This window comes from Maribacter ulvicola (assembly GCF_900155985.1).
In the GTDB taxonomy this organism is placed as follows: Bacteria; Bacteroidota; Bacteroidia; order Flavobacteriales; family Flavobacteriaceae; genus Maribacter; species Maribacter ulvicola.
Window position 1 is genome coordinate 1 of record NZ_FTMA01000010.1, and the last position, 57,671, is coordinate 57,671.

The 57,671-nt window shown below is 35.0% G+C and carries 38 protein-coding genes and 2 pseudogenes (1 of these 40 running past the window's edge); 3 read left to right on the plus strand and 37 right to left on the minus strand.

Annotated elements, in window-relative coordinates; all coding sequences use genetic code 11:
• From BW936_RS19995 to BW936_RS17645, 16 genes and pseudogenes are all read right to left on the minus strand, one after another.
• Window positions 1-152: pseudogene (locus BW936_RS19995) on the minus strand (alpha-hydroxy-acid oxidizing protein); the annotation flags it as partial.
• Between the two features lie 228 nt (window positions 153-380).
• The gene (locus tag BW936_RS17575; protein ID WP_084182128.1) at window positions 381-1,979 is read right to left on the minus strand and encodes an MFS transporter; all 1,599 of its coding nucleotides are present in this window, start codon (window positions 1,977-1,979) and stop codon (window positions 381-383) included.
• A gap of 56 nt (window positions 1,980-2,035) precedes the next feature.
• On the minus strand, window positions 2,036-2,893 hold the full coding sequence (locus tag BW936_RS17580; RefSeq protein ID WP_076550815.1) for a phosphoenolpyruvate hydrolase family protein: 858 nt from the start codon (window positions 2,891-2,893) through the stop codon (window positions 2,036-2,038).
• Window positions 2,894-2,935: 42 nt separating this feature from the next.
• A complete protein-coding gene (locus tag BW936_RS17585; RefSeq protein ID WP_076550816.1) occupies window positions 2,936-4,153 on the minus strand; it encodes a Tm-1-like ATP-binding domain-containing protein in 1,218 nt (405 codons plus the stop codon).
• Window positions 4,154-4,167: 14 nt separating this feature from the next.
• A complete protein-coding gene (locus tag BW936_RS17590; RefSeq protein ID WP_076550817.1) occupies window positions 4,168-4,464 on the minus strand; it encodes a Dabb family protein in 297 nt (98 codons plus the stop codon).
• Between the two features lie 29 nt (window positions 4,465-4,493).
• Window positions 4,494-5,762 (minus strand): FG-GAP repeat domain-containing protein, encoded by a 1,269-nt coding sequence (locus tag BW936_RS17595; RefSeq protein ID WP_084182129.1) that lies wholly within the window; start codon window positions 5,760-5,762, stop codon window positions 4,494-4,496.
• Window positions 5,762-8,944 (minus strand): PVC-type heme-binding CxxCH protein, encoded by a 3,183-nt coding sequence (locus BW936_RS17600; RefSeq protein ID WP_076550819.1) that lies wholly within the window; start codon window positions 8,942-8,944, stop codon window positions 5,762-5,764. The genes BW936_RS17595 and BW936_RS17600 overlap by 1 nt, the downstream gene beginning before the upstream one ends.
• 32 nt (window positions 8,945-8,976) lie before the next feature.
• Window positions 8,977-9,705: a 3-keto-disaccharide hydrolase gene (locus BW936_RS17605; RefSeq protein ID WP_208611139.1), complete on the minus strand. Its 729-nt coding sequence runs from the start codon at window positions 9,703-9,705 to the stop codon at window positions 8,977-8,979.
• Window positions 9,706-9,831: 126 nt separating this feature from the next.
• Window positions 9,832-11,544 (minus strand): RagB/SusD family nutrient uptake outer membrane protein, encoded by a 1,713-nt coding sequence (locus tag BW936_RS17610; protein ID WP_076550821.1) that lies wholly within the window; start codon window positions 11,542-11,544, stop codon window positions 9,832-9,834.
• Window positions 11,545-11,560: 16 nt separating this feature from the next.
• Window positions 11,561-14,830, minus strand: coding sequence for a SusC/RagA family TonB-linked outer membrane protein (locus BW936_RS17615; RefSeq protein ID WP_076550822.1), 3,270 nt, complete (start codon window positions 14,828-14,830; stop codon window positions 11,561-11,563).
• A gap of 834 nt (window positions 14,831-15,664) precedes the next feature.
• On the minus strand, window positions 15,665-17,098 hold the full coding sequence (locus BW936_RS17620; protein WP_076550824.1) for a helix-turn-helix domain-containing protein: 1,434 nt from the start codon (window positions 17,096-17,098) through the stop codon (window positions 15,665-15,667).
• Window positions 17,099-17,891: 793 nt separating this feature from the next.
• A complete protein-coding gene (locus tag BW936_RS17625) occupies window positions 17,892-19,007 on the minus strand; it encodes a DUF4998 domain-containing protein (protein ID WP_084182130.1) in 1,116 nt (371 codons plus the stop codon).
• A gap of 12 nt (window positions 19,008-19,019) precedes the next feature.
• The gene (locus BW936_RS17630) at window positions 19,020-20,207 is read right to left on the minus strand and encodes a DUF4959 domain-containing protein (protein ID WP_076550827.1); all 1,188 of its coding nucleotides are present in this window, start codon (window positions 20,205-20,207) and stop codon (window positions 19,020-19,022) included.
• Window positions 20,208-20,219: 12 nt separating this feature from the next.
• Window positions 20,220-22,124, minus strand: coding sequence for a RagB/SusD family nutrient uptake outer membrane protein (locus BW936_RS17635; protein ID WP_076550829.1), 1,905 nt, complete (start codon window positions 22,122-22,124; stop codon window positions 20,220-20,222).
• Between the two features lie 102 nt (window positions 22,125-22,226).
• A complete protein-coding gene (locus BW936_RS17640) occupies window positions 22,227-25,319 on the minus strand; it encodes a SusC/RagA family TonB-linked outer membrane protein (protein ID WP_076551001.1) in 3,093 nt (1,030 codons plus the stop codon).
• A 1,641-nt stretch (window positions 25,320-26,960) separates the two neighbouring features.
• Window positions 26,961-29,177 carry a beta-N-acetylhexosaminidase gene (locus BW936_RS17645; RefSeq protein WP_076550831.1) on the minus strand — a complete coding sequence of 739 codons (2,217 nt, stop codon included), beginning with the start codon at window positions 29,175-29,177 and terminating at the stop codon, window positions 26,961-26,963.
• Window positions 29,178-30,003: 826 nt separating this feature from the next.
• Here BW936_RS17645 and BW936_RS19800 point away from each other — a divergent pair.
• From BW936_RS19800 to BW936_RS17660, 3 genes and pseudogenes are all read left to right on the plus strand, one after another.
• A complete protein-coding gene (locus BW936_RS19800) occupies window positions 30,004-34,113 on the plus strand; it encodes a thrombospondin type 3 repeat-containing protein (protein ID WP_076550834.1) in 4,110 nt (1,369 codons plus the stop codon).
• 12 nt (window positions 34,114-34,125) lie between these two features.
• Window positions 34,126-34,278, plus strand: a pseudogene (locus BW936_RS20190) (T9SS type B sorting domain-containing protein); the annotation flags it as partial.
• A 19-nt stretch (window positions 34,279-34,297) separates the two neighbouring features.
• Window positions 34,298-35,185: a PorP/SprF family type IX secretion system membrane protein gene (locus BW936_RS17660; RefSeq protein ID WP_076550836.1), complete on the plus strand. Its 888-nt coding sequence runs from the start codon at window positions 34,298-34,300 to the stop codon at window positions 35,183-35,185.
• Window positions 35,186-35,533: 348 nt separating this feature from the next.
• Here BW936_RS17660 and BW936_RS17665 read toward each other — a convergent pair whose 3' ends face one another.
• The 21 genes from BW936_RS17665 to BW936_RS17760 form a co-directional block, all read right to left on the minus strand.
• Window positions 35,534-36,334 (minus strand): endonuclease/exonuclease/phosphatase family protein, encoded by an 801-nt coding sequence (locus BW936_RS17665; RefSeq protein ID WP_084182131.1) that lies wholly within the window; start codon window positions 36,332-36,334, stop codon window positions 35,534-35,536.
• 231 nt (window positions 36,335-36,565) lie between these two features.
• Window positions 36,566-37,588 (minus strand): metallophosphoesterase family protein, encoded by a 1,023-nt coding sequence (locus BW936_RS17670; RefSeq protein WP_076550839.1) that lies wholly within the window; start codon window positions 37,586-37,588, stop codon window positions 36,566-36,568.
• Between the two features lie 284 nt (window positions 37,589-37,872).
• Complete coding sequence (locus BW936_RS17675) at window positions 37,873-39,468, minus strand: endonuclease/exonuclease/phosphatase family protein (RefSeq protein WP_076550842.1); 1,596 nt, start codon at window positions 39,466-39,468, stop codon at window positions 37,873-37,875.
• Between the two features lie 183 nt (window positions 39,469-39,651).
• A complete protein-coding gene (locus tag BW936_RS17680; protein WP_159439035.1) occupies window positions 39,652-40,548 on the minus strand; it encodes an endonuclease/exonuclease/phosphatase family protein in 897 nt (298 codons plus the stop codon).
• Window positions 40,549-40,825: 277 nt separating this feature from the next.
• Entirely contained in the window at window positions 40,826-42,352 is a 1,527-nt protein-coding gene (locus BW936_RS17685) for a sulfatase family protein (RefSeq protein ID WP_076550847.1), read from the minus strand.
• Between the two features lie 265 nt (window positions 42,353-42,617).
• A complete protein-coding gene (locus BW936_RS17690) occupies window positions 42,618-43,670 on the minus strand; it encodes an ArsO family NAD(P)H-dependent flavin-containing monooxygenase (RefSeq protein ID WP_076550849.1) in 1,053 nt (350 codons plus the stop codon).
• Between the two features lie 26 nt (window positions 43,671-43,696).
• A complete protein-coding gene (locus BW936_RS19675; protein ID WP_159439036.1) occupies window positions 43,697-43,849 on the minus strand; it encodes a hypothetical protein in 153 nt (50 codons plus the stop codon).
• A 3-nt stretch (window positions 43,850-43,852) separates the two neighbouring features.
• Window positions 43,853-44,818: a permease gene (locus BW936_RS17695; protein WP_208611140.1), complete on the minus strand. Its 966-nt coding sequence runs from the start codon at window positions 44,816-44,818 to the stop codon at window positions 43,853-43,855.
• 10 nt (window positions 44,819-44,828) lie between these two features.
• Window positions 44,829-45,074 (minus strand): thioredoxin family protein, encoded by a 246-nt coding sequence (locus BW936_RS17700; protein WP_076550854.1) that lies wholly within the window; start codon window positions 45,072-45,074, stop codon window positions 44,829-44,831.
• 123 nt (window positions 45,075-45,197) lie between these two features.
• A complete protein-coding gene (locus BW936_RS17705) occupies window positions 45,198-45,800 on the minus strand; it encodes a sigma-70 family RNA polymerase sigma factor (RefSeq protein ID WP_076550857.1) in 603 nt (200 codons plus the stop codon).
• A gap of 6 nt (window positions 45,801-45,806) precedes the next feature.
• Complete coding sequence (gene chrA, locus BW936_RS17710) at window positions 45,807-46,922, minus strand: chromate efflux transporter (protein ID WP_076550860.1); 1,116 nt, start codon at window positions 46,920-46,922, stop codon at window positions 45,807-45,809.
• The gene (locus tag BW936_RS17715) at window positions 46,901-47,446 is read right to left on the minus strand and encodes a phosphatase PAP2 family protein (RefSeq protein WP_076550862.1); all 546 of its coding nucleotides are present in this window, start codon (window positions 47,444-47,446) and stop codon (window positions 46,901-46,903) included. The genes chrA and BW936_RS17715 overlap by 22 nt, the downstream gene beginning before the upstream one ends.
• Window positions 47,443-47,910, minus strand: coding sequence for a DoxX family protein (locus BW936_RS17720; protein ID WP_076550864.1), 468 nt, complete (start codon window positions 47,908-47,910; stop codon window positions 47,443-47,445). Before BW936_RS17720 ends, BW936_RS17715 begins: the two co-directional genes overlap by 4 nt.
• A gap of 1 nt (window position 47,911) precedes the next feature.
• On the minus strand, window positions 47,912-48,316 hold the full coding sequence (locus BW936_RS17725; protein WP_244156264.1) for a phosphatase PAP2 family protein: 405 nt from the start codon (window positions 48,314-48,316) through the stop codon (window positions 47,912-47,914).
• Between the two features lie 173 nt (window positions 48,317-48,489).
• Entirely contained in the window at window positions 48,490-48,984 is a 495-nt protein-coding gene (locus tag BW936_RS17730) for a hypothetical protein (RefSeq protein WP_244156265.1), read from the minus strand.
• A 59-nt stretch (window positions 48,985-49,043) separates the two neighbouring features.
• Window positions 49,044-49,862, minus strand: coding sequence for an AraC family transcriptional regulator (locus BW936_RS17735; protein WP_076550872.1), 819 nt, complete (start codon window positions 49,860-49,862; stop codon window positions 49,044-49,046).
• 415 nt (window positions 49,863-50,277) lie between these two features.
• Window positions 50,278-51,072, minus strand: a complete 795-nt coding sequence (locus BW936_RS17740; protein ID WP_076550875.1) for a sialate O-acetylesterase — start codon at window positions 51,070-51,072, stop codon at window positions 50,278-50,280.
• Window positions 51,044-52,546, minus strand: coding sequence for an alpha-L-fucosidase (locus BW936_RS17745; protein WP_143744215.1), 1,503 nt, complete (start codon window positions 52,544-52,546; stop codon window positions 51,044-51,046). The genes BW936_RS17740 and BW936_RS17745 overlap by 29 nt, the downstream gene beginning before the upstream one ends.
• A gap of 16 nt (window positions 52,547-52,562) precedes the next feature.
• Window positions 52,563-55,379, minus strand: a complete 2,817-nt coding sequence (locus BW936_RS17750; RefSeq protein WP_084182132.1) for an NPCBM/NEW2 domain-containing protein — start codon at window positions 55,377-55,379, stop codon at window positions 52,563-52,565.
• A gap of 362 nt (window positions 55,380-55,741) precedes the next feature.
• Window positions 55,742-57,553 (minus strand): RagB/SusD family nutrient uptake outer membrane protein, encoded by a 1,812-nt coding sequence (locus BW936_RS17755; RefSeq protein ID WP_076550881.1) that lies wholly within the window; start codon window positions 57,551-57,553, stop codon window positions 55,742-55,744.
• Window positions 57,554-57,563: 10 nt separating this feature from the next.
• Window positions 57,564-57,671, minus strand: partial view of a SusC/RagA family TonB-linked outer membrane protein gene (locus BW936_RS17760; protein WP_076550884.1) — the end only. It continues 3,090 nt past the right edge of the window; only the last 108 of its 3,198 coding nucleotides appear in the window; its start codon lies off the right edge, out of view — the gene reads right to left on this strand; the stop codon is at window positions 57,564-57,566.

Genomic DNA, 57,671 nt, shown 5'->3' on the forward strand with positions numbered 1-57,671 from the left:
ATTTCGGACGTATTTTTAATAAGGTTGACATCTTCATTGCACCCACCGTCCAAATATTCAAAAGCAAATTTTGGTATTTTCTTTTTCGCTTTATTTCGTAAATCGGTAACAGACGGGTAGCTATTATTAATGGCAAGTTTAGCTTTGCTCATAATTCAAATATTTTGTTCATTAATCGCCATTTTTCTCCTGGTAAAATACTATGATAACATTAAAAACATCGACATTTAATATCAGTATATTTACTTAAAAATGGTTCTCGAAAAAAAGACCTCTAACTAAAGAAGTCTTTTTATAAGTAATAACATAAGGTTAGTGAAAAATACAATCTCAAAATCAGCTTATATAGGTGATTTAATTTAGTAGTACTTACAAGGTATTTATTTTAGGACAATAGGTTTATACCCGCCTTTTGTTCTAAAGTAGATTACTAAAATCAAATAACACACTAGCATAATTACCGGGAATATAATGACTTTTGCCAAGGCTCTTTGTGTTCCTTTGTTTTTTAAATCTTCAACTAGTGCGTTTACCTCTTCAGAATTCTCCAAAACTTCAAAAGCATCATTAATTTTATTGGTATCCAGTGTTTGAAAATCTATAATAGAATAGATTTTTTCGTCTTTCAACGGCAATTCTATTTTTCCGTTATACAAATAACTCTGCGGAACCATCTGCACCAATTCATGAGAATCCTTTATTTGTTCTATTTGAGCATTTGATTGGAACGCCCCAATAATTGGTGCACCCAACATACCAACGGTTAGCATACCAATACCACTTACCGCGTTTAAGGTAAGTGCTCCCCCTTTTGGGGTCTGTTCCGCAACCAAGCCCAAAGTAGTCGGCCAGAAAAAGGTTTTACCTAATCCATACAATGTTGCAGCCGCAAAAATGAACCACCCCGTAGATATGGATAGAAAATACAAGCCACCAATGGCCAGTACACAACTAACAATCAATAAAACCAAAGGTGATATTTTACTTAAAATTGAACCTGCAGATAGCCGTAATACAAGCATAATAGCCGAAGTGTATATTAGTACCCAACCCGCATCAAATCCTTTACTACGCGAAATGTCGTGCATGATGGACTGAATCCAAGAATCTGTTCCCAGTTCAGTCGTAGCCAAAGGCATTATTATAAAACATAAAAATAATAATATAGGCCGTCCCAAAGTTTTTACATACCATCCAAAAGATGAGACCATTATTACTCCTATTCCAATAAATGCATATTTCATTACATGGTCTTCTGGTCCCGGATCAAAAAAATCATTCAACTGCAACACAACCAAAAAAGACACTAAAGAAGCTCCCCCAACACCAAATTCCTGCAACATTTCCTTATAGCTAACGCCTGCGGCCACACGTTCGTTAGGAGGAAATTTTTGCCTAATAAGCAATGCATAATACATAAATGCCGGAACCACTGTAATTGCAATTTTTATCCACCATTCAACATTACCCATAGCAATTACAATAATACCCGCAAATACCAATCCTGCCGGCCATGCGGCATGCAATATATTTAGCCACTTGGTCTTGTTTTTGTTGTACATTGTAGCTACTACCGGATTTATAAAGGCTTCAACAGTTCCATTTCCAAGAGCAAAAACCAAACTACCCCAATACAGAAGGTTGTAAGCCATATCAAGATCCCCAAGTTGTAAGTATTGGTATGCAAAATAGCCCAAAACACCCCAAGTCAAATGTCCTATAAAAGCAAATATCATTGCCACCTTATAACCAATCTTATCTATTAATAGACTAAAAAATATTATGGCTACAAAAAATGGCCAGATACCAATACCCATTAATTTTCCTGCTTGTGCAGGGTTAAGACCAAAGGCCTCGCTCCAAGTATCTACAAGAAATACCCGGGTAATAAAACCAACGGCCGTGGTTAATAATGCCATAAAACAGCCTAAAAAAAGTATTCTTTTTCTTGACTTATCATCATTGGGGAAATGCTTCATTATATTATTTATTTTTTAAATTAATCTCTAAAGTGTCTTTAAGAGTATTGTATGGGCTATAGTTCTAAAGACTTAAATTTCTTTGTTAACTCGGTCAATGACGATTCGACTGCCATTCGTTCTAATGATGAAGCCCCAACAAAGCCATGGACATCAGTTTTTTCTAAAATCACCTTAACATCCTCAGGGGTATTGATTGGTCCGCCATGGGCTAAGAAAATAATATCTTTATTGACCGTTTTACCGGCATCAATTATTTCTTGAGTTCTTTTTATAGCAAAATCCATATCTACAGTGGCACCAACAACGCCAATGGACCCGCCAACAGTGGTACCCACATGCGCTATAATTGCATCTGCCCCAACTTTTGCCATTTGAACAGCCTCTTCAGGCGTAGCCACATATACACATGAAAAAAGATCCATTTTAGAGGCTAAACGTACCATTTCCACTTCTTTATGAAATCCCATTCCGGTCTCTTCAAGAATATCTCTAAAGCTGCCGTCAACAATAGAGTGCGTTGGAAAATTGTTTATGCCAGAAAACCCCATATCTTTTACTTTTTGTAAAAAATGCCACATTCTTCTACGAGGGTCAGACCCATGAACACCACAGAATACCGGAATCTCCTCAACTACAGGTAATACTTCAAATTCTCCAATTTCCATAGCTACCGCATTTGCATCACCGTATGCCATTAACCCAGCTGTTGATCCATGCCCGGCCATTCTAAAACGACCAGAATTGTAGACAATTAAAAAATCGGCTCCACCTTTTTCTATAAATTTTGCACTTATTCCGGTTCCAGCTCCTGCTCCAATAATTGCTTTTTTCTGCAACAAGGTTTTTTGTAATCGCTCTCTAATTTCTTCACGTGTATATGGGTTTCCTTTTCCCGTCCATTTATTTGGCATAAATTCTTTTTTTAATTATTTAATATTGTAAATCCTTAATTATTATATTATTCTTAATAAGCGCTCTACTAGTAGGACCGCAAATTTTTCATCGTTGATATGAGCATCTACCTTCTTTATATTTACATGCTCATTAGCATGTTGCTCAATGGAATCAAACAAAGCAGCATTTACTTCTGGATTATGAAAAATATCTTTAGCACTATCTAGCTGTGATATCCCTAAGTTTGGTATTACTATTTCAACCGCTGCAGTTGAATTCTTTAATTTATCTACCAATTGTTTTCCCAAAATTTTGTTTTCATCTGCGTTGGTTCGCATCAATGTTACATCTGGCGCCCAACTATACAGCTGTCTTGAACGATACTTTTCTGGAACTGTTTCCATTTGCGCAAAATTTACCATATCTAAACATCCTGGTGCAACTATTTGGGGTACTCCTGTCTGCGATGCTGCAGTTAGCCTATCTGGTCCAGCGCTCAAAATACCACCACACAGTTCATCGGCGAGTTCTGTTGTGGTAATGTCCAAAACAGCATCAAAAACATTTTCACGAATCAAGGCTTCCATGCTAGCACCTCCAACTCCGGTTGCGTGAAAAGCCATCACTTCAAAACCCTTTTCTTTTAATAATTCTGTGCATTTATCTACACATTTGGTTGTATTGCCAAACATACTTATAGCAATGGTTTTTTCAGCTGATTCGGCTAGGTCCACTTTTGTTTCCGCCATCGCAGATATAGCCGCTGCCGCTTGCTTGATCAAAAGCCTACTAATGCTATTTATACCAGCAATATCAACTACCGATGACATTAGAGTGATATCTTTTACCCCTATCTGCCTAGATAATTCCTTAGCTACTACCGTACTTAAACAAAACTTTGGAATTCCCAAAGGCACCGTCTGCATAGCTTCTAAAACGATATAGGTACCTCCTCCTCCTCCCATGCCTATAACGGCCTTAACCTGATTTTTTGAAATTAAATCTGCTAAAATGACAGCAGCTCCTTTTCCCATTAATTCTACTGCCCGTCCACGATCATTAGCTCCTCTGATACTATCTAACGAATGGCCCGAAGCTATAGCTACAGTGTTCTGGTCAACATCAATAGGAAAATCAACCTCCGTTTCCATTATTCCCGTATTTACGGTAATTATGTGTTCTTCATGTGCTTTTAAAGAGTTTAGGAGGTAAGCAAAATCTTCTCCTTTAGTATCAAAACACCCTAACATAACAATACTTTTATGTGCAGTTTGCATATAAGTTTAATTAATTACACATTAAAATCGAAAACCACAACGCGCTCTAATTGAGGTATAACGAGTTCCTTAACCTGCTCATGTATAGGGTGCGGCAAATAGGCATCACGAGATTCCGCACTATCAAAGGTCATGATAAATCCGTGTGTAAAACCATCGTTTAAACCTTCTGCGCTTTCATAAGGACCATGTTCCATATCTAACAAACCTGGTATTTTACCCACCATCTGTTTCATAACTGTAAAACATTCTTCTATTTGTTTATCACTTATTCCTTCCTTAAACTTAAACATTCCAAAATGTCGGATCATAATTATATATTTTGTTAATGAATTATTCTTTATTCTTGAAGAAAAGCAAAGACACCTTTCTTATTTGCTGTTACAATATCATTTTTACCATCTCCATTTAAATCTCCAACAGAAATTTGTCTTCCTACTCCTGAGTTATCATCAATTCTATAGGGTATAAGCTCTGTAGTACCATCTAAAAATCTATGTGTTTTAAACCAATAAAGCACCGGTGGCTCTGCTGAACCTGGATCCCTACCATTATGTGCGTAATAACATTTACCCGTAACGATATCTAAAATACCATCGTTGTCAATATCAACTTTTGCTAATGAATGCAATTGGCTAAATGACACCGCATATGGGTTATCTAAAACACTACTGGTCATCACCTTATGCTCTTTAAAACCAATTTTACCATCAGAAACAACCTGTTGAAACCATGAAAGACCATATCCATGAGCATCTATAGCTGTCACAACATCATTATCACCATCTCCATCTACATCGAAAACCAAGATCTGAGCGCCTCCTTTTTCTATTGAAAACGAATAAGGATGATAACGCCATGTGGTTTTACCGTTCCAATCTAAAGGCTGTTCCCACCAACCACTTTTTTCAACTACATCGTTTAAGCCGTCCCCGTTGATGTCCCCAATACCTAGCCCATGGGAGTACACTGGAAAACGAGCTTTGTCTTCTTCAGAAATAGCTAGTATATCCCAATCTTTATTTGGTTTTTTCGATGGCATTCCAAGTATTAGCCTGCCTTGGCTAAAAGCCAATAATTCTTTCTTCTTGTCTCCTATTACATTGGCTAAAACCGGTGATTCATGACAGACGTTTTTTACAGCATTCTTAAATTCCGGTTCGGTTGTAAGATTAGTCATTGAACTTAAGTTTTTACCAGGATCTTTGACCCATTTACTGTCTGTGCCCGGAAGCCCAATTTGAAGAATGTCTACCCAACGATTTTTATCGATATGCATTGGAAACGTAAAAAAATTAGTGGAATAACCCTCTATACCAGGACCCGATATAGGGAAATATCTTACTGGTCCATAGGCATATACTTCTTTAAAATCTGGTCCCTTCCACCATAAATTCCCCGCTACGACGTCTACTTGCCCATCATTATCCATATCAGCAATTGACGCCCCTTCTGAGATATATTTTTCTAACAAAACAACCTTTTTAAATGAGACGTTTGTAGGAGGTTTATTAACGATTTGGGCTTTTATGGCGTTTACATAACAACACGCCATCATTACCCATAAAGCTTTTATAAAACAGAAAGAGGTCAATTTAGCTGAACTCATTATTTCAGTGTTTTTATGAATGCCAGTAAATCTGCAATTTGATTATCTGTATAGTTATCTATAAGACCTTTAGGCATAAAAGATCTACCGCCCAAAAACCCTTGTGATTCAATTTCACTGGCCTGTATGAATTGATTACTGCCGCCCATAAAACCTAAAGTTGTACCACGATCATTTTGTTTCACTAAAAAACCTTCTAAACTATTACCATCTTTTTTGGTAACCCTATAAATTGCATAGCTGCTCTCTACAGCCGCATCTGGATTTAAAATGGCGGTCAACAACGCTTCATTCTCTCTTAATGATGAGCCGTCCAAGGCCGGTGCATAATCAAATCCTTTATCACCTACACTATGGCACATAAGGCATACTTGAAATAACTGTTCTCCTTTTTGTGGATCTCCTGAACCCTTCTCTGCAATTGCCATAAACCGGTTCAGTTTATCTGTAAATTCTTTTTTCTCCTCTTCAACCCTCCTCTTGACCTCGTCAAACAATTGCTTACCAACGCTATCTTCTTTATTGGCTTGGAATACCTTTTCTGCACTAGAAATGGTAAATTCATTTGAAGTAAGTTTATTTTGAACTAGAAGCTCTTTGAGAACATGACTACCTTCTTTATTATGCGATAGCACTGAAATTACCTTCTCCTTTTCAGTATCATCTAATTTTGGTAACCAAACCACCAATCTTTCTACTGCCAAGTCTGGCTCTGCCTTAGCTATGTTCTGTATTGCTCCTGCTCTTAGATTAAGATCCAAAGTATTTATTTGAGCTATTTTTTGAAAAGCGGAAATATTCTTCTTAGGCTCTTTTGACAAGGCTCTTAGAACCAGACTGATAGTTTCTGAAGAAGAATCATCATTAATAAATGGTAAAACTAGCTTTCTAAGAGATGAAACATTGAGCTTACCTACGGCATCTAAGCCCAAGTGTTCCTTAGTTTTATCTCCACTTTGCAGTAAACTTTTTATAGGTTCCACCAAGGCGGACGTTAACTCATTAGATTGTACTTGTGATACATTCTTCAGTGTCATTGAAACATGGTAATCTGCCTTTTTAACATCTTTAAGCTGAGGAAGAACAGCTTCTCTAACCTTTGGATTATCTAGCATGCCAGCGGCTATGATAAATGTTGGTTCATCAAAAGTTTTGTTATCCGTTTGTTTCCATAGGCTAACAAAGACGTCTTCCCTTTCTTTCTCAGGAAGTGCCTGACTGGCCCAGATCAAATTAGAGGTATCAAACTTTTGTGAATCGCTGGATGCTATAAATTTAGATAGTGCTTCAGGATATCTTTCCAGTGCTTTACGTGCCAAATACCGTTCAAAATTTCGTTCATACGCTCCTCCCATTTCATTACCAGGTAACGGAGGTTTACAAGCGTTTACCAATATGGAGATAGATGCTTGGTTAGCTTTACCAACAGCTTCTAAAGTACGTAACACTTGTGAACGGATCATGGCATTTTCATCTGCCGCAATCTTGGTCAGTATTGACGCTAATTCTTTAATTGTAATATTGAATGATTGTAAAGACCTAATGGTTTCTCTTCTAATTTCGTCAGACGAATCAGATAAAAGTGTATTAAAGGTATTTTTATCATAATGCCCAATGCCTTCTAAAGACCATATAGCCAAAATACGGGTTATTTCATCTTGCTTTTTATCAAGAACCAATGTAGTTAACTCATCTGCCAAAGCCACAGTTTCTGATTTTGGACGATCGCTAATTTGATGCCATGCAGCTCGTTTTGCCCATATCGTAGGTTCTTTCAAATGCGTTACCAAGTCTTTTGTCTTTACCTCATAAAAGTTAGTTACTTTTTTAAGTTTTTGTGATTTATGACGTATTCTAAAAATTCTACCATGAGATTTATCCCTGTCAGGATGCGTGGTAGGCAACTCATTATGAGATACTATTTTATTGTACCAATCTACAATATAAAGAGCACCATCTGGTCCAAACTCCATATTCACCGGTCTAAACCAATCATCCTTAGAGGTTAAAAAATCAGGTAAATGCTCTGCAGAAACACTACCGTCTTTATTTCGTTTTATTTTAACTGCATTTATGGCACTTGTAATAGGATTGGCCAAAAACGCAACGTCTTTCCATACCTCTGGGAAGCCTTCACCAACATCATCGGAAAATGCCAATCCTGAAATACCTGTTCCACCTACACGGAACTTATGAAGTTCTGGCATAAACGGCTGATAGGGTCTTAAACGATCATTTCCTATACCTGGATATCCTGTGCCTACTTCCATAGGCACAACAGAATAACCCAGATCATTAGCTTCTGTACCATACCACTGTCCATTTCCCCTTAACTTGAAGCCCCAAATATTTTGTAGGCCCGCCGTTACGTTTTCCATTTTCTTTGCATCTAAAGAAAAACGACCAATTTTACTATAATCCATTCGCATGGTGGCATCGCTAAAATGAGATTTCACCAGTCCTTTGTTCAATGCACCATGGCTAAAATGAACCCAATCACCTGGTCCTCTAACCAATGTGTGGGTCATAGTGTGCGTATCGGTAAATCCAAAACCTGTTAAAAGCGGCGTACGCTTATCGGCTTTACCATCATTGTCGGTATCTTCTAAAAAAAAGAGCTCTGAACCTTGCGCTACATAACTTCCATTTTTATAAGGAAGAATACTTTGGGGAATTGCCAAACCATCTGCCCAGACATTGCTTTTTATTTCATCATCACCATACAAGCCCGATAGCACTAATATTTTATCTTTTCCTTTTGTCTTTCCCCTATATAAGTCTAATACTCGTTTAAAGTTTGGATTCTTTTCTTGCTCTTCTGGGTTATTCATCAGATTCAATAATTCATGCCAAGCGATGTCAGAAACCGGATCCATTGGATACATTTCTGCAGTTTGGGTCCATAATTTTCCAGCATCATCAAACGCTATATGAATAGGATTCACTACTCCATTTTCTTCACTAGCCACCAGTTCTACAATAAAACCCTCAGGCACTGTAAAACCGGCAAGTTCTTCTTGAGGTGATAATATTTTGGTTCTAGAAGAATGTGTCTTATGATTATAATCTATCTCTTCCTCACTATCATTGGTTGTTACCGTTGAACCTTTCTTCTCTTTACAACCTACAAAAATTAGGGCCATAGTGAGTACACCTAAATATAGTAGTCTTTTTACTTTCATATATTTGAATTTATTTAAAAACACTTTTTTAATTAGAGCGGGGTAACGGTTAAATGTTTAAACTCTACTTTTGCCTTACCACCGCTATGTAACTGAATACCAATAACTCCCTTAGATGGAATGTTAGCGTCGTTCTCCTTGTAATAAGCTGTTTTAACACCGTTAATATACAGTTCATGCGTATTACCAATACACCTAACCAAATAGCTGTTCCAGCCATTCTCGTTTAAAATATTTTTTAATGTTTTTAAGTCTCCACTTACTAATTTACCTCTGCGATGTTCATCATAGATATCTCCCCAATATCCTTTGCCTATATCTGCTTGATATCCTATGATATGACCATCTTTAATGCTAGATCTATATTGAATTCCACTATTGATCAACCCTGTTTTGTGATCTCCAGTAATCTTAAATAGACCGCTAAATTCAAAATCTTCGTATTCATCTACCGTATATAAATAGGTGTTTTCATGAATCTTAACTTTATTATCGCCACCAACTAAAGTGCTATCTAGAACTTTCCAGTATTTAGAATTGCTGTCTTTAAGAACCTTCCAACCATCCATAGATACACCATCAAACAATGAGATGGTCTCAACCTTAGATTGAGCACATAGATTGATAGTACCCAAAAAAACGAGTATGGGTAAACTAATTCTCAAATTGGCAAATACCCTATCACCCTTCATAATTGAGCTGTTCACCATATCTATAACTTGTAAAACACTCATTTTTTTAAACACTTTTTTCAAAATCATATTCATTTATATTTAATTAGCTTTAGTATCAACAATAACTATTTAGTGCTATGGCAACCAATCTATTAACAAATTCTAGCAGAAATTTAAACACTTAACTTCTGCCAGAATTACTTTATATTACCGCTACCATCCAGGGTTCTGCTCAAGTTCGTCATTCAGTTGTAATTGCCTAAGAGGTAAAGGAAACAGGTAATGTTTTTTAGGATCAAACCTTCGGTTAGAGGCCGGATCGACTATTATAAAACCTTCAGCATCTAAATTTGGGGTTAAAGAGGCCCAATTTTCATGAGTTTCCCATTCCGTACCTCCATATTTTATACCTAGCATTGGTTTAGGTAATTCTGTTTCTGCGGTTTTCCACCTTCTTAAATCGTCATACCTAAAACCTTCTGCAAAAAGCTCCACAGCTCTTTCTCTTCGTATCTCATTAAGCATATTTAGACCATTCTCAGCTACAAAAGCGTTGGTTAAACTTGGCAGCCCCACACGCTCGCGAAGTTGGTTTACTGACTTATCTAAATCTCCGTCTGAAATAGAACCATTGAGTTCATACGTTGCCTCTGCAAAATTTAGCAATACTTCTGCCAATCTAATTACAGGATAATCGCTACCATTTGGTTGTTCATTTTCTAGCATAAATTTTAATGTTATATACCCCGTTGCAGTTCTACCGGGTATTTCCACCAAATTAAGTGTACCACGTGTAGGGTCATTCAAATCTGACCAATTACGGGTCCATGCTGCTTGTTGGGAATTATAATACACCGTTAAAGGCACAGACATCAACATTCTAGAATCTCTATTCTCATATTCTGAATCTATCTTAGATTTTCCTTTAAATAAAGGTGAAGATTCTACTGGCAAACCATCTGTACATAAAAACATATCTACCAGTTTTTTTGTTGGGTTTAAGCCATTAACCGGATCAGGTCTAGAATTATGAGGTTTTTCATCTAGATCTCTTCTTGCAGATAAGATAAACTCATTATTGTCTGATTTGGTTAAATTTGCCGGGTTAGCCTGCTTCTTATCCAATGTAAACAAATACTTATAATTATCATCACCAAGAACATCTCGTCTATCGAACAATTCATACGTATCGTTCATTACTTGTTCCGACGCCGTAATAGCTTCTTGAAGTAAACGTTGAGAATCACTACCACCATGGTATTTTTGCCAAGTTCCCTCAAAAAGAGCAACACGACTTAAAAAAGCAAATGCAGCACCTTTTGTTACCCTTCCATTATCATCTCCTCCCAATTCATCTTTTAAAAGTAAATGATCAGTAGCTAACTTTAATTCTGAAATAATAAAAGCAACTATTTCTTCCCTACTATTTCTAGGGGCATTAAGCTCTTGAGAATCTATACTCAACGTGTGATCAATTAAAGGAACCCCACCAAATTGCCTTAATAAGTTAAAATAAGCCATACCCCTAAAGAAATGAGATTCACCTTTATATTGTCCTATACTACTTCTTAATTCAGAATCTGCTTCCTCTATTTTCTCTATTAAGGTAGAAGTACTACGAATTAAGGCATATGAGTTGTCCCAAACACCACTATTAAAACCCGTAACATGCTCTCCCCTACTAATTACATTACCATTAACACTGGTTGTTAAATCACTCCAGTCCTCTCTACCCCAAAGACCGTGGGCAGGCAATGACCCGTAATAATTATTAGAATATAATTTAAAATCGTTTGAAGTTTTAAAAAATGTAGCTTCCGTTAATTCTGTCTGTGCAAAATTATCTCCTAAATCTTGTTCACAAGACGAACTTAATGCAAGACCGATAAGTAGCAATGTCTTAAAAATTATAATTTTTGATTTCATTTTAAATATTGTTTGGTTATAACGAAATATTAAGTCCTAGGGAATACGATTTATAAAGAGGTGTTACTACCCCCCTAGCTATTGGATATTCTGGATCTTGATTTCCTTCAAGATTGCTAAAGGTCAAAAGATTAGAACCACTGAAATATATTCTAAGATTTTCCATACCAATCTTTTCTGTTGTGACATTAGGGAATGTGTATCCAATTTGAACGTTTTTCAACCTTAAATACTTATTGTTTATCCATTTATAAGGAGCATTTGAATTTCTATAGTTATTCCCATCAATTGTTCCATTTGTGGTTAACCTAGGATGCAAGGCATCTGTATTTTCCGGTGTCCATGTTTTACCGTATAAATGCGCCCATGATGGTGCCCACCATGCTGAATTTGTTGGTTTATCCGAATCTATAATGTTCCATTTTCCAATACCTTGAAAAAAGGTAGAAAAATCAAAACCTTTATAATTTAGACCCAAGGTAAATGAATAAGCCAAATGCTGCTCTGTATCACCGATCAAAGACATATCACCAGATTCTGCATCATTGGTCCCTGTATATAATTTACCTGGCTCAATTTCCCCATCACCATCTAAATCTTTAAACTTGGCATCACCAATTCTAAGATTGTTGGGTGTACCTTCTAAGGCTATATATTGATCTAAGTCCTCTTGATTTTCAATAATTCCATCGTATAATAAGCCGAATGCACTATTGGTATTATATCCTTCAACAAATGTATTTACGCCATCTGCCGGTATTTTATTATCCAAATTGGTAATTTCATTACTATCATCACTTAACGTTCCTGAAACCCGATATTTGAAATCATCACCAATGCTACCATTCCAATTCAATGCCAGCTCCCAACCTTTTACCTTTAAAGACCCCCCATTAACCAAGGGTGTTGAAATACCGATTACACTTGGAAACTCTTCTGTTATTAGCAAATCACTGATATCTTTTATGAAGTAATCAAATGTTCCGTTCAAGCGATAATCAAATAGCGAAAAATCTAGACCAACGTTGCTTATCTTAACTGTTTCCCATGTGGTTGCAGGACTAGACAATGAATTTATAAATGCAGAATTAGTTCTTACCGGTTCATCTGGATTTCCAAATAAATAAACGCCATCAAGAGCGACTCTTGGTAGAAAATCAAAAAGACCTACATTATTCTGATTACCCAAGCTTCCGTTAGACAATCTTAATTTTAGGTTACTGATGAAACTGTCTTTTGAAGAGATAAAATTTTCTTCGGATAGTACCCAAGCTCCAGAAACTCCCCAAAAATTACCCCATCTATAATCTGCAGCAAAACGAGAAGATCCATCTCTTCTAAAGTTACCCTCCAATAAGTACTTTCTTTTATAATTATAGCCCAACGAAGCAAAATAGGAATTAATGACCCAGCCATTTTTTACCTCTGTTGGAAGACCGTCTTCATCACGTCCCTGAGCAAACGATGGTAGTTCTTCGGTAATCAAATTTTTTCTAGCTACACTAAAAGCCTCATATCTTAATTCTTCATGTGCACCACCTAATAACCCTGTTACAGAGTGATCACCAAAACTACCGGAATAATTGGCCGTTAAGTTAACCACATCATGTTCTGTTTGAGCATGACTTGCTCCTGCACTATTTACAGTACTTATTTTTTGCCTAGGTTCATCATCCCAATCATACAACTGAACAATATTTCGCTGATAAAACTTTTTATTACTATCCACATTCGTAGAGATATCACCATGTACGGTTAAGCCAGAAACTGGTTTCCAGTCAATTGCAGCTTGCAAATTTTGCCTATAGAATTCACTATTGTCATCGCCTAAAGCTTCTGCATGTGCAATAGGACTTTGAAAACCTCCAAAATTTGCATAGTTTCCATTTGGCGTACTGACTAAATGACTTGGCCAGACCGAAAAAGAATTGGCTACCGCGCTGTCATAACCTAATGGCAATATTATATTTTGTCTTTCAAAAGCCAAATTAGTGGACATACTCAACTTGTCCGTGATATCAAAACTATACTTAACCCTTGAGAAATACCGTTTATTCGTATTTTCGCCAAATCTAAAATTGCCTGGCTGATCAAGATAACCGATAGATGCATAGTAATTTGAGTTTTCTGATTTACCAGAGACATTTAATTGATGCTTGGTCATAATTGCCGTTTGGTACATATACCCTACCCAATCTGTTGAGTTCGTACTCATATAAGGAGTATCTGTAAACGGTCCGGGAATTATTGCCGGAGCAGTACCATTTTTAATTCCTTCTAAATACGGAGTTATATAAGAATAAAAGTGATTTTGTATACCGTCATTAGCATGAGCCTCAAGATGCATATCAAAATGCTGTCCTAGATTTACTCTATTAGGATGATCACCCACTACATTGACCGAGACATTTGAAGAATATTCAATAACAGGTTTACTTGATGTACCTCTTTTTGTAGTAACTAATAATACACCACCAGCTGCCCTAGCTCCATAAATTGCCGCCTGTGCATCTTTAAGTACCGTAATATTCTCTATATCGTCTGGGTTTATTTGATTTAAAGCACCACCATCGTTTTCTGGCTGTACAATACCATCTATCACGACCAAAATACCTGCACCATCACCTGTAGTAGAACTAATTCCCCTTAGTCTAATGAAAGGCACATCTGTACCGACTTTTCCTCCGCCACCATTTACAATTTGGAGCCCTGGTATAGCACCTTGCAATGATTCAAAAACATTTGTCTGAGGACGTGATGCCAATTGCTCGTTTTCCAATTTAAAAACAGAACCAGTCAATTCCCCTTTAGTTTTACTAGCATAACCAACCACGACCACCTCGTCAAGACCAGCAGCATTCTCTTCTAATACTATATTAAAACTTGCTTTATTTTCAACTGAAAATTCTTTGGCATTAAAACCTATATATGACACCACCAAAATAGCATCGGCATTACTTACGTTTATACTAAAATTTCCATCGAAATCTGTTTGGGTACCATTGCTGGTTCCTTTCTCTACAATATTGGCTCCTGCCAAAGGCATTCCCTGCTCATCTTTAACAACACCATTAATAACCTGCTGAGGCATTTTGGCACCATCAATACTATCTAATGAAGTTAGGTTAGAGCCATAAATAATAGAACTCTCTAACCCGTTATCATGAGCATTGGCGACATTAACATATAATCCTATACACAACAGACTAAGTTGAACTTTACTTACATAACGCAATTTTGCCAACAGCTTTAGAACTTGAAGTCTATTCTTGCTTATTTGATTCATAATAATAGTTTAAGTTTGGTTAAAACATCATTTAGCTACTGGCCAGTAGTTTTTTTGTTCGATTGACCGGGCGCTATATTTATAAAATTGCCCTCATGGTCAAATACAAATTCATCTCTAGAATAAAGGATCTTCTCCTCAACACAACTTTCAATAAATTTGATTTTTCTAAAGTAGTTCTGAGATAATAATTTTAGCACGTTTAAGCACCACAATATGTCCCAAAGCAGAACATGGGACGTCCCAATCACTGAAAACAAGCCAGTTAAAAAATGACAACAAATAAACTATTACTTCTTAAAATTTAAGATATTAATGATATTTATCTACTTTTTTAATCATTATATCATCTTAAATGTTAAAAAAAACAAATCATCAAAACACTTGTCCTCTAGTTTAAATTACTACTAATTACTGCAAATAGTTGGTTAAACTTTAAAGCTATTTTATTCACTTCTACATTCTTTTTGAAACTTTTTAATTGAGTTCATTAGTAGATCTATCCGGTAAATAGGATTGCATATAATGATGACTAAAAACTGAAAAAAAGATTATTCATATTTTGACCAAACACTAATGAAAAACAACGTCTTTGTATCTACATTTTCCTAATACCATACATACCTTAGACTAGCATAGTACATAACATGGAGACAAGACAGCAAAGCATTGAATTGAAAATTTTATTTAAATTTAGATGCAAGCGTAGAAGCATTTAAATCTCTATTATCGCGTAAAATTTTAGAATACAAAGTATGGTATCGCTTATCAAAAGATTTAAATAAGCTGAGGTTTAAAATTATTAAAATTAAGGGGTAGCTGTAACCAAAAGTACTAATTAAGACCCTTTTTATATTGTGAAGGTGTTTGATCCGTTATGGATTTAAATACCCTATAAAATGAAGTTTTTGAATTGAAACCGCTTTTCTCGGCTAAATGCATCATCGTATAAGCATCATTACCCGGATCCTTTAAAAGCCTTTTAAACTCTTCTACACGTAAATAATTAAGGTAGGTAGTCAATGTGGTATTGTCCGCTTTTTCGAATAGAAAATTTATAGTTTCCTCGTCTTCGCCCGTACTCTTAACGATTTCTTTAAAATCTGGATTAAACTCCTTATAAATTTCAGAGGTCTTGAGTATCTTCTTTATATTTTCTATTCTTTCAATTTCTTCAGCATTTACAACACCTAAATTCCGTTTGGTAAAGCGTAACTTTTTGGCCAATAAATAAGAAACTACTACAATAATAAGAATGAAAACCAAGAATTTCCAAATATTAAAATTTACCGGCTTATTAAAGAATATAATATCGTCTACCATGATATGACCCCATCCACCTGAGTAGTTATCAACAATCTCAATTTTAGCTTTTTGTCCTTTAAAAGGTGTTACATCCCATTCATAATTTCTCATTTCACCGTCATTATTACCGACTTGAGAGAATACTATGCTATCATTTACTATTAGATTGATACTGGTAAGTCCTTTATGCTCGCCACCGCCTACCAAAAATTTGATCGCATCATATTTTATTATGAAAGATTGTGATGTTAATTTCCCTTTCTTACTATCATGTGTTTCTCCAAAGGAAAAAGCAAAATAATCCCCATTGAATCCATTAGGGGTTATTGGATAATACACATTTGTTCGATTTCGCGGTGTTACAAAAGCGTCACCTTCTACTTCCCAACCATTATAAGTTCCACTTTCGAAATCTTCAAAAATTTCCATCATGGGATATCCATAATCACTGAACACAAAATTATCAACTAATATATTTGGGAGCGAGTTGTATTCAAAATCAGAAACAATTGCATCTACAACTTCAATTACTGCCTCTTGACCTTCTAAATCTGAAACATCCCATGTAATTTTTCTAAGGGTATAATCATTCGTTCCAGTAGCGGCTTTCACCACCTTGTTATTAACCGTCAAATTAACGCATTCTCTTGTTTCATGATTACCACCAGCTATCCAAAAATGAATGTATTTTCTATGAATGATAAACGGTTTAGACACCAATTTGCCCTGGTTAGCACTTAAACCTGCCCCTTCAAAGTTTGAAAACGCATAATAATGCCCCTGCACATTTTCTACCTTTTTTCTTAATGAATCTACATGAAAAGGCTTGTTGAAAGCAACACCTAGTCGGTTCCAATTCTGAAATGTACCATCTTCAAAATTATCATAAACAATATCCACTCTTTCTGGCGAAGAGCAGGAAGCAATAACGAAAAATATTATAAAACCATAGCGACCTAACATCAAAAGTAGAAATGTTAATTAAATATTAAGTGATAAATATACATATGGTAATTACAAATGCAAAATATTGACAAAATATCAACAATGAACTTACGACAAAAACATAGACTATTATATTAGTTTGTTTCAGAAAATTGTTTGTGACTTATCTTACTGTTATATCTTTTGTATCACTACACCTTGATAATCAACGTAATCTATAGTTAAAAAACCAAGTCTATACCTGTTTAAATAATGATAATTCTATTACAGAATTTAGCTTATGTTATTTTAGATACATGCATTAGGGCATTAGTTCTTAAAAAAGGTCCGCAATGACAAGGTCCTTACTATTTCTATCACAGCTCTTTTTTAACTGGTTAAAGCGTTTTGGTAAATTAAGATCGTAGGTGAAATTATGACGAATACATTTTGAGTTCTTGTGAGGGTCGTATATATGAACTTTTTATAAGTTGTTCTATTTTACGGGTATCTGCCATAAAACATATGTCCTATAATTCCCTTTGAATACTCCATACCTATGATAAATGCTTTTGTCAAAATTAAGAACGGTATCAATAGTTAGAAGCCATCTTATTTTTTTCCAATAGGAAGTTAAATAACTTAATAGCAAAAATAAAAATACTTACGAAAATAAAGTGAGATACTATTATTTTCGTAAGTAAATAGCCTCGGAGGCAAGCCCACGAGGCATTGATCTAAAAACATAATTAATTAACAGCTACTTTTTAAAGCTACTATTATCTCTACTATGATATCTCATTAAGATATTTGTTTGCTTTACATTCATACATTATTGAAGTTTAACCATGACAAATACTTCTAATTCAAACATCCTAATGATTTCGTTAGGGTCTGCATCAAATGTTTCAAATACATAACGAATTTTAGTGGCATTAATGCCCGTATAGTCACCCGTAAATACTTTTTGATTATTACCGGTAACCTCTTCTAGAACATTCCATTCTCCATCTATTTCGTATTCTAAAACAAAATTGGAAATTGGCGAATCGTCATGTACTCTGACCCTATTAATATCAACTTCACCTTCCAAGTCTATCTCGATCCAATGGCTACCTACTTCACGGGCATTGATCCAACGAGATTCGTTCACACCAATGATACCATCCACTGCCTTCTCCGCAACATAAGTATCATTTAGACTACTACTAGCTATTACAGGCTTGTTTAAAGCTACATTTTCTAATTTCTCTATTGCAGGAACAATCTCTTCTGCCTTAAATGTGTCTATACTATTATTTGGACGGTAAATTGTTGAATAGGAAATTGGTGTACTGAAATCTGGATTGCTCAGAAAGATTTTTTCCACTAATTCATCTGCGCCAAAAGTTAATACAAAATTCTCTGATCCATTATTATAGGTTAATTCTATACCCTGATCATCTTCGTTTAAAGCTGAACTGAATTCTAGATTAATTCCTTCATCGGTTACCTCAAAACCTGTTACCAATCTATTATTTAAAGATTTACGATAATTTTCACCATAGACCTTACCAATAGTTTTAAACGGAATAGATTTTGTTCCGTTATCATCGTCGGTTACTAGTGTGAAGGTGTAATCATTTTCTAGAATACTTTCATTCTCTCCAATAATGAAGCTAAATTTTTCTTCACTCTCTTGTTTTTCAATAGGCACTCTAACCTCACGGTCAACCCCTAACTCTAACCAATTAACAGTTAAGAACTTTGCACGCCGATCACTTAAATAATAATGAAACTCAATTCGTTCATCACCACCTAAGGCTATTAGAGAATCTACTTTACCAACATAATTGATTTCACCATCTTTCAACCATTCTTCATGAAATTGATTCATATCTTGATTACATGATGACATCACTATCAATAACACAACCGCTATACTATATATATAATTTAATCTATTCATTTTAACTGTCTTTTAATTAATACGTTGTCCCCAAAATCTCAATTCTGCCAACCACATACGATCTGTTTTTCCCCAACTTTCTAATGTTACAAATCTTAAATATTGATAGGAACTAGCATTGATATCTACCTCAAAATCCATTCCTGCATTAAAATATGCGATATCTTCTTCAGTTGGTGCTATCTCTGCAGAATTGCCCGAGGGCTTTTCATCATACCACTCTCCTATAGTTTCCCAACCATCTTCACTTGTTGGGTTATTAGCTATGGCTTGATCATTAGTCCCTAAAAGCACAATGCGTCGTGGATGACTATGCCCATAGATAAAATCATTTCTAGACCACATTTTAAAACGACTTAGTTTAATTTCCTCGCCCAAGTTCATTGTAAAATAGACTTTATCTATTCCGCTACCGAAAATACTGTAACTTTCTTTTCCTGTTGAACCATTCCACAATACACCAAAACCGTCATTATATGATACCGCATTAAAATCAGGATTATGCGGAAGTTCCCTAAAATTATCAGACTCAATTTGTTCTTCAAATAAAGGCGTAGCATTAAATTTCAACGTATCTGTACGTTGTCCGAATTCATCTCGTATTACCGCACCATATTCACTACTTATTGCTTCTAACCCACGTATTTTAACATCTATATCAGAAGCTGTAGAGTAAATACTCTTAAAATTCTCATACGTTGCACTTTCAGAATTGAACGTCAAAAACTCAACAATGATGTCTTCCTCCGTTGCGTTTTGCCATGACAAACCTATACCTCCAAATATGGCATTATAGGTCATAGATTCTAAAATATCGAACATGGGGTTGTCTAGCGGCTCTATTTCAACCTTGGTAACTTCAGAATAATTAAAGCTTTTATCTATCGCATATACTTTAACAGGAACCTTTTTTGAATTTAAAAATCCATTTAGCTTCATTGTATTTGTAAAAGCCGATGCCCTTACTACTACTTCATTGCCTAATGAATTAATATATTCAGCTTCTACATAGAGTAGGTCCTCATCTGTTGGTTTAGTGTACGTTAGAACACTATACCCTTTTTCATTTTGCACTTTTATATCGGTAACTATCCCAGTAGGTGTACTGTCTATTGGAAATTGCCCTCGGTTATCATCTTCTTCGCATGACATTATACCTAAAGACATGCTGATAATGGAATAAAAAATTATTTTTTTCATCTTTTCATTTTTTTACCACAATGGATTCTGAACTAAATTTTTGTTGATACGTAAATTCTGTGTCGAAATAGGCAAAAAGTAATCTCGACTAAAGAATTGCTGTTGATCGATCTGTATAATCTGATTAAAGGTGCTTGTTTCTTCACCAATAACATTAAAACCTTCAATTGGTTTTGTCATGGCATTATCTGCTATCTTCCATCTTCTGATATCAAAATACCGTTTACCTTCAAAGGCTAGTTCAGCGGTTCTTTCATGCTGAATGATTTCACGCATACCTTCCTTGCTCCCCACTTTATCAGGAAATTTGCTAAACATGGTCCAGCTTTCTACTACACCTTGTAAACCTGCTACTTGTCTTACTGCATCAATTGCATTATATACTTCAGTATTAGGAGCATCCAAGCTCTCGTTCAATGCCTCTGCATAGAACAAATAGAGTTCTGCTAAGCGATAAATTGAAAAGGTACCGGTAACCGTTACGTTACTACCAGAATTTAAATAGGCAGAGTTGACATGAACTAGTTTACGACAATATAAACCTGTGGGCGAAAAACGAAGTGAACCATTTTTTCCTTGCTCTTCTCCTGCTTTCATATTAAATACATAACTCTCTTCACTTGGGCTTGCACCTTGATCAACATCCTTAAACCTACCATTACCAAACCAACGTGATCCATCAAACGCTAAATTAGAATAGTAACGCGGCTCACGTAAAATATTCAATTGCATGGTTTCATAATTTGGTTGTGCATAGTATTTTTCTGATTCTGGAACTTGAACTACATCATACCTTTGTTCATACGGATAGGTTTTATCTTCATCTATTGGCACTCCGTTATTGGAATAGAAAAATTTGGTACTGGCTAAAGTAGGAGCTATATATGGGTTATAAGGAGCCCATGTTTGTTGGGCCTGAGAAAAATATGGGGTTACTCGTCTTACATTACCTCCACTATATCTATTGGTAGCAAATATAATTTCAGAATTCCATCGTTCCATCACACATTGCTTTCTATTTAATACCACGCGTGTTTCCTCTGATATGTCAGGATACTCTACCACTTGATAAAAAGAGTGTCCGGCAGCTAAAGCAAAATCAAGCGCTTCTTTACTTGCCTCAGCAGCAATAGTCCACTTATTTTGATCAAAACTATCACTATATAAAGAAGTTCCATCATTATTGGCCAACCCAACTAGGTCACTATTACCATTATATAGAGGACTAGCAGCTGTAATTAACATTTCAGCCTTTAAGGTAGCTGCAACCACTTTTGTTATATGACCGGCATCTGTACTAATATTCACAATTTGTTCTGGTAAAACTTCAATTGCCTCATCTAATATTCCTGTTAAATACTCAATAGATAAGTCATACGGTTCGCGACTAAGTCTTGTTTCTTCTATATCTACATCTACCGGTAAATTTTCTCGAATAACAGGTACTGCACCATAAAGCTTCATTAACTGAAAATGATAGAGCACCTTTAAAAATTTAACTTCGGCGATCCATTGCTCTCTTTCGTTAACCGACAGATCGGCACTAACGTTTGGCACTTCTTCTAAAAAGGTATTACATACTCTAATACCATCGTACATCGTATTCCACTGATCAAAATATGGATTATCGGCCGTTTGAAGTCCTTTGCGCATTAAAATACCGCGTCTACCATATTCTGATCCATAAAATGGATTTGGATCTATATAAAACTCATCACTACCACTCTGTGCAGGGTTATTTACAATATCTTGATAACTGGGTATATAACTATAACACGTAGCCAAGTATCTCAAGGTGGTTGTTCTGTCTTGAAAAGCGTGTTCTAACGTAGCCACGTTATCAGGTACAACATCTAAATAATCATCACAACTAAATGACAATAATGTGATGAATGCTATTATTACATTCTTTTTCATTTTGTTAATCTTTATAATTTTAACGTTCGTTTTATTTATTCGACTTTGACGATACCGGAACGTAAGTCCAAGGTCTAGTTTATGTTTTATAAGGAATCTCAACTACAAACCAATTAAGATACCTGCATTGTATACCTTTTGTATAGGATACTTAAAACCATTACCCGCCATTTCTGGATCCCAAAGTTTAAATTTGCTAAAGGTCATTAGGTTATTACCTGATAAATATATTCTAGCACTTCTTAATCCAAATTTCTCGCTTAATTTGCTAGGAATAGAGTATCCTACTTCTAAGGATTTCCATCTTAAAAATGCGCCATCTCTCATCCACCATGTACTTGTTTTTTGGTTATTCTCCAAAGACCTATCGGTTAAACGAGGCCAAAAAGCTTTTGGATCAGGATTACTTTCAGACCAATGATCATCTGCAATGACTTTCAACAAAGCATTTTTTCCTCCATCATTTCTGACAAACGGCTGTATTGTAGATGATTGTATAAAAAAGCTTTCATTCGCCAAACCTTGGAAAAAACTAGATATATCAAAACCTTTGTAACCACCACTGAATCCAAATCCATAAACAATTTCAGGACGGGTAGGATTACCTATAGCTACTTGATCATCAAAACTAATTTTACCGTCTAAATTGATATCACGATACTTAATATCACCAGGACCGTAGGAACCAAAGGTCTGAATTGGGCTATTGTCCACATCTGCCTGATCAATAAATAATCTTTCTGCTACATAGCCCCAAGTTTGTGTAGTAGGGTAACCGGTTCTATTTAACCAAGGTGTTTCTGATCTATCGACATCTTCGTAGTACTCAAACTCACTAACGGCATAGGTAAAGTTACCTCTTAAACTCAACCATAGTCCGTTGGTCCAACTTTCATTATAATCCAGCGATAAATCAAAACCATAGCCTTTTGCTTTACCCACGTTTGCTGTTGGTGTTTGCAATAGCCCCATAGAGACGGGTACAGAGGCTCTTGTCATTAAGATATTTTCTCGGTTTTCAGTATAATAATCCGCTATGAAATTGAATTTCTCAAATATATTCGCCTCTAGACCTAGGTTTAACTTTTTTGAAGTTTCCCAAGTTATCTTATCATTCGGATATCGTATTGTAGATACCCCTGGGCTATACACGCTACCAAATTCTCCCCAAGAATATCCCCTAGAGTCGTCAATTAAATTAATATTCGACAAATAAAAGAAACGATCATACTCGTTACCTATGGCGTCTGTACCCGATAAACCATATGTTGCCTTAAATTTCATGGATGTAAACACTTTGTCCAGTGCAGTCTTTTTCCAGAAATCTTCATTAGATATTACATAACCTAAACCTGTAGAAGGAAAAAAGCCCCAACGATTCTTTTTTGCAAATCTTTCACTACCATTTAATCCAAAATTGAATTCTGCAAAATATTTATCCTTATAACCATAGGTAAAACGCCCGGCATAGCCTAAATTTTTATGAGGTAAGGACGATGTTAAATCATCTCCTGGTTCTTCATAATTTCTACCGGTAGCAACAAGCATTCCCGTTACATCATGAGTATTAGAAATATTCTTATTATAATTAAGAACCATTTCATAATAATTAGATGCATTTACTACTTTCTCCGATGGCAAATAATCTAAAAACTCAGTTCCCTGTTCCGGGTTTTTTGCGGTTAGAAAAAATGAATCTTCAGTAGAATTGTATGTACCAGGTGTTACATAATAATAGTATGGATTGTATTGTCTTTGTGCATCAAAAGATGATGTTCTGTCCGTTGATAATAAAAATTTAGCTTTAAGTCCTTCTGTAATAAAATCAAAATCCTGATTAACAACTACTTGGGTTTTCATTTGCGTGTAGGTAGATTCTTTAAAACCTTTGACCATTTCAGCATACGGATTTAAATAATCTTCATCTGGGTCGTTACCAAACAAAAGGTGATTTCTTGGTGATAAGGAATGATCCGGTCTAAAAAAGGGTGAGAAAGCTACAGGATCCGCCCTTAAAACCATATTATAAGTATCATCACCACTAATAAGTGGTCCATTATAATCACGGAAATGACCATTAAAACGAATAGTAACGTCTGTAGTTTTTGTAAGTTTTAAACCAACATTAGACCTTAATACAAATGATTTTACATTAATATTGTTATTAAAGTTATTTTGATCGTTCTCTTTTAGATTACCATTGTCTTCATTAAAAGTACCTGCCAAATAATAGGTAACCTTAGAAGAACCTCCACTGAGGTTAATATTTGTTCTAGAATTTATAACCTTATCCTTGAACAGAAAATCATACCAATCTGTTGCGGGATATACGTATGGGTTTGCTCCATTTTGTGTTTGCTCTATCTTTTCTAAACTATAGAACCTATTAGCAAACGGGTCTCTAGCCAAGGTGGCCTCATTATGCAATTTCATATAAGAAATGGGATCGGCGAGATCTATTTCTTGGGTAGACATACTTAGAGATTGTTCATGTCTTACATTAATTTTCAGCTTACCTTCCATACCGGTTTTTGTAGTTACATTGATAACTCCATTTCCACCTCTTGCACCATAGACCGCAGTTGCAGCGGCATCCTTCATTATAGAAAAGGTATCAATATCATCTGGTTGCATAGCATTTAATTCACGTGTTGTAGATTCAACACCATCAATTAAAATAAGAGGACCAGAAGCATAACTAAATGAAGTAACACCACGAACAAAAAAATTGGCATCATCTGATCCCGGCTCACCAGAACGCTGATAAGAAATTAAACCTGAGACCCTACCGGCCAATGCGGTAGATAAATTACTGGACGGAATTTTTAGTTCAGCTGGCTTTATCGTCTCAATAGAAGATACGACACTTGCTTTCTTTTGCTTTACACCAAATGCGGTCAGTACCACCTCTTTTAATTCTGCCGCATCTTCCTTTAATATTACATTAAGTACATTTTTACCATTTACTGCTAAGGTGACCGTCTTCATACCGACAAAACTGAACTGTAAAGAATCTGTTTCCGATACCTTACTGATCAAATAATCTCCGTCAAATCCGGTCATTGTGCCGTTGGTGCCGCCCTTTACCAAAACATTTACCCCCATAATAGGTTCATTAAATTCGTCGGTAACACGACCTGTTATTGATTTTTCCTGGGCTTGTAGTCCAAATATGGCACATATAAATAGCGCCATACTCATTATTTTTATTTCCATTGAGTTTGAATTAAGTTGTATTGTAGTTACTAAATGCTTGCTCTGATTTACTTTAATTACTTCTCTTAAAATAACCTTATAGCCTATGAAACAAACCATTACACCGTAGTATTGTTAGTCACGTTTACTCTTTAAAAACTAAATGCCATACTTAATTTTAGACATAACAAAGCCATGAGCATATTGACATTTTTTATTTTTTTATGCCAACAGACTTATCATCATGCTGCAGTACTTCTTTAGTACTTATATTTTAAAATAGCTATGAGGAGTAATTAATTCTATATGTTAAAATAGAAAAGCGATAGGTAAAGTTTACCCAGACAAAATTGTGATAATAATAACATTCATAATTTGGATGGTTTAAGTTTATAATAAATTAACATTTAATTCATCTTATTCGCAATTTATTATACTTATTAATCCACGGTAGCGTTACCGGAAACGTTTTTATTTTACGGTACCGCTTTCGAAAACCCTAATGTATTGTTAAAACTGATTTCACTTTTAAGTCAGAACCTAAACTTTTCTTTAAAAAAAATCGCTTTTACATCAGTTAGAAGTAAGATGCTTATTTAATGTACCACAGGTTAATAGGTTTCAACCCTGTGCATTATTTGAAAAGTGTTTTTATTCAACTTGTCTTACCTAAACTTAATTATGAAAAATGTATTTGGTAATAATCGCATCAAGATTCACCCAAGACATGTTTCTAATGAACCTATAAATATGCATGGGTTTGCTCTTAGAATAGGCAAATAGGCTTCCCATTCTAAAGGCTAGACCCAAGGCATTTACCCTAAATATTTCAATAAAAAAAAGATTCATTAGATATAGTCTTATTGCGCAATATTATTCAATCATTTTAGTTTAAAATCGTAGTTAATTCATATGTTTGGGTGGTATTACCGCCTAATAATGTTCTACAAATTCTGCAAAAATACTAGTGACATTTGACCCTAAAATCCTTTTACCAATCACTGCCGCCCTGTTAGTAGAAACCAGAGCCATCTAACACCTATGAGAATTTTATATTTAACCATAAATATTCTTTCTTTTATTCATTCTGAGCCTTCATACGTATGTACTAACTATTACTTAATATAGTTTCTTAAAAACCCGTTATTAACTGATCAATGTGTACAACAACATCATATTGTTTATAAATTCATTTTTCTGTTCGCTGTTTTGCTTTAAGACACACTAGGCCCTTTACTATGCCTATTATTTTTTGTAACCCAGTAGGAACCATAAGGACATTTTATATAATGTTGTAGATTCTTCTGTTTACTAACATTCACTAAATTTTTGTTTTGTTCTTGAAATCCATAAAAGACAACAAGTATTTAAAAGTACAATCATACCAATATGGTTTTATATTCTTGACCCAAAAAAGTACAAACACTTACTTTAAATTTTAAGCTCAATTTATAGGTTGTGTTTAACTATAATATGAGGATGCTATATTTCAGCCTTATTTTAAAAGTAAAAAGGAGAAAACCAATACTGGTCTCCTCCTTTTTAACATGATATACATTGTTCGTTTAATTGAACAATTTAGCATAATGTACGTCAACATTGTAGTTCACGTAACATTCCATATATAACTAATTGTTCTGATTACTCTTTCTTTTTTATAAACACCACACCATTAGAATCATTTCCTATATCTCCTCTAACCTTGGTCTTAATTTTAAATTCGGCTCCGGTTTCATAGGCATCGATCTTTAATAGATAGGTGTTCTCTTTAGAAGAAATACCTGTTTCCCCTAAATGAATATCAGAAGTAATCAACTTTCTGTTCTTGTAAACAGACACCTCTTCTATCTCTAATTTATGCGCCCCACCAGTGTAGATAAAAGTAATTTCATAAGTTCCGTTAGAATCAATTTTACCGGTAGCATTAAATTCCAATTCTCCAAATTTTACCCCTTTAATCAGTGATGGTTTCCATTCGCCCAATAAAGCTCCATACTTCTTATATTGCTCATACTTTTCGGGAAAATACAATGGTAAAGAGAATTGATGACGGTTTACAACGGTGATGGCTTTAAAATCAGAAAGTTTGTCTACTGTAACAGGACCGGAATATACTGGATCAAAAGTAGTAGGTTTTAGCCCGTTGACCGTATAGGCAATATGTGCTCCCTTGACCACATTTTCTAATGTTATCTGTATACTTCCGTCTATTTCCTGTGTACTTATGAGTTTGGGCTGTGGCACACGGTAGCCATACCCCGCTTCATCATATCTATTATAATGCCTCTGCATTCTATTTTCAAAACCGGACCAATCTTTATTCTTTTTTTCCGTCCAAGCTACTTCAGCAATAGCTGCCATCCTAGGAAAAGTAAGGTAATCAAAATACTTCTCTGATCTATTTTCATTAATAGGTAATATCTCTTGTAAAATAGTACCATGGATGAACTGATCTGACCAAAGTGTTGCCTGAACACCCAAAACCTGCGACCTATATTCTTCTTTTAACCCTTCTACCATTGGGTCCATACTATAAACCTTCTCTAGACTGATCGGAGGCAACCAAGTCGCCGCCTTCACCTCACCAGGAATTTTACTTTCCGCAACATCAAAATAGGCATGGGTTGAAAGTGCCATAACCATATCATGCCCGGCCTCTGCACCCAAAGCAGCCTTTTTTTTGTTTCTCCAAACCATTCCAACAGCCTTATCGTCTAGTCCCCTTTCAATTATCTCATCCCAGCCAACAATAGTTTTTTCATGATTCTTTAGTACTTTTTGAATTCTATTGGTAAAATAGACCTGCAGATCAGATTCTTTATCCAGACCTAAAGTCTCTTTTCTTTTCTGACAATGAGCACATGCCGCCCATCGATCATACTTTGCCTCATCACCACCTATATGTATGTATTTACTAGGAAAAAGCGCAACAACCTCGTCAAAAACATCTTCAAGAAAATCAAAGGTAGACTCCTTACCTACGCAGTACAGCTCTCCGCTAATAGAATGCTGGGTCTGTACTACTTGTGGCTCACCGGTACATGACAAATGCGGGTAAGCGGCAAGGGCAGGTAACGTATGTGCCGGAATCTCAATTTCAGGAATTACTTCTATATTTCTCAAAGCCGCATATGCCACAATATCTTTTATTTCTTCTTGGGTATAATAGCCTCCGGTTCTTTCACTTCCTTCACCTCTAAACCCTCCGATAGCGGTAAGTTTTGGGTACTTTTTTATTTCTAACCTCCAACCGGCATCGTCTATTAAATGAAGATGTAAAACGTTCATCTTATAAATAGCCATCATATCTACCAATTGTTTTACGTAAGACACCTCATAAAAGTACCTGCTTACATCTAACATCATACCACGCCAAGAATATGCAGGAGCGTCTTCCACATAGGCGCCTTCTATGGCCCACTCCATACCTTTTTGTCTTCTAGAATTGAATATTTCTATAGGCAGCATTTGTCTAAGTGTCTGTATACCATTAAAAACACCTGCTTCGTTATTACCTATAACTTGAATATTTTTAGCAGTTACCAAGAGCCTGTACCCCTCTTTTTTATCCATCTGAGGATCTACAGAAAGTTGAATACTGTTTTTCGTTGTTCTATTCGATGAGGATAGCTCAAAATCCCAACCGGTAGCTGGAGATAGTGTTTCTCCCAAGTATGCTGCTAAAGCCTCCAAGCCATGGCCATATTGTATTTTTGTTGATGGATGTAGTAGAAACACCTCTCCATTAGGCTCAAAACGCTCTGGTTTTGGAATAATATCGGCCGCCATTGATCGACCGTAAGAAATGAGAATAACAAAAACTAATAAACTCGTCTTTCCTAAAATAGTTTTTAACATAAAAAATAATAATTAAATTAGTTATAGCCTCAAATATAATTAAACACTTAATTTTTACACACCTTTAAAATACATTCCTCAATAAAATTAATGTTTCATATAATTTTTAAAATCACCATCTCTCATCAATAATAAAACCAGGCTATTTCTACATAAAACTTAAAAAAGTTGATTATCAAACACTTACAATAAAAACTAAAAAATCATAGCTTATAACTCTCAATACAGAAACATATAAAATGTATAGGCTTTTTCTTTTCTCAAATATAATTCTCAGACATATGCCTATTAAATACCTTTTTTAGCACTTGATTTTTATGAATTGAAACGAATGTTTCAGAAAATAATCATTTATAATCACAGAAATTAACGCCTAAATATCATACTTCTTGTTCTTACATAATTTCAGCTATAAGATTAGAAGAACACTACAAATTATAAGTACTTATAGACATATATTTTTAACTGCCTTTAGTACACCCTATTCCTGTTTAAGTAGATTTCTTAAAATAGCATTTGAATAGTTGTTTTTTAATTCTTGTCCTAAATTTCAATAATCATCTAACTATCTCCTTAAGCAAAGTTTTAGAACTTGTTTTCCGTTTTTAATTTCTAAAAATAACCAATCATAAATTATTATATACCAATCACATATAGTGATTTTAATATTATTATTCTTACATTCACATCATATTTTCCTACTTTCACAACATTTTAATGCAATAAAAACATTAATACCATAGTATTGCTTGTAAATCAAAAACTTATATACACCATAAGTTTAACTCATATTACTATTAACCTCCTATAACCTTAAAACTTACTAATGAAAAAAATTATATTCATACATGTATTTTTGTTTCTTTTTATACCGCTAGCTTTTTCCCAGACCATACTAAATGTCGAAGATTTTGAAGGAACTGATTTTGTTGGCTACGCCATAGGTAATGCAGATACAGGAACGGACTATTCTTCTCAAAATTTTATTGTTTCTGGTCCAGATCGAATTAGCAGAGGAACTGTTGGTAGCTTCACTTTTGATGGTAGTATTACTGGTAATGCTACTAATTTTATAGGAGGAGAAGATATCAACTTTACTACTGACGGAGGATTTTATAATGGTCATTCATATATTGAATTAGATCCTATTGACATTACAAGTAAATCAAACCTATCAATAGATATAGACGTTGCGTTTCCTAATACATCTCCCACTAGGTATGAAATTAATGATTTTTTTATTGTTGATTACAAAATTGACGGAGGTAGTTATACAACTGTCCTTGCTTTTTATGGAGATGGTGATACCCCCACCCCTACCTTAGGGCTAAGAAGGGATGACAATTTAAATGGCATCTTGGACATTGGTGAAGTTAGTATTGTGAATACTGCTATGACAAGCTTTAATTTAAACCTAGATGCCATAACCGGTAGCGCAGTAAGTGGAAATTCAATTGAAATTAGAGTTCGTTTTAAAATGCCAGACTCTCAAGAAGAATTTGCTTTTGATAATATCATTTTAAAAGGTTCAATTGGAAATACAGCTCCTGTTATAGGAGGAATTTCAATAGGACAGTTAGTAGATGATAATAGTACAATTGCTCCATTTTCAGCTATTACAACTACAGATGCCGATGGAGATAACTTATCTGCAACGATTACTTTAGATGATAATTTAAAAGGAACATTAACAGGAACCGGTCTTTCTGGCTCTGGTCCATACACCATTGCTAGTACAACCCCGGCTGATTTGCAAAGTAAATTAAGAGCTTTAACTTTTAACCCTACAGATAACAGAACAACTACTATTGAAACCACTACCTTTTCCGTAGTTATTAATGATGGTACCGATACCGATACAAACAACACAACTACCGTTATTTCAAATGCTGTTGCTCCAACCGTAACCAGTGTTGACGTACCTGCCAATGCCACCTATCTAGTTGGACAAGATTTAGATTTTACGATTAACTTTAGTGAAAACGTAACTGTTAATACTACAGTAGGCACACCTCAAATTGCCATTACTATTGGTGCTACCGTACGGCAAGCAACATACGTTAGTGGTTCTGGCACAAACGCTCTGGTATATAGGTACACCATACAATTGGGCGATTTGGATATTAATGGTATTACCGTTGGTATTCTGGTTGCAAACGGGGGAACCTTAAGAGATTCTGGAGGAGAAGACGCTATCCTTACATTACTTAATATTGGATTGACAACAGCTGTTCTAGTTGACGCAAATATTCCTATCTTAACCAGTGTTAATGTTCCTGCAAACGCTACATACATTACCGGACAGAATTTAGATTTCACAGTAAATTTTAATGATAATATAATTGTAAATACTTCAGTAGGAACTCCACAATTAGCCATAATTATCGGTGCCACTACACGCCAGGCAACCTATATAAGCGGCAGCGGGACCAATGCCTTAGTTTTTAGGTACACTGTACAAACAGGCGATTTGGATACTAACGGCATTGCAGTTATTGCACTTTCTGCAAACGGAGGGACCTTAAAAAATGCAGGTAATAATGACGCCAATCTAACTTTAATCGGTGTTGGGTTAACAGGCGGTGTTCTGGTAGATGCCGTAGCACCTATCGTAACCAGTGTAACAGTACCGGCCAACGCAACTTATATTACCGGTCAGAACCTAGACTTTACCGTAAACCTTAGTAAAAACACGATAGTAAATACCACTTTAGGAACTCCGCAATTAGCCATAACCGTAGGGGCCACTACACGCCAGGCATCCTATATAAGTGGCAGTGGAACATCTTCCCTGCTCTTCAGCTATACGGTGCAAGCAGGCGATCTGGACACCGACGGTATCGCCGTTGGTACTCTTTCCGCAAATGGCGGTACCTTGTTGGACCTAGTCAATAATATCGTAGACCTGACCTTAAATAGTGTTGGGACAACGGTAGGCGTCCTGGTAGATGCCATAGCACCTATCGTAACCAGTGTGACCGTCCCGGCCAACGCAACTTATATTACCGGTCAGAACCTAGACTTTACCGTAAACCTTAGTGAAAACACGATAGTAAATACCACTTTAGGAACTCCGCAATTAGCCATAACCGTAGGGGCCACTACACGCCAGGCATCCTATATAAGTGGCAGTGGAACAACTGCGTTGTTGTTTAGATATACGGTGCAAGCAGGCGATCTGGACACCGACGGTATCGCCGTTGGTACTCTTTCCGCAAATGGCGGTACCTTGTTGGACCTAGTCAATAATGTCGTGGACCTGACCTTGAACAGCGTTGGGACAACGGTAGGGGTCCTGGTAGATGCCATAGCACCTATCGTAACCAGTGTAACAGTACCGGCCAACGCAACTTATATTACCGGTCAGAACCTAGACTTTACCGTAAACCTTAGTGAAAACACAATAGTAAATACCACTTTAGGAACTCCGCAATTAGCCATAACCGTAGGGGCCACTACACGCCAGGCATCCTATATAAGTGGCAGTGGAACAACTGCGTTGTTGTTTAGATATACCATACAGACTGGAGAGTTAGATAGTGACGGAATAACGATAGCATCATTAAGCGCTAACGGCGGTACACTACAAGACAATGCTACAAACGACCTTAATACAGTATTGAATAATGTAGGCAGTACCTCTTCTATTTTGGTAGATGCCCTTGCCCCAACAGGTTATTCCGTAGATTTAGATTATAATCCTATCAATGACACCAATGAAGATGCTATAAGTTTTTCTTTCTCTGGAGCAGAAGTTGGGTCAACTTACAACTACACTATTAACAGTTCAGGAGGAGGAACCAACGTCACCGGATCAGGCACCATTAACATGATGAATGATCAAATAACAGGAATCGATCTAAGCGCATTATCGGACGGAACCATTACACTCAGCTTCTCCTTAACAGATGCTTATAATAATATTGGAAACACAGTCACAGATACCGCTATAAAAGGTACCGATTCTGATAATGACGGTATAGCAGATAGCTTGGATAATTGCCCATCAACTAGTAATACTGATCAAATAGACACCGATAATGATGGTAAAGGCGACATGTGTGATACCGATGATGACAATGACGGTACTCTAGATTCCGAAGACGCATTCCCGCTAGACAACACCGAGAATACCGACACCGATGGTGATGGTACCGGAGATAATGCCGATACCGATGACGACAATGACGGCACTCTAGATTCCGAAGATGCATTCCCGCTAGACAACACCGAGGATACCGACACCGATGGTGATGGTACCGGAGACAATGCCGATACCGATGACGACAATGACGGCACTCTAGATTCCGAAGATGCATTCCCGCTAGACAACACCGAGGATACCGACACCGATGGTGATGGTACCGGAGACAATGCCGATACCGATGATGACAATGACGGCACTCTAGATTCCGAAGACGCTTTCCCGCTAGACAACACCGAGGATACCGACACCGATGGTGATGGTACCGGAGACAATGCCGATACCGATGATGATAATGACGGCACTCTAGATTCCGAAGACGCATTCCCGCTAGACAACACCGAGGATACCGACACCGATGGTGATGGTACCGGAGATAATGCCGATACCGATGACGACAATGACGGCACTCTAGATTCCGAAGACGCATTCCCGCTAGACAACGCCGAGGATACCGATACCGATGGTGATGGTACCGGAGACAATGCCGATACCGATGATGATAATGACGGCACTCTAGATTCCGAAGACGCTTTTCCTTTAGATCCTACTGAAGACAAGGATAGCGATAATGATGGTATAGGCGACAATTCTGATACTGATAGTGATAGTGATATTAAAGAAGGAAACCCCGAACCTGCACAGGCATTTACACCTAATGGCGACGGAATTAATGACACATGGTTAATTCCTGGTATAAACAAATACCCAAACAATTTGGTGAAAGTATAGAACAGGTACGGTCATGAAGTATATGCCAAACGTAATTACCAAAACGATTGGGGCGGTAGAAGAAAGACCGGGGCTTCACTTTTACCGGCTGGCTCTTACTTATACATCATAGACTTAGGAAATGGCAGTACACCATTCCAAGGTTGGATATTCATCAATTATTAATATAAATTAAAACGAATAAATGGACCTTTTTCACAAAATATTAGTCGTATTGATCTTTTTCTCTTGTACGTTGACCAACGCGCAACAAGATCCCATCAATACCTTATACAGATATAACATGAATCTGATCAACCCTGCATATGCAGGTGCCGATGGAAGAACAACTATAGGTGTTAACGTACGTAGCCAATGGTCTAATGTTCAAGGAGCTCCAGAAACCCAAAATTTAATATTCGATACAACTCTGGGCAAAAACCTTGGTATGGGAATTTCTGCGATAAGCGATAAAACGTTTATTGAAAATCAAACCTCTATAGCACTTGATTTTTCATACCAAGTAAAACTCGGTGAGAACCATGATCTATTTTTTGGTCTTAAAACCGGATTTAACTCTTATAACGCCAATACTGAAGGTCTGGTGACGTATGGCATTCAAGAAGATCCTAGTCTAATGAACTTAGACGATAGACTTACCCCAAATTTTGGAGCAGGGTTATACTTAAAACATGACAATTACTTTCTGTCATTTTCAATTCCCAAAATTCTAACTAGGGACAGGCTAGAAGAAGAGAATGGTGTAGCTACATTGGGTGCCGATAAAAATCACTTCTACCTCGCTGGTGGCATGGAGCTGCCTTTAGGACAAAATATAACCCTTAAGCCCAGTTCCTTGCTGCGCTATGTGGAGGGAGCCCCCATATCTTTGGATATCACAACATTCCTAGACTTTAATAACTATTTTGACCTTGGAGCTGCGTATAGAGTTAATGAAAGTGTTAGTGGTATGGCTATTTTTAAAGTTTCCAGTGGTATGATGATCGGTTATGCATATGAAAGCCCTTTCGAAAATTCAATAAGAAACATTGACAATGGCACACATGAAATCATGCTCAATTTAAAATTATAATTACTAAACTCTTAGTCGTTAAAGCTGTCTAAAAAGGCAGCTTTTTTTTTACAACTTAACGGTACCTACATATGGGAGAAAGTTAGGGTGAAAAATATAAAGTACATTAAAATCCTAGCTGTTCTATTTATTTCTACTTCTATAATATCCTACCCTCTAAAGTGCAGATGTTAACTGTAAAAAGTGCTTATACTACGAAGGAAAAGAGCATGCTTGTTAACTATATTTATTTTTTCTGAAGAATACCCTTTACTCTATATCCTCTATTTAAATGCAAATTTTGTTACCATTTTGAGTATGAGAAACAATAATTACAATCAAATATCTTTTCCAAATAAGACTTATTATTTATTTTTTTAATAGTTCTAAAACACTTAAAATAGCCCTATGATCCGATGCTAATTTTTCATCAATGACCTTAGTTTCCAAAACACGCCATCTATTAGCCGGTTTAAATAAAATATAATCAATTTTATCCCTTGGTTCTTGTGCAGGATAGGTTGGTACATTTTCTAAAAATGATTGTTTCCAATATTTATAAAAAACATGCATTGTCTCGCTACCTGGTAATGCATTTAAATCTCCTGCCAAAATGGTAGGCACCTCATCTATTGCAAACAAATCGTTAATTTGTTTGGCTTGATCAATTCTATCCGTTTCAATATTTGTATGGTCTAAATGCGTACCAATAAACTTAATAGTATCATTACTTTTAATAATTACGTTCACTTCTAAAGCTGCACGTGGTTCATTACCTTCCCTAACAACCAAAGTATGATTCTTGGTACTTAAAAACGAATAATCAGAAAGCACACCTTCCCCATATTCCCCACCATCAAAAGACATAGCTTTACCAAAAATAGCCTGCATTTTGGTTCGGAGACCTAATTCAGTTACTAAATCTTTTTTTAAAACTCTATTAGTTTTAAAATCTACTTCTTGCAACGCTACCAAATCTGGTTTTTCATCGTTTATTATTCTTGCCAATTCGTCTAAATCAAATTGCTTATCCAGACCAACCGTTTCTCCGTGATAAATATTATAGGATAACACACGCACAATTCTTGTAGAATCTATGTTAGTTTGCCCAAACGCCCATTGTAATGGAACCACCAATAACCAAAGCCTTAAAAAACACCTTTTGTTCATATAATAATATTTGTTTATAAAGTTATAATGTTAAGATCATCATCTCACCTCATCTTTTTGAGATCCACTTAACCGAAACTGTTCAACTTCCGCAACCTTGTATGAAGCGGTATTTGAATCCTTAAAAAATTATGCTTTGTTTCCTTTTTAATTAGCCTTGCAACTATCCTTAAATGCATTCACTTTTAGGCTTATTATTAGTTCTGTAGCATAAAATTACGTTCAAAATTATTACCTACCCTTATTTTTAAATGTAAATTCATAATCTGATATTTTTGACGAATAAACCATCCCTTCTACGCCCTTTATCATCCCCATATCATAAGGAGAAGGGGACATCCACTCACTCTTTACCCCCTCTATTTTCATAGTACCTGCAGGATCCAATGTAGCAAAAGCATACAAGGGGTCTTTATAGGCTCCAATATGAGGGAGGTTTCCGTATTGGTCATAAAATTCTTTTGGAAAACGTTCCGTACTTTTATAATTGCTCGATAACCATTGATATGACATACTATTAATTTCTACATAATCAATTCCGTTTTGATGATGATGAAAATCTAAATGATTATGACCATTTAAACAGCAAATAATTTTGTCATTATAGGTTTCCATAATTTTTTGAAGCGTTAACCGGTTTTTAACACCCCATTGATAATGCCATAAACTTTGGTGGGAAAACACAATTGTAGGAAGCTTTGTAGCCCTTAAATCGGCTTTAAACCATTCAATTTGTTCATTATCTATAAACGTTCTTATGCTATCGTCTACATAGAAATTAGCGTGTTTATAATCTATAAATTTACCATCTTGATATAAGAAATTCGCATCTAAAACAATAAAATGATAGCCACCAACGTCATAAGAATAGTACGTTTTAGGCATACCCCAAAAATCTAACATTTCTTCTTTAGAATTTTTATCCATGTCATGATTGCCCAGCACATGGTATTTGGCACCCTTAAATTGATTCCAAATATTTAAAAATCCTCTGTTCTTTTCTTCTCCAAAACAGAAGTCGCCCATTTGAATTATAAAGTCTACTTCTTTATCAATAGCCTTGTGGATAAAGGATTCTAAACGTTGATCGGCATCTGGTATCAAATCTTTATGCACATCGGATACAATCCCAAAATTTAATGATTTTCCAATTTTTTTAGCACCTATTGATGGGGTAAAGGATAACAATGTTGGTGTCACCAATGACAAGGTTGCTCCTGCTCCTAATCCATTAATAAAATTACGTCGTCTCATATAATTCAATTCATTTTTGTTAGCCTATAGCTTTAGAATTTTACATTGAATTTAAGGTCGTATAGGCATTATTTAAATTTCAATTTCATCATGCTTTGACTCAATCGAACACGTTTTTATTTGGCTGAAATATCAGAATTACTCTTCCTATTACTGATGGATACCAGTTATTAAAAATAGCCATCATTCATTTATAAAAAATTAATTTCAATCATTTTTTAACCTTAACAACACACCGCCCCTGATACTTTAATTTTTTGATTAAAAAAGTTACGCTTATCTATTTATTCAACTTCAAAAACCGTTAAAATTGCCGCATGGTCTGAAGGAAACATTATAGGATGATAATCAATAACCTTAGACCCTATAGGGTTTAAACCTCCTTTATAGTAGATAAAATCTATCCTATCCCTTAACCCATATTTTTTTGATGATGTCGCCGCTCTTGGGGTCCACGTAAAACCAGGATCTAATAAAGGGTCTATATGCATCTCCCTATAGCTATCAAAAAATCCATTCTTTTGCATCGTTTTACTCACAGGCCACTCTACAATAAAGTCGTTATGAATTTGCCTTGTATCATCGGTCCAATCTAAATGTGAACCACTATTGAAATCACCTAGCATGATTACAGGAGTTTTATCGGTGTTTTTTAAAATAGGTTTTATCTCCTTTAATATTTGTTTCACCTCGGCATGTCTTGTTTCCGCTTCCGCTTTAATCAACTCATTAGCAGATTTCTCTTTATGAACAACGGCTGCGGCATAATCTGGCAAATAATGCAACCAAGTATTTAAAAACATCAATTCTTTATTGTTACCCAGATCAACCTTCACTCCTCCAAAATTAAAAGGGCGAAAGGCCTTTATCGTCTCCTTTATAGGAAAACGGCTCATGATACTTAAATTTGAACTGATCAAGTAAAAATGGTAACCCAAAGAATCGGCAATAATTTCTCCTGAACCATAGGTTTCGATCAATCCAATAATATCTGGCCGGGCTTCTTTGATAATGTCTATGGTTCTTTTTACACCTACATGTTTACCATACCTTCTACCACCATGCCAAATATTCCAAACCATTGTTCTAATAGGTGCGTTAAGCTGCTTCTTTACCTTTGTGTGCCTAAATTTTACATATTCCGCTTCAATTTCCTTATCATCGCTATATACCGCATCAATTGATACCTCATCTAAAAACCCATTAAAGGCCGTCCATTGTCCTTGAGATCCATATTCCCAGTATTCATCCGTACCTCCAATGACCGTTCTATGTTCACTGTTAAAAGCACCAATGCCCGGTGTATTGTAAATAGCAACATTTTCTCCATCCAAATAAAACCATATTTCCTCTTTTTCTCTATTTACACTAAAGGCTAGTTGATGCCAAACTCCATCATTTATTGCTTGCCTAGGTATAGTTGGTGTATATGTATACGTGTGCTTTCCATCTGAAATATTTGCGCCCCAGGCACCTGACGGCTGCGAAAAAATCATCCATCCTGCTGAATTGAGATCATTTTCTTTCTTATTACCAATAATTACGGTGCCTTGTTTTGCATTTTTAACCGTCTTTACCCAAATAGATACCGTTAAGGACTTGTCTTGTCCATAATTTAAATTTTTAAGACTATCAATGGCCAAAGGCATTCTTAACACAGCATTCTCTGAAAGATCTAAAGCTTTACCCTTAACTCCTTCAATAAATTGTGGGCGTTGCAATTGTGTAATGTAAACGGCGTCATTTAAAGCTGTCTTTGAATAAAATGACTCCATATCTTCATCAAAACTTGTATAAAAATTGTTCTGTGCGTAACTAGAGACACTATTTAAAATCACATATAGTGCGAAAAAAATTCCCGTGACAATATTGCTTTTCATTTATCTTTAATTTTATTTTTCGGCTAACTTTTATTCTCTTTTTTTACCATTACCAATGGTTACTAATCCTGATCTATCTTAAGTGATAATTCATCAATTACAATTGATATTATATGCGAGTATAATTAGAACAGTGGGTTCCTTGTTACTATATCGACTTCTATTTATTATTTACGCTTAGTGCTACCATTTAAATTCAGCTAAAACAGGATAGTGATCAGATAGGTAAAAGGTTTCTTCTTTATTTAAAATGTTAGCTTTCACGCATCTTTTTGCTAAAAAAGGAGAACTTAATATATAATCTATTCGGGTAGCGTTTACAGGATATCCTGCTCCTTTTTTTGTTTCAAAAACTTGCGTTGGACAACTTAACCTTTCTTCCCATGTAGAAGTAAATTTTTGAACAACATCTATGAGAGGATAACCCAAAAGCGAGCCTATTACCCCATATTCCAATTCGCCATACATCAAATTTTTGACATGGTCATGTTCCATCTCCGTTGCTTTACTTTGCTCTAAAATTAAAGCTTTGTCCTTATACAAATGGGCATCAAAAGGTGATAAGGCATTAAAATCTCCTAACACCAAATATTTGTTCTGTTCTTCTGACAACTTAGATAGTTTATTCATTATTACTGTTGCCTCTTCCCGTCTTTTTTTATAGCTAAAAGGAGAAAAATGAATAACAAAAATATCTATGTCAAAAACCTTACAATGTAAAGCACCATGGTGCATATTTTCTAGTATTTTTTCTTTTACTACAATGGGTTCCTTAGCTGTTATTCCCACAGAATAACCAGAAGTTTTTAAAATTTGAGCATAATTGTGTCCCCATTTTTTAGCATCTTCCAATAATTTTTCTTGAGTATAGCCGCACAATTCCTGTAACGCAAATACATCTGGATCTTGGATATTTACCCAATCTATAAATTTACTTTTTCGGTCAATATCCTTACCCCAATCAAAACCGTTCCAAATATTATAACTTAAAACCTGTAAAGATTTCTTTTCCTGTGCTTTTATCGAAAAAAAACTTAAAAGTGACACCAGCGCTATCATGATAATAGTCCCTCTTTTCATAATTGTCATCTATTTTAAAATTGATTTTTTGTTGCAATACACCCTTTTGCTAAATATAAAATAAATTAACTGACACCTTACTTATGACTTACCCTAAAAAATAGCTACCCTACCAGATTGTTAATTATAGATATTTTTATATACAGATTGTATTCGGCTTTTCCCTAACCACTGCCCACTATATTGCTTTTTAAATTAGCCATTTAATGAACTGGTATGTTTGAAATACCAGTTTAATATTAACTTTTGCTACATGGAATATATTTAATCTACTTCATTAAAGTGAATTATAAAGCCTATTTAAATCGAGTGGATCGTTCATTTTCTTTTGTAGCGACATTAAATCAGAAAACAATCCTTTAACTTTTTTAATATTCTTTGGATCTTTTGCCAAATCGAATATTTCCATGGGATCCTCTTTCATATTGAACATTAAAATTTTATCAATTTTTGGATAGACAATAAGTTTATATCCATCCTTTCTTATCATTCTTTGCGATTCTTTTTCGAAGGCTCCATATACCCCATCTTGTAAATGGCCTTGGGTAGTCTCTCCTTTTGCCAAGGGAAGCAAGCTGTTGAATTCCACATGATCTGGTTTTTCCATTTTGGTCAACGCCAAACTGGTTGCCATAATATCTTGTAGATATACTTCGGTCGCTACCCTTTTTCCTTTTGGAATATCTGGACCCACAATCATTAACGGCACACGAATACTATGGTCGTACATACTTTGTTTTCCCAATAAACCATGATGACCTACAGAAAGTCCATGATCTCCTGTGAAGAATATATAGGTATTTTCCATTTCACCAGAAGCTTCCAAGGCATCTAGTATTTTTCCTATTTGCTCATCTAAATGTGTAATTATGGCGTAGTATTCCTTTAAATGAGTTTTAATAGCAAACGGAGTACGTGGATATGGGGCCAGTCTTTCATCTCTCATATGAAATCCACTATTCATACCATCTGCATAAGGATACTCTGGCAACCAATTTTCAGGAAGGACAATATCATTAATATTATATTTATCTAAATATTCCTGCGGTGATTGCCTAGGGTCATGTGGTGCATTAAATGCTAAATACATAAAAAATGGATTTTCCTTCTGAGTGGCATCGTCCAAAAATTCAAGTGCATCATCTCGTACTACCTCGCTCCAGTGCTTGCCCCCTTCCCAAAAACCTTTAAACTTAGAACTAGCAGGATTCCAAAGGGTATCATTTTCATCAATGGGCCTATAGTAGGCAGAAGTGTTTTTTGCTCTCATTTCTTTTCCCGCTTTATAAGCTTCAAACATTTCTTTAGAATTGTTTTGATCGCCCATATCATTAGGCATACCTGGCTTAATATTTTTAGCAGTACCAAACACCTCTTTTGCAGGAGCCTCAACGTGCCATTTTCCGGTCATATAAGTGTTATAACCTTCTGATTCCATTAGCTGGCCCCATGTGTTACTCATGGCCAAAGAATCTTTTTCCTTCCATTTAGGAACGGTATTATGGGCGTTCCAGAGGTATTTTCCTGATATTATCATTGATCGAGAAGCTACACAAATTGCTCCGTTCCATCCTCCCATATTATAGGCATGAGTAAATGTAGTACCCTGATTGACCAACCTATCTAAATTAGGAGTTTCAATAACATTATTCCCCAATGCGTGTATAGCCTCATAGGTATAGTCATCGGCAAAGAGAAACATAATATTAGGGTCTTTTTCCTTTTTATTCTTAGGCTTTTCCTGACATGCCAACGTGAATAAAACAAGAAAAAAAATAGATGCTAATTTTTTAAAACAATTCATATCACTTTTATGTTTTTACCCGTAGTATTAATCACTTTCATTTTTTTAAACCTGTCTCTATTAGTTCGCAATCAAGCATGCCGTCAACGGGAAATTTACTTAGCATTAAATATATCATCAAATTGCTAAATCTTGCTGATTTACTAATCTCTAGTATTTTAAGTTCCTTAAAAAAGTGATTTTATCAAAAATAGTAAAGTGATCAATTAGTAACTACTATTCTATATACCAATAGATATACTCATTTTGCATCAAAAAGGAATGATTATGACAAAGTACTTATTATTTCTTTCGCTGTATGTTTAGCTGTTTTACCTACCCCATAAATGGTTGCAGACGCAAACCCTGTCCAATTACCATAACCTACTACCCATAAGTTAGGTTCTTTAATGGCTCGTGTATGGTTGGTTGCCACCTTGTTATTTTCAACAATATTTAAAGAATTTAAATGATTTAAATGCGGTTTAAATCCTGTACACCATATAATTGCATCAAATACTTCTTTTTTTCCGTCTTGCCAAACTACACCATTTTCATAAAATGAGGTAAAGGGTCTATTATCTTTAAACACCCCACGGATCAACCCTTCCTTTACACTTTCTACTTGCACAATATCACTTAAAGAAACCTGTAATGGATCTGATGCATTTGGTTGATTGAAATATTTTTTATTGGCTTGATTAAACAAGTAACGACCGTCAATTTCTTCTGGTAGAAATACAGGTTTTTCTAGTGTTACCCACTTTGTGTAAGCCACTTTAGATACTTCGGCTAAAATTTGTGCTCCTGAATTACCACCACCAACAACAAGAACCCTTTTATGCTCAAATTCACTATTATTTTTATAGGAGCTTGAATGAATTTGTACCCCTAAATAATGCTCAATGTAAGGGTAATCTGGAATAAAAGGGGAACGTGCTGTACCAGTAGCACTTACTACAGTTTTGCTAACAAAATCTCCTCTATTAGTTTTTAACTTAAATAACTCTTTTTCTTTAACAACTTCTTCAACAAATGTATTTCGTTGTATTGGGAAATTATATCGTTTTTCGTAATTCGACAAATAATTCAAATATTCATATTTTGTTGGATATTCTTGTTTCGTTGTAGGCATTTGCCAACCTGAAAGAGAACTATATTGAGAAGGTGAAAATAATTTTAAACTATCCCAGGTATGTAGCCAAGAGCCACCAGTATTACTTTCTACATCTAGAATTAAATAATTTAGTTTACTTCTTTTTAAAAAATAAGCAACGGACAAGCCTGCTTGTCCGCCACCTATAATTATACAATCATATATATTTTCAGGTATTACCATAATATGTTTTTACTTAATTTCTTTAATCACTTTATAAGGGGTTTTATTGTTGCTAGCCATACCAATTGAGAAACACTTGCTCCTAACATTCCTGCAAAAGCCATTAATGGACCAACACAACAAGTACAAGCCACTAATGCAACAAATACGGCACTTATAGATGATAAAATTGATTTCATAAATTAAAATATTAAATTAAAAACATAACCAGAAATAATCATTCCTACACCTATAACTGAAAAGAAAGCAATGATTAGTTTTTTTTGCATCACTTTTTTCAAGAGTAAAGCTTCAGGAAGTGATAAACCAATAGACCCCATCATAAAGGCAATAGCCGTACCCAATGGTACTCCTTTATCCACCAAAGTCTCTACTACCGGTAAGACACCTACAGCATCTATATAAAGAGGAATACCCATAATTACTGCAATAGGAACAGCAAATGGATTTGATTTGGAAATGTAAGTCTCAAAAAAGGATTGAGGCACATAACCGTGAATAAAAGAACCTATTCCAATACCTATAAAGATGTATGGCACTAATTTTTTTAATGTACTTAATGCTTCTTTATGTATTTCTGGAAACTTCTGTTTTAAAGACCTTTTATCTTCAATAGTTTTTTCAGTTTTAGAATGCAATTGTTTTAACCATTCTGCTATATGAGCTGACATACCCATTTTATCAAGAATAATCCCACCTATAACACCTAAAACAATACCAGATAAAATATAAATTAAAGTAACCTTCCAACCATAAGACACCCAAAATAACACAATAGCTATTTCGTTTACCAATGGTGAGGTGATTAAGAAAGATAATGCGATACCTAACGGAATTCTAGCCTGCATCATCCCTACAAATAATGGAATGGATGAGCACGAACAAAAAGGGGTAATTGCTCCTAATAAAGAGGCAAATACATTGCCTAAACCTGATTTCTTATTACGCTCTAAATAATCGCGTATTTTATCCATTGGTAAATAACTCGTAATAATTCCCATTACATAAGTTACAATTACAACTAAAAAAGCAATTAGAATAAACGTGGCAATAAAGTATTGAAGGGCTGTTGCAAACAGCCCTGATTGATTTAAACCAAGTAATTCAAAAACGATATAGTCTGAAAAACTATATAATAATTCTGTCAACTTCTCCATATTATGCTGCTTTTAATGCTGCAAGAAGTTCTGCATCAGATGTAAATGATTTGTAAGTGTGAACTTTACCGTTGATCACTAATGAAGGAAAAGACATTGTACCATAGACCATAGTGTCTTGCATTTCCGAGAGTTCTTCTATAGAAATTGATAGATTGTTCTCTTGTGCCAATTTTTCTAATTGTTCCTTAATGGGGGAACCTTTTGCACAACATGAAGAGTGTAAAATTTTAATTTCAGTATTCATAATAAATGTTTTTAATGATTAAACTTTATTACGAAGTCTGTAATTTTTAAAAAAAGACACATTTTTAGAAATAAAAAAAGTGTTTTTTTGAGAAGTTACTTATAACCAACTATGTATCAATGGTTAATTAGTTATTTTTTTTTCTATTTCTTGTAATGGTGTACAGTGAGGTTTTATTGTGCACGACGAAAATTTACCTGATTTGTCATATTGAATATCACAGCATTCTATAAATAGGGTCTTTAATTTTTCTCTACCCCGCTGAACTCTCATTTTTGTTGCGGACACACCAAGGTTAAGTTGTATTGCAATCTCTTTTTGAGTAATATTTTCAATATCGCTTAATCGTAGTGGATTAGCATATTTTTCTGGAAGTAATCCTATCATTGGAATGATAAAATCTGACTCTAAAATGGAAGAAATATCATCACCAGAAATACTACTTTCCTTCCAATCTTCATCAAAATTAAATTCAATCTTGTTTTTATTGTAATAATCTGCAATGGTATTTCGAGTAACTTGAAACAACCAAGCTTTAATATTATTAACTTCAATGGATTTTTTATGGGACTCTACCAATTTGAGCATCACCTCCTGAACAATGTCCTCTGCAAGGTTTATATCATTTGTCTTTTTTATGATATAAGCTTTTAAGAATTCATAAAATTCCTGTACAACTTCGTTGATGTTACAACATTCTTTACTATTTCTTTTTTTGGAGCCCATATAATTCTAGCACAAAGTTAATAGAAAACCTATAAATGATCCACCAATAACAATAAATGCACTGTTCATTTTCTTAAAGACAAATACAATTATTAAACTTAATACCGCAATTAAAATTGTACGCCAATCTGTCAACGTTTCTTTTCCCATCTCTACACAAACTGCTACGATAACAGCAACCGCTGCAATATTTACAGCATCTAAAAAAGCTACTACAACTTTCGATTTTCTCATTTTTGGAATAAGCGGATTGAGTATAGCAACAAAAATGAAAGAAGGAAGAAAAATACCGATTGTTGCCGCTATGGCGCCCCAAAAACCGCCTAATTGCCACCCAATAAATGTAGCGGTTGATAAAACTGGACCAGGTGTAAATTGACCAACAGCCACAGCATCTATTAATTCTTGTCTGCTTAGTAAACCTGTAGCAACTAATTCCGCATCTAAAAAGGCAAATAACACATAACCACTACCATAAAGCAAAGCACCTACTTTAAAGAACGTCCATAGAATCTTTAGAGTATTTGGTGTTATTACTACTTGTAAAAGAAGAAATGGAGTAAAACTATTTAATGCGTTTTTTGAGTTTTTAACAAAGTATAGCATTAAACCTAAAAGACCACAAGCAAATAACGCTAAAATTTCATTTGCCCCTAGTAAACAAGCAATTAAGGTTAGAACACCTAATACACCGAGTTCAATATTTTTTAATGCTTTTTTACCAAGTCGATATACCGCTCCTAGAATAATGGCGATTACCGCTGGTTTTATACCATAAAGGAATGGTTCAACTTTTGGTAGTTGTCCGTACTGTTGATATAACCAAGCAAAAATCATTGTAATGACAACAGCAGGAAAAACAAAACAGGCACCCGCAACAATCAATCCTTTCCAACCTGCTCTTTCGTGACCGCAATGCATTGTCATTTCGGTAGAATTTGGTCCTGGAATTAAATTAGTTGCACCTACTAGGTCAAGAAAATGTTGTTGACTCATCCATTTTCTTTTTTTCACAACTTCATCTTCCATCATTGCAATATGAGCTGCAGGACCGCCAAAAGCAATGCTTCCTAATTTAAAAAAAAGTTTTGCAACTTCTTTTAAGTTTTTCTTACTATCCATTCTTTTGAAATTGGTTTGATTAATAGACTAAACATAAAACCTATTAAAATTGAAGTTACTATATCAGAGATAAAATGAGCACCTAATACCATTCTAGAATAGGCTACTAAAAAAGCCCAAATAAAAACAAGTATCACATAGTATTTCTTTAATGAAAAGAGTACTAAGCTAAATGCTAAAGTAAAAGCAATTGCGGTGTGACCTGATGGAAAAGAAAAGGTACTTGTTTCATATAATTGAATGATGGTAGGGTGGGATACAAATGGGCGTGGTCTCTTAACAGCATATTTTAAAATTAAACTGAATGTTGAGGAAGCTATAAATATTAATAAAAGGCTGTAATACTTTATTTGGAATGGCTTTACTTTATTTTTAATATAAAATAGACCAATAAAACCTAATAGCATAATTGAAATAATGAAGGTAGATGAAGAAATCCAATAAAATAAAGGATCTAAAAAAATGATTCTATTTGCTTGAATCCATTTTAAAAATTCATAATCGATTTGTAAAAAGAAATTCATTTGATTTTGTACATATTTTTATCTAACGACCAAAAACCACCTCCTTTTATTATTAAGAAGAGGCTACCCATCCACATTGCTAAATCTGTGCGTACTTCGTGAGCAAAACTCCATACTCCATAGTTACTCAATTCTCGAAGATTGAATGGTCTAAAACTTTCACCAAAGGCAATCGGAATTTTTGTTATAATTATGGCTACTGTCATATTGATAAGCATTCCTAAAGCAGCTACACGAGTGAAAAGACCGAAAAGCAATAATAAACCACATAGAATTTCACAAACACCAACTAAATTGCCCCAAATGTCAGGATTTGAAAACCCCATTTTTTCAAATCTTCCTACACCCCTAATGGTAGGAAATAAGAATTTTTGAATACCTTCCGATAGAAAAACAGCACCAACCATTAAGCGAATAATGATGGTTGTTTTTGATATATCAGTACTAACTTTTTTTTTAAACATTTTAAGCAATTTTTTTTATCAATATGGGATTATACGTTTTATAAATTCGAGCTACTATCCAAGCTATTGGTATACTTAAAATCGTTGGAACTATTATGTCCGATGGATAATGAACACCAAGATAAACTCTACTAAGGCTTACAAAGATTGCCCAAGGAATAAGCACGTATGGTATCCATTTTAATTTCTCTTTAGCCACTAATGTCAAGTAAAATGCTAATGAAAATACATTGGCTGCGTGAGAAGAAATAAAACCGAACTTACCACCTCTATAATCATTTACTAAATGAAGTTTACCTGTCAAATAAGGACTATGGCTTGGCCGCAATCTTTCGAAAAATGGTTTAAATATGCCTGAAGCTAATTGGTCACTTATTGTTATCAGTAATGCTATTAACAGAATCATCAATATTGCGTCCCTTTTATATTTCCATATTAACAGAAATGACAATATCATATAAAATGGCAGCCAAGTGAATGTACCTGTTGCAAACCACATTACAGCATCCCAAAATAGATTGTGATTACCATTCAGCCATAATAGAATTTCAATGTCTATCTGATTAATAAATTCTATCATTATTTTCTAATTGGTGATTGTCTATAAAGCGGTTTTTTTATAGTAAAGCTTGGCACTTTTTCCATTGCGTGGCAACTAATGCAGTTATTGGTGAAGATTTGGAAATTTTTGTTGAATACAAGGGTATCTCTTTTTTCGAGTGCTTTTTCCATTTCTGGAATTGCAACGGTTAAGAAATGTTCTGCGGATTTTGCACGTTTGGGTCTTCTTTTCAAGCCGTTCTCAATCGCTTTTCTGATTTTTTCAATTTGGTAATCAGCATATTCCCAATTTTCATCTTGTCCTGCCCAATACAGTTCTTGATAGCGATATCCTGTTTCTACCATTGCCATATCAAAACCCCTAAATTGGTTTTCGATGGTTTCAATTTTTTCTTGTTCCGTACCTTTTATCCATTTTCCCTCTACTATTTGTTCTTGGTTTTCTGCATAAGAAGAAAGTAAAAGTACAGTGAGAATATATGTTAGCCATTTCATATGTTGTGATTTTAACACGATGTAAAATTATACAACATATAGACTACAGTGTGGTCTATTTGAAAAACGTATGGTACTTAATCATTTGACTTACGAAACTCAATTGGGGTATTCCCTACATTTCTTTTGAAGTATTTAGAAAAATGAGAGTTATCTTTAAAATCAAGTTTATCTGCAATTTCACCAACCCTTAAATCAGTATAAAGCAAAAGACGTTTTGCCTCATTAATAATGTAATTAGAAATTACCGCTGCAGAAGATTTACCTGTTTCTTTTCTGCATACTGCATTTAAATTTTGTGGAGTAGTATTTAATAGTTTTGCATAATGGCTTACCTTATTTGTAAGTTCATTTTCTTTACTTAAAAGTAAGTTTAATTTTTGATAGATAGAACTGCATTCTATTTTAGAATTATTTGGAGATACCGATTCTAGAAACTTTGCTAATAGTGCTTTTAATAAGCCCTCTATTATCTGACGATTTTTTACTTTCTTCTCTTCATTTTCCTGCAGTAAAATGTTAGAAATATCAACTATGGTGGTGTCCGTAGGAAACAGACAAGTTAAGGCACTTAATTCTGCAACTAGCTTTTTGATGTCTTTATCTAAACAATTGTCAATAAATGCTTTCTTAATAATAAAAACAAACCCCTCTGGTTTAGATTTTATATCCCAAAAGTGAATATGTTCTTTTCGTATATTGAAAATTACCGGTGCCTGAATTTTATATTCTGTAGTATCAATAGTATGTGACCCAGATCCTTTGGTTAGAAAAATAATTTCAAAATATCCATTATGTCTGTGTGGGGCTGTCTTTCTTATCTCTTGTTTAAATCGAGAGACTTTTAACCCTGTATTCTGTTTTACCTTATCTTTTATTATAAGTTCTGTTTTCATTTGTAAAATCTATCCATATAAATTGGTTACCTACCTTGCATTCAAATAATTCAATGAATACACCTAAGTTTCATATTATAGGTCTTCCTTAAAATAGGACAATTCATAACTCGAATTTACTAACTTTAAATGCAAACTGTTACAATGGAAAACAGCAAATTTAGCGAGAGAACGATGTCATTTAAAATAACTACGATGGATAAAAGCGGCTTTAATAAGCTTTTTTTATACCATATTGGCAACTGACAATGAATTTTGAATGTATTAGAGAAGTACTTTTCAAGAACTGGTGCACAATTGTAAAGCAGTCTTTACGATCTTGGCAATAAGGGTCTGACCTTAAATAAAAGTCAAACCCTAGTTATTTTCAATTTACCTAGTTTGCGGGATAGTATTCTATTTCAATATCAAAACACTATTTATTTATTAGATTTTCAAATTCTTGCGCATACCTTTTACCTAATAATATATAAGATTCCCTATCAAAATGTACCATATGATGGTCTATAGATTTACAATCACTACTTTCAGCAAAACCAGTATACTCAACTTTTGTTGGTAAATCTCTTAAAGCTTTTTTTACTTGGTCTATTTTTTTTAATCTTTCTTTAGAATTATGGTCTTTTCCCGTGCCATAAAATTCAGCTAAATTCCCTACAATAAAAGCAAGTTTAGGTTTATTTAAATCTGAACGTAGATCTATAATTAGCTGATGTAGTTTGTCTTCATAGGAATTGGCCAACTCCTCATTAACGGTATCCGATTCACCTTGATGCCACAAAACCCCTTTAATTATCCCTTCATTTTCGGCAAATAATGCTTTTTTAACAGCATCATTATACGTCTTGGTTCCTTTGTTCAAATCATCTATAGCAGCTCCTCCCCATGCTACCGGAATTAATTTTATAGTAACATTAGGGTGGCTTTTTAAATATTCTTTAGCAAAGGGCAATCCTAATCCAAAGCGATCAGAGGACAAACGGTTATGTAAGGGATGTGACGCAGGTTGCCATGCATAGGGCTCTGTTGCTATTGTAGGAATCATAAATACTTTATTAACCAGAATCTTGTCTTTTGGTAAGAGCTCACCATAACCCGCCATATTAGACTGCCCCATTAAAATAAAAATATGCGTTTCCTCTGTTTCTTTTGAACAGCCTAGAAGAATACTGAGACTTACACTAAATATTATTAAAATTGAAAATTTCATAAGTTTTTGTTTTCGTTTTTAATTCCCAGCACATCTCCCACATATACTTCCCAGATTTTTTTACACCTTTTAAGGTATGTCTACCCGGCATTAAATGATGATTTTCATAAATGATTTCTTGTACCTGCCTTTTATATTTATCATAAGTAGAAAATATTCCGAGTGATTTATTATCTAAGAACAACTCAATATTACCTTGGTCACGCGCTTTTGAAGTTGCAAATACAATACTGGTCCCTGTGAAGGAATAACTAAAGGAGTCCCCGTTATTTTCAGTATAATGCACATCTTGTTCAAAAGCTCCTGTTTTTCTATCTTCCGAATATTGCCAATTACCAGTGTAAATTATTTCTTTATTAGCATTATTTACAAGCTGTAAACTTGAATACGTAGTATCTGTTGTTGTATTCATTGTTTTGCCAATAACTTGTACTTGTTTCATTTTTGCCAAGGGCCAATTTCCACTAGGGTTTATAGCAACATCCCAAGTAGAGACACCTCCATTTTCCCTAGCTTTTACGGTATGCTTTGCTACTTCTATGTCTTTAAACCTTAAATTTCTATCAACCTCTCCCCATCCGGCAAAAACGGGATCTTGTTCAGATAGAAAGGACCAACCAACGTATTGTACAAATTTTTCTCCTTTTCCTTTAGAAGATCTCGTAGTTGGCAGGGGTGGTAGTTCATTGGATTCACCCGCCGAATATTGACTATATTTATCCGGACTCGTAAATACTTCACTACCTAGTCCCGTATTTAATGCTATTATCGCATTTGGATTTCCCCGCCTAACAGCATTCCAAATTTTTGTTGCAATGGGGTAATCATTTCCTTGTTCGTCTTTACTAATATTCCAATAACCATCAAACCACCAACCGGCAACAGTATCTCCCCATTTATTGGACAACTCTCCAATAAAATCATTGATCCACCAATCTGGATATTTCGGAGGTGAAATTTGCTGTCCTGTCCAGCGATCGCCTACATGAGATGGTAGATAGGCTATAACTTTAATTCCCTTTTTAGTTAAAGCCTTTGCTAAATGTGTAAGTAAGTCTCTATTGGGGGTATAATCTGCCCGTAAAACACCTTCTTGATTTTCACAGCCGGGAATATTTACTGGGCAAGGTGGCGAATTAAAATCATAAACCTTACTTGTTGTTGCAAGGTATCCCCTATTTTGGGTTATTGTAAATATAACATAACCAACTCCTAGCTTCTTTACCAAATTGGCATAGGCATTTACATCAAAATTAGCGATATAATAATCCCATTCCTCAAAACTTCGTATATCAAAATATGCTTTATCTAGCTCCCCTCCCGCTAAGTAGTGATGACTAATGCCCCATTGTGCTTCATCGTACATCCATTTAACTTCTTCAGGTAGCTTATTTCCATTATTGATTTGACCTATACAGGTACTAGTTACCCAAAATAACGCTAAAAAAAGGGGCATCATTGTTATTCTTTTCATCCCTACTGTTTTATCATTATTCAATTACAAACCACGTATTACCGTTAGCTGGCACTTCAATTTCCATTGTTATGTTATATCCTCTATCTAGTATGTATTCCTTGGATTTCCCTTCTTGTTCCCTAACCTTTGCGGTGGTTTTCAGTCCGGTATAATACAAAGGAATCTTCACTATTTTTTTAATGGATGTAGCTGTTGGGTTAAAAAATTGAACAAAGCCTTTTTCTTTCAATTCTGGATTTACATGCATAATACCATCAATCTCTCTTCCATTGGCTCTTTTAAGGTGTACAATGGGTGAGTTCAATATATTTCTATAGGTCTTATACCACTCAACTATATCTATTACGGCTTCTTTGGTTCTTTCGGTATCATATAACCTTGGTCCCCTATAGCACGCTTGAACACCAGAGCCATAATTTTGCACCATATGCGCTTCATAAGCATCTAAATGATCATTTAAAGGTTCTATTGTTGCGGCCGCACCTCCTCCATGATATTGTGTCAACGGTACAAAAGTCCAACTCATACTAGGAGTTCTGTCCCAAGTACCATCATAAATATTTTGACGTCCTAGAACCAATTGTCGTTCTCTAGGTAGAGACCAGTTAACTTCTCTATAACCTATGCCATTTTTTGTGCTTCCGCTTAGATAATACCAATCGGGAATATTTAATGATATTCCTTTTTCGTTGCACCATTTATAAAAGTTTGAAATTCTTTTCCAAGCCTTCCACTGCGAATCCTCTACATTTTTATGTGCTACGTGTGTAGTTGATGCACATAATTGACCGGGATAAGAGCCATCATGCTCTAATAGATCAAAACCAGTTTTTTCAAAGAAGGTTTTTAATTTTTGAAAATAATCTATGCCCCATTGACTATTTAAGCATGGCGAGCTTCCGTGAATGACTCCTCCTCTTTTTCCGGTTTCTGGATTAATTACATCTACCTCGTCACTTATCCACCTGCTTGATAATAACGAATAACCTCCTAATTCAATTCCTTTAGAATGTGCGTAATCTGCCAATCCTTTAAACTTTGCAATATTTTTATCGGAAATATCTTCCATATTAAGACCACTACCAAAACTGAGAATTACCATTTCATAACCGGTATCTACACATTGATCTATAGCAGCTTTAACCTTGTTTTCATCTGTAGTTGTCAAATGCAAAAACAGTGGATTTTCACTTGTCCAAGGCGCTACAAGATTATAAAATCTGTTGGTTGCCAAACCTTTTCTTTGCTTATCATAGCTATCAAAGGGCATTTCCCAAACTCTAAATGACTCAAAATTGCTTCCTTTATCTATTGTTTCATTTGGACCTATAGGAAGTTTACACTCTAGCAAGCAAGGCATTAAACGCGGATAATTGGTTTGCGAGGTATAACGGGGATCCTTTTCCCAATTTACTACTTGATTGGATCCTTTAAAGGACATTGCATGAAAAGCAAAATCGCTTTCAACATGAATGTTTGGCAATTCCCAACCAGTCTCGCCTCTTTCAACAGCACTTTCAGGCTCAACAGTCGCTAATATTTCACTCTTGAAATTATTTAAAATTACTTCTTTGGAACTATTATTTTCTATGGTAATCCATTTACTGATCAATGGAATACCATCATAAATTTCATAATGCACTTCTATTTTTACGTTTTGTAAATCTGAATGTGCATATTCAAAAATTAATTCCTTTCCCTTTAAATCATCTTTTTCTTCTAATGCCCATCTTTTATTTTTCCAATCTAAACGTGGCTTTATATTTTCAATTCTAAAATTTTCTATTTGAAATGAATTCTTAGGACTCCACATCTGTTCTAGCCATTCTTTTTTTAGATAGCCATATTCTACCTGACCGTCTAACCCGCCAACTTGATATTCAATATCATCTATTTGTACCATTGCTTCAGGACTTACCCCTCTTAAAAGAGATTCTCCATTCACTAAATTTTTAAAATCAACTGTAGCGCAATTAGGCGTTATTCTAAAAGTTCTACTAACCAAACCGTTAGAGATTGTAATTTCCTTATTGTTCTTACTCCTAAAAACTTTAGATGCCAGAGAAATATTATCTATAAGCCAATCTTTTTTAATACCGTCTACGTATTGGGGCGTAGGTTCCGGTAATTTTTTGATCAGTGGTTCTAGTTTCGAATTAAACGCACGATCTGCAACTTTCATTCTGTTCAAATAATTACCATCAACAATTTGAGGTTTATATCCATTGAACATTAATTTTGCATTTGCCCAAATAGCATGGTCTCCAGATACGCCGTCTCCAGTATCCTCAACTATAAGTTCTAGAACATTTATTCCTTTTACTGAAATATTTAGAGAAACAGCTTGTTCTCCCCCCTTTATTTTTTTGCTTTTCCACAGGATTTTATCATCTCCTTTAATTATAAATATAACAGAACCTTTTTCTATGGAAGTTTCTGTATTGGCAATACCAACAAATGTTTTACCCTTACTGTTTTCTTCGTAGAACAACTTAGTACCGTCGCCTAATGCATTGAACTTAAAAGGTCCGTTTTTGACTTCAGAATCTTGTATTCCGACCTCAGTAGTAAATGTTTTTGATTTTCCATCTAAGAATATAAAAAGTTTACTTCTAGAAATGGTCCCTATACCATGCGTAAATTCTTTTCCAGAAATACTTATTTTTTCCCCGGTAATTGCTCTATTTTTTTGTGCTGTCCACCAAGGTTGTTCAATTTTACTCATATCTAAATCAGATACATTTAATTGATCTAAAGTACCTTGTTGACCATACGATAGAGTTACTAGCAAACTGAAGAAAAGATAAATTGTTTTTTTTGATATGTTCATTTTTTATAAAATATATAATTAGAATTTTTATTGAATTGTAAGATTGTTGACAATTTATATTTTTACATCATAAGATTATTATTTCTTATGCATCTCATTTCTAAAAAAACTGTTAAAAGCATACTGACTAGAATTGTTAGCGTATTTGACTGTTTAAGTTGTAAAGTAGTCGTCATTAGTGTTATTGAAATTTAATATTATTCATATAAATGGTATACTTTGACACCATATAAAAGTTGTGAAAATTTAATAAAATGGTGGAGTTTTAGATATTCTATATTTAAAAATAAAAAATAGGGTCATGTACTATTTCACATAACCCATTTTAAAACAAACTAAACTAACAACTTAATTTTTAAACTTTATTGCAATGGATCAAAGGTTCCACCATCCCATCCCAAAGTCTGTTCCAGCTTAGGATTTTTGTCCAATGCGGATTGTGGAAGATCAAAAAAGTAATATTTTTCGTCATAATTGATTGGTAATCCATCATCGGTTAAATTTCCATCCCTTTCTAAACTACGTATAGCTGTTGTAAAAAAAGTATTATAAACTATGGGGTTGTTCAAATCTATACTTCCATCTAAAACCCCAGCCTCTAATTCTTTTCTATCATCCAAAATTTCATCTGAAGAATGTAAGGCATCAAACGCAGCAGTTCTTTCTATAACATAACCTCTTCTGATAGATCCATTAATTGTGGCATACATTCTACGTCTTCTTAAATCAGAAGACCTTTTTCCTTCAAAAGCTAGTTCAATTCTTCTCTCCAGCATTATGGCATCTCTCATCTGATCTTTATTCATTGCTGGTTCTAAACCATATAAACCATCACCTCCCGCATCTATACCTGCACGCTCACGAATTTGTTGCAAAGCAGTATATGCTTCGGCAGTATTGCCTATTTCATTAGCAGATTCTGCAAGAAACAATAGGATTTCAGCAAACCTGAGTTCTATCCAGTCAGTAGAACTATTAAGTGCCGGGTTACCACCTTCAATTCTACCATCAATCGCTTTTCTACAAAGAAGAGCAGATGGTGTTACCCTACTATTTGCCTCCGCTTCAATTTGACTATCTTGAAAAGTCCAAACTAAATCGCTGGTCGTTTGGGGTTCAGGATCATTTAATGGATAGTTTACACCATTAAAAGCAATGTTTGCCATAAACCTTGGGTCTCTATTTAACCAAAACACATCACTATCATAAGCGTAAGCCGACGTTACATCCATTATGGTTTTACCATCTTTCATTGGGTAAGCATTTGCATGATCAATAGTTGGTTTATCCCAAGCTTCTCCATTAGTTCCGGTCACAAATGGACGACAACCGGCATCTCTATTATGTGTTTTATCAATATTGTATTTTTTGATAATAATTGCTTCGGGGTTAGATATAGATTCATCAAACCATAAATCTGCATAACTAGCATGTAAACCCTTACCATTGGCTTCTAGATTATCCTTTGCTTCAGAAACTGCGTCATAAGCATCTTGCCAACGTGCTGTTGCACTTTGAGAGGGGTCAAATTGTTCACTTGCAAAGAACAGGAGAACTTTGGCTTTAAATGCCATAGCTGCACCTTTCGTAATTCTTCCATAATCTGCATCATCTTCATATTCATCAGGTAAATTAGTAATGGCCTCATCTAAATCTAAGACTATCTGGGCAATACAATCCGTTGTACTGTTTCTTGGCAATTCTAGCTCATCTACACCTTGAACGGGCACACTTAAAACCAATGGAACTCCCCCATAGGCAGTAACCAATTCGAAATAAATTTTAGCCCTAAAAAACAAAGCTTGTGATTTTAATAGAGATTGAAAACTAGCATCTAAGCTACCAGTTTCTACTTTCTCTAAAAGCAAGTTAATATCCTTAATATTCCGGTATTTGCCCCCATACTGTCTAATACTATTTGAGGTTAATTCTCCATAAATTATACCTCCAGAACCTTGTGCATCATCGCTTGTTCCTGATGCAGCTATAGGCCATCCGGATAATCCACGCTCATAAATTTCATTTAAAAAACCTTTTGCCAAAGTTTCATCACTCCATACATCTTTCTCATTGATCGCTGATAAGTCTGACTTATCCAATACATCACTACAAGATGCAATCGACAAAATTATTAGGAATAAAAAGTTACTCCATCTATATAAATATTTTTTCATTTTTATTTTTTTAAAGGGTTATATTAAGACCTAGACTATAGGTTTTATTTACAGGAATACCACGGCCGCTTGTTTCAGGATCAAAGCTTTTTATTTTACTATAAATCATAAACAAATT

Coding starts and splice junctions, on each gene's coding strand:
- BW936_RS17575 (WP_084182128.1), bottom strand. CDS start 1,979: ATGAAGCATTTCCCCAATGATGATAAGTCAAGAAAAAGAATACTTTTT.
- BW936_RS17580 (WP_076550815.1), bottom strand. CDS start 2,893: ATGCCAAATAAATGGACGGGAAAAGGAAACCCATATACACGTGAAGAA.
- BW936_RS17585 (WP_076550816.1), bottom strand. CDS start 4,153: ATGCAAACTGCACATAAAAGTATTGTTATGTTAGGGTGTTTTGATACT.
- BW936_RS17590 (WP_076550817.1), bottom strand. CDS start 4,464: ATGATCCGACATTTTGGAATGTTTAAGTTTAAGGAAGGAATAAGTGAT.
- BW936_RS17595 (WP_084182129.1), bottom strand. CDS start 5,762: ATGAGTTCAGCTAAATTGACCTCTTTCTGTTTTATAAAAGCTTTATGG.
- BW936_RS17600 (WP_076550819.1), bottom strand. CDS start 8,944: ATGAAAGTAAAAAGACTACTATATTTAGGTGTACTCACTATGGCCCTA.
- BW936_RS17605 (WP_208611139.1), bottom strand. CDS start 9,705: ATGATTTTGAAAAAAGTGTTTAAAAAAATGAGTGTTTTACAAGTTATA.
- BW936_RS17610 (WP_076550821.1), bottom strand. CDS start 11,544: ATGAAATCAAAAATTATAATTTTTAAGACATTGCTACTTATCGGTCTT.
- BW936_RS17615 (WP_076550822.1), bottom strand. CDS start 14,830: ATGAATCAAATAAGCAAGAATAGACTTCAAGTTCTAAAGCTGTTGGCA.
- BW936_RS17620 (WP_076550824.1), bottom strand. CDS start 17,098: ATGTTAGGTCGCTATGGTTTTATAATATTTTTCGTTATTGCTTCCTGC.
- BW936_RS17625 (WP_084182130.1), bottom strand. CDS start 19,007: ATGAATAGATTAAATTATATATATAGTATAGCGGTTGTGTTATTGATA.
- BW936_RS17630 (WP_076550827.1), bottom strand. CDS start 20,207: ATGAAAAAAATAATTTTTTATTCCATTATCAGCATGTCTTTAGGTATA.
- BW936_RS17635 (WP_076550829.1), bottom strand. CDS start 22,124: ATGAAAAAGAATGTAATAATAGCATTCATCACATTATTGTCATTTAGT.
- BW936_RS17640 (WP_076551001.1), bottom strand. CDS start 25,319: ATGGCGCTATTTATATGTGCCATATTTGGACTACAAGCCCAGGAAAAA.
- BW936_RS17645 (WP_076550831.1), bottom strand. CDS start 29,177: ATGTTAAAAACTATTTTAGGAAAGACGAGTTTATTAGTTTTTGTTATT.
- BW936_RS19800 (WP_076550834.1), top strand. CDS start 30,004: ATGAAAAAAATTATATTCATACATGTATTTTTGTTTCTTTTTATACCG.
- BW936_RS17660 (WP_076550836.1), top strand. CDS start 34,298: ATGGACCTTTTTCACAAAATATTAGTCGTATTGATCTTTTTCTCTTGT.
- BW936_RS17665 (WP_084182131.1), bottom strand. CDS start 36,334: ATGAACAAAAGGTGTTTTTTAAGGCTTTGGTTATTGGTGGTTCCATTA.
- BW936_RS17670 (WP_076550839.1), bottom strand. CDS start 37,588: ATGAGACGACGTAATTTTATTAATGGATTAGGAGCAGGAGCAACCTTG.
- BW936_RS17675 (WP_076550842.1), bottom strand. CDS start 39,468: ATGAAAAGCAATATTGTCACGGGAATTTTTTTCGCACTATATGTGATT.
- BW936_RS17680 (WP_159439035.1), bottom strand. CDS start 40,548: ATGAAAAGAGGGACTATTATCATGATAGCGCTGGTGTCACTTTTAAGT.
- BW936_RS17685 (WP_076550847.1), bottom strand. CDS start 42,352: ATGAATTGTTTTAAAAAATTAGCATCTATTTTTTTTCTTGTTTTATTC.
- BW936_RS17690 (WP_076550849.1), bottom strand. CDS start 43,670: ATGGTAATACCTGAAAATATATATGATTGTATAATTATAGGTGGCGGA.
- BW936_RS19675 (WP_159439036.1), bottom strand. CDS start 43,849: ATGAAATCAATTTTATCATCTATAAGTGCCGTATTTGTTGCATTAGTG.
- BW936_RS17700 (WP_076550854.1), bottom strand. CDS start 45,074: ATGAATACTGAAATTAAAATTTTACACTCTTCATGTTGTGCAAAAGGT.
- BW936_RS17705 (WP_076550857.1), bottom strand. CDS start 45,800: ATGGGCTCCAAAAAAAGAAATAGTAAAGAATGTTGTAACATCAACGAA.
- chrA (WP_076550860.1), bottom strand. CDS start 46,922: ATGGATAGTAAGAAAAACTTAAAAGAAGTTGCAAAACTTTTTTTTAAA.
- BW936_RS17715 (WP_076550862.1), bottom strand. CDS start 47,446: ATGAATTTCTTTTTACAAATCGATTATGAATTTTTAAAATGGATTCAA.
- BW936_RS17720 (WP_076550864.1), bottom strand. CDS start 47,910: ATGTTTAAAAAAAAAGTTAGTACTGATATATCAAAAACAACCATCATT.
- BW936_RS17725 (WP_244156264.1), bottom strand. CDS start 48,316: ATGATTCTGTTAATAGCATTACTGATAACAATAAGTGACCAATTAGCT.
- BW936_RS17735 (WP_076550872.1), bottom strand. CDS start 49,862: ATGAAAACAGAACTTATAATAAAAGATAAGGTAAAACAGAATACAGGG.
- BW936_RS17740 (WP_076550875.1), bottom strand. CDS start 51,072: ATGAAATTTTCAATTTTAATAATATTTAGTGTAAGTCTCAGTATTCTT.
- BW936_RS17745 (WP_143744215.1), bottom strand. CDS start 52,546: ATGAAAAGAATAACAATGATGCCCCTTTTTTTAGCGTTATTTTGGGTA.
- BW936_RS17750 (WP_084182132.1), bottom strand. CDS start 55,379: ATGAACATATCAAAAAAAACAATTTATCTTTTCTTCAGTTTGCTAGTA.
- BW936_RS17755 (WP_076550881.1), bottom strand. CDS start 57,553: ATGAAAAAATATTTATATAGATGGAGTAACTTTTTATTCCTAATAATT.